Below are 57,671 nucleotides of genomic sequence, written 5' to 3'. Positions count from 1 at the left end.
TTCTTGGTTAAATCACCTTTCTGCCGGTTCATAAACGATGCCAGACCATGAGCGGCTTCCGTATAAACAGTATCGTTCAGCGTAATAAGTGCCTGCAAGGGGGTATTCGTCCGAACGCGCCTGGATACGCAAAGATTTCGTTGAGGTGTATCGAACGTAACCATCGACGGATACGGGTTGGTCCGTTGCCAGAAGGTGTACAAAGCCCGGCGATGGCGATTATCAGGTTGCTCGTCTTTCCAGGACCCATTCGTCGGGTTAAAGGGCCGAACACTGGGACCGTACAACTTATTATTGAGCAAACCACTGACGGCCAGCGCCTGATCACGGATTTGCTCGGCCGTCAGGCGGACTCTGGGGCCGCGAGCCAGTAAGAGGTTGCGGGGGTCTTTTTTCTGAAGTTCGGGCGAAACCACAGCCGATTGCCGATAAGTAGCTGAAAGAACCAGGTCGCGAAGGAGTTTTTTCACACTCCATTTGTACTCATCCTGAAACTGCACAGCCAGCCAGTCGAGCAATTCCGGGTGGGTCGGTTTAGCACCCATCGTACCAAAATCTTCCAGGGTTTCTACCAAGCCATACCCAAAAAGCTGCTCCCAAAACCGATTGACCATCACCCGCGCCGTAAGTGGGTTATTTCGGCTGACCAGCCAGCGGGCCATAGCCAACCGATTGTCAACCGATTGCCCGGCTTCCCGACGAATCGAGTGGGGAACATCGGGGTTGACCTGCTTCCCTTTGGTAAGCCAGTTCCCCCGGATGAAAACGTTCGTTTTCCGGCTCCGGCTGGTGGGCCGTTCGAGAATAACCGGTGTGGCCGTAGCTGGAATCGCAGCCAGCGAATCGACCAGCTTACGTAGCATCTGATTGTGATTGATAGGCGCGTTTTCGACCTCAAGCTGTAGCCAGTCCATATGGAGTAAGTCGCTCCGAAACTCTTTGTCCTTGTGAAACACAACAAAAAGTGCGTGCCGTCCCGTCGTTTTTTGGACTTGCGCCCGGAACGTGCTAAACGTTTTCCATTTATACCAGGCTCCCGGATCGCCTTCCTGCGTGGCTGGAACATGGGCGCGGCTGATGAGTGGACCATCAGGTCGGTCGAGGTGTAGTTCAACGAAGGACGGGAACGAAGTCGTATAGCGGTAAATTACGTTCGATACGTTTGTTAAATCCACATCATTATATAAGCAGAAAGCCCCTTCGGTGGTCTGCATAATGGTGGTCTGGTTGTCGTATAGCTCAATGTGTCGACTGGTGCTGTCGAAGTCCTCGGCCTCAATTTTTCGGTAACCGAGGTGGCTCAATACATCCTGTCGTTGAAGATTCAGGTTCAACGGACGGTTGGGGGAATTAGCAACCGGATTTCCGGACAGCGTTTTGATCCAGGTCATGAGCCCCTTTACTTTTTGTTCATTTTCGGGTGTAAAGGTGTACAGCTTCGGTTTTTCGTTGTACAGATCGGCATCCTGGCTATTGTTGAAATAGGCAAAAAACTTGTAGAACTCCTCATGGCGGATGGGGTCATAAGGGTGACTGTGACACTGTACACAGGCCATCGTTGTTCCCTGCCAAACCTCCCAGGTTGTGCTCACCCGGTCGATTAGCGCCATGTTTCGGAATTCCTCATCGTTGGTTCCGCCCTCGTCGTTCGACATCGTATTTCGGTGAAAGGCCGTCGCAATCAGGTGGTTATCGGCGGTTGAGGCATCCTTTGCGGGCAACAGATCGCCTGCCAGTTGCTCAACTGTAAATCGGTCGAACGGCATATCCTGATTAAACGCCCGAATGACCCAGTCGCGGTAGAGCCAGATGCTGCGTTCAAGGTCTTTTTCGTAGCCTTTCGAGTCGGCATACCGGGCCAGGTCGAGCCACATCGACGCCCAACGCTCGCCAAAATGGGGCGATTGAATGAGCTTATCGACCAGTTTATCGTAAGCATTCGGCGATTTATCCGCCATAAATTCAGCCGCTTGTTGTGCTGTGGGCGGTAGTCCCGTCAAATCCAGGCTAACTCGACGCAGCAACGTAGCTTTATCAGCTTCGGGCGAGGGGCTAAGTCCTTCCTGTTGTAATCGGTCGTAGACGAAGCGATCAATCCCGTTTTTGGCAAAGGCGTCGCCAACGTTGGGCGGAATAATGCTACGGTCAGGAGGTATATAGGCCCAGTGGTCCTCCCATTCGGCTCCCTGATCAATCCAGTTGCTAATCAGATCGATTTCCTGCTTCGTCAGGGGTTCATGCTCAAGCGGCATCCGTAGTTCAGGGTCATCGATCACCAACCGCTTTATCAGTTCCGATTCATCGGCATGTCCCGGTACTATAGCGTACTTACCTGATTTGGTCTTTCCCAACGCATCTTCCCGAAACAACAGACTAAAGCCACCGCTTTGTTTGATACCACCATGACAGGTTATGCACTTGGCGTTGAAAATCGGACGAATGTGCTGGTTATAGCTAATCTTCTCGGACGAGAAAAGCCCACTTAGGGTAAAGGCTGCTACTACAAGAGCCCCCAGAATACCGACCAGCCAATAGCGTCTCATGGCGTTTTACAATGCAGGCTTCGGGGTATATTCCGAAGCGATTAACCGTTAATGAGTTAACATCCGATGATTCAGATGCTTAGTATCTGTTCCTCTTAAACGAGTCAGAGTGACTTATCTACCTGTTAATAGATAAATTTTTGCCTCATAGATGGGCCAATTGCCCCCGAGCAACAAATGCTGTACCTTGCCTGTTAATTATTCGATGTATCATTTAGCCATTAATCGCTGCTCATGTTGTACCCGTTAACCTTCGAAACGATTTATAAAGACAAGATTTGGGGTGGTCAGAAAATCAAAACTATTCTTGACAAAGACTTTTCGCCACTGCCCAATTGTGGTGAAACCTGGGAAGTGTCGGATGTGGAGGGGAATGAATCGGTTGTGAAGGAAGGCAGCTTACAGGGAAAATCGCTGCACGAACTGGTCGAGCAATACAAGGAAAAACTGGTTGGCGAGCACGTCTACGCGCAATACGGAAATCGCTTTCCACTACTGATTAAATTCATCGATGCCAACGACGATCTGTCGATTCAGGTACACCCGAACGATGCCCTGGCGAAGGAGCGCGGAACGGGCTTCGGCAAAACCGAGATGTGGTACATCATGCAGGCCGATGAAGGGGCTAAACTGAACTCCGGTTTTAATCGGGAGGTAACGAAAGATGAATATGTGAAGGCCGTTGCCGATAACACCATTCAGGAGTTGCTCAATATCGAAACTGCTCAGCCCGGTGATGTATTTTTCCTGCCTGCGGGGCGGGTCCACTATATCGGTAAAGGGTTATTGCTGGCCGAAATTCAGCAGACGTCCGACACAACCTACCGGATTTACGACTTCGACCGAGTGGATGCGACAACGGGCAAAAAGCGTGAACTTCATACCGAACAGGCGGTCGATGCCATTGATTACCACTATTACGGGCAATACAAGACCCAGTACGACAAGAAACTGAACGAAAGCGTCAACGCCGTAAAAAGCGACTATTTTGTAACGAACGTACTGAATTTCAATCAGGAAGTAGCGCACGATTACACGCACATTGACTCGTTCGTTATCCTGATCTGCGTGGCGGGGGGCTTAACCATCGAAACAACCGGCGGCTACAGTGTATCGCTTAAAATGGGCCAGTGCGCCCTGATTCCAGCCTCCATCAACAATGTAACGCTCGTACCCGATGGCGACATGACCGTACTAGAAACGTATGTACCGTAAGTCGGAACCAGGAACCGGGATTTAGCCGATTGATGGATTAAACAGATTTTGTTCATTTCCTTTGTTGAAAACAAAATCGATTTAATCCATCAATCTGTTTAATCCCGGTTCGGATGCGTTACTGCTTTGCCCTTGATCTGAAAGAAGACCCGGCTCTAATTGCCGAATACGAACAATACCATGAGCGACTCCGGCCTGAGATTGAAGCCAGTATTCGCGAGTCGGGCATTACCGACATGGAGATTTACCGGATCGGTAATCGGTTGTTCATGATTATGGAGACTGACGAGACGTTCTCGTTTGAAGCCAAGGCGGCTGCCGATGCCGCCAATCCAAAAGTGCAAGAGTGGGAGGCACTTATGTGGACCTACCAGCAAGCCTTACCCATGGCCAAACCTGGTGAAAAATGGGTACTCATGAACCAACTGTTTAAGCTGTAATTCGTTCATGATCTTCAGGTAGTTCAGTTTGCCTAACTCGTTTGTCCTTCCGACCGTAGGGAGGAACCTTGAGATTCCTCCCTACGGTCGGAAGGACAAAATCCTTCATTTTCATCTTGATTTAGAAATTCTGCGTATTTCATAATTTTTCACTAATATGTAAAGTTTATTTTACAATATGGAAAATCTATTTTACGTTTGCTGTGTAAAACAAACTTTACATAACCATGAAAACAAAGTGGCTTTTTCCGCATTCGTACCGCCTGATTGGCTGGTTAATTTTTGTACCGTGTTTTGTGATTGGGATAGCGTTTTTTTATGCTGATGTCAAAATCCCGTTTCTAACTGTGCCCTTTGCTGGCTGGAAAATTCCTGGCGACGTAATACCACAGAATCTCACTGATGAAATGGCGTGTATAGGTGTAATTATAGGGCTAATGTTCATTGCTTTCTCGCGTGAGAAAACGGAAGATGAGATGATTAGTCAGCTTCGGCTCGAAGCGTTGCAGTGGAGCGTGTACGTGAACTACCTGATTCTGGCCATTGCTATTCTGACGGTTTATGACAACGCTTTCTTCAATGTCATGATTTACAACATGTTCACGGTGTTGCTGGTATTTATCATTCGCTTTCGCTGGCTCATGTCTGGCAGCACGATCTTACGTTATGAAAAACCGACTGAAAGTTGAACGAGCCGAACAAAGCCTGTCGCAGGCTGACCTAGCTGATCGGATTGGGGTGAGCCGTCAAACGATCAACTCCATTGAAGCCGGACGTTACGTACCGTCGACGATATTGGCCCTAAAACTGGCCCAGGTTTTCGGCAAACCGGTTGAGCATATCTTTACGCTCGAAGACACCGATTGATACGATGCCGAATTTGTATATTCTGGCCAGACCTAACGGAGCCGGAAAAACGACAACTGCTTATACGCTGTTACCAGAAATCCTAAATGTCTGGGAATTTGTCAATGCTGATGAAATAGCGAGAGGATTGTCGCCCTTTCGACCCGACTCAGAAGCGTTCGAAGCTGGACGAATTATGCTGTAACAAATCGATTCTCTGCTTGAAAAGGGAGTAGATTTCACCTTCGAAAACCTACTCCCAATACTTACAAAAGTCGCCTGCGGTAAAGTGGGCGTTTTTTGTGCCGTTTTCGAACGGATAGCCACTATCTTTACAACAGTCAACTCCTCTTAGCTTATCATTAACATGAAACAGTGGTTTTACGCTCTACTTCTCCTGCTCGGAACGGTTTCAGTACAGGCGCAATCGACAGCATCGGGCAATTTCGTTAAGGAGAACTACCAGAAATTTGAATACAAGATTCCGATGCGCGACGGGATAAAACTGCATACAGCTGTGTATGTCCCCAAAGATGCCTCGGCAACAACGAAATATCCGTTTCTGATGCAGCGGACCTGCTACAGCGTGGCGCCTTACGGTCCTGATGCCTACCCGGCACAGGTAGGGCCATCCAAAACGCTCATGCGCGAGAAGTATATTTTTGTGTATCAGGATGTTCGTGGGCGCTGGGAGTCGGAGGGAGTTTGGACGAACATGACCCCGACCGTTACAGACCAGCAGCCAACTCCTACTGCCAAAAGTAAGGGTAAAAAGAGCGCGACCAAACCCGTTAGCAGCACATTGGTCGATGAAAGCTCGGATACCTATGATACTATCGAGTGGTTGCTCAAAAATGTACCGAACAACAACGGTCGGGTAGGGCAGTGGGGGATTAGCTACCCCGGTTTCTATACCGTTGCGGGGGCTGTTGGTGCGCATCCGGCGCTAAAAGCTTCTTCGCCACAAGCACCCGTTTCGGACTTCTTTTTTGATGATTTTCACCATAATGGGGCTTTCATTCAGGCCTATATTTTCACCTACCCGGTGTTCGGTATCCAGCATCCTGCTCCTACAACGCAGCCCTGGTTTGCCAGCCAGATGATTAACACCGGAACGAAAGATGGCTTTCAGTGGCAGTATGATTTAGGCCCCCTGAAAAATGCCGACAAGTATTACAAGGACAATTTCTTCTGGCAGGAAACCGTCGACCACCCGAACTACGATGAGTTCTGGCAGAAGCGGAGCATTATTCCACACCTCAAAAATATCAACCATGCCGTAATGACCGTCGGCGGCTGGTTCGACGCTGAAGATTTGTACGGGCCACTGAACATCTACAAGACAATAGAAAAGAATAATGCGGGTACGTATAACACCCTGGTAATGGGACCGTTCGGGCATGGACGCTGGTCGGCCGAAACGGGGCATACCCTGCATAGTAATATCTATTTTGGCGATAGCATTGCCACGTTTTATCAGCGTAATATTGAAGCGAAATTCTTTACCCATTTCCTGAAAGGTGCGGGCGATGGAAAGACCGGATTGCCCGAAGCGTATCTGTTCGATACCGGAAAGAAGGAGTGGAAAACGTTCGATAAGTGGCCAGCTGCCAATGCGCAGCCAACGTCATTCTATTTGTCAAGCAATGGGCAGTTAGCCCAACAGGCCGGAAACGGCTACTCCGAATTTGTCAGTGATCCGATGAAGCCGGTTCCGTATACCGAAGATATTACCACCTTGCAGGGATTTACACCGTTCAATTATATGTCAGAAGATCAGCGGTTTGCCAGTCGTCGGCCTGATGTCTTGACATTCCAGACCGATGTACTGACAGAAGACCTGACACTGGGGGGCGAAATCACTGCGAAACTCAAGGTAAGTACGACAGGTACCGACGCCGACTGGGTCGTTAAGTTGATCGACGTATATCCGCCCAATGAACCGAATCATGCCTACATGCCGAATAAGAATATCACCCTGGGGAATTATCAGCAAATGGTCCGTTCGGAAGCCATCCGTGGACGTTTCCGTAATTCGTTTGAAAAGCCCGAACCGTTCAAACCGGGCGAAAAAACAGACGTTACGTTCCGGTTGCAGGACGTGATGCATACCTTTAAAAAAGGCCATCGGATCATGATCCAGGTGCAAAGTACGTGGTTCCCGCTCATCGACCGAAACCCGCAGAAATACGTGGATAATATCTATAAAGCTGATGCTACCGATTTTCAGAAAGCGACCCATCGAGTGTATGACGATTCCGTGATCGAAGTTCAGGTATTGAAGTAATCTTTGTATCTACGGTTGGCTTTGCAGAATGATTGAAATCCGGAACCTCACCAAACAGTTTGCTTCACATACGGCCGTTTTTGATCTCTCGCTCAACGTTGCAAAGGGTGAAACACTAGTGTTGTTAGGCACGAGCGGGTGCGGTAAAACGACAACCCTGAAAATGATTAATCGGCTGATTGAACCGACCAGTGGTTCAATCAGCTTGGATGGAGTTGATGTGAGGAAACAAGCTACTTTCGAGCTTCGGCGACGGATTGGGTATGTCATTCAGGATGGAGGATTGTTTCCCCATTATACAGTTGCCGAGGCTATTGCAACCGTTCCTAAATTACTTGGCTGGGAGTCAGAGACTATTCAGGAACGTATCAGCGAACTGATTGATAAACTGCGGCTGCCTCAAACGCTGTTGTCTCGGTATCCGGCCGAATTGAGTGGGGGCCAGCGCCAGCGGGTGGGGTTGGCGAGGGCATTGGCGGTCCGGCCACCCGTTGTGCTGATGGATGAGCCGTTTGGTGCCCTTGACCCATTTACACGTCGGCAGGTTCGTCGGGAATTATTCGGTCTGAATGAGTTACGCGAAACAACAGTGGTGCTGGTGACCCATGATGTGAACGAAGCGCTGGAACTGGCCGACCGTATCGCCCTGATGGATGCTGGACAGATTGTGCAGATGGGCACGCCCGATGCATTACTGAAATCACCTGTTTCTGATTTCGTTCGGGATTTTATGGACGATAAACCCCACCGTCTGCATGACTGATTTCGTGACGTTTGTTCGGGAGCATGCCGATAAATTGCTGGAGCAAACGCTGACGCATATCGGCCTAACGGCTGTGTCTTTATTCCTGGCTCTGTTGTTGGGTGTGCCGTTGGGCATTCTGATTTCGCGTCGTTCTCGATTAGCGGGTAGCGTATTAGGTATAGCCGGTGTGTTACAAACAGTTCCTAGCGTGGCCTTACTTGGTTTCCTGATTCCAGTTTTAGGTATCGGGGTTGGCCCGGCGCTGATGGCACTTTTTCTATATGCGCTCCTGCCCATAATCCGAAATACGTATGTAGGCATTAAGGAAGTGGATGCGTCGGTGAAAGAGGCCGCTCGTGGTATTGGCATGACCGATGGGCAGGTGTTAACAAAAGTGGAGTTGCCTCTGGCACTTCCTGTGATTTTCGCAGGAGTTCGTACCGCAACGGTTATTAATGTAGGGGTAGCTACGCTGGCGGCTTATGTGGCTGCCGGTGGACTGGGTGAATTTATTTTTAGTGGTATTGCCCTTAGCAATGTAAATATGATGCTGGCGGGTGCTATTCCAGCAGCCTTATTAGCGGTTGGTTTCGATGCGGCTCTCGCCCGATTGCAACGATTGTCGGTACGCAAGCTTCGCGTTGGCGCATTGGTTTTTGTGCTCCTTATGCCGTTTTTATCCGCTTTTTACTGGCTACCGGGTCAGCAGGACAGGTTGGTGGCCGGGTTTGCGCATGAATTTTACGGCCGGGCTGATGGCTACCCCGGTTTACAGAAAACGTACGGTCTGACCCTTCGCCCGCGCCTGATCGATCAGAACCTGATGTATGAAGCCATTCACCGGGGGCAAGTCGATATCATTAGTGGTTACTCGACCGATGGACGAATTAAAGCATATGATCTGCTGGTACTAACCGATAATCGGCATGCCTTTCCACCCTACGATGCGGCCCCGGTTATTCGGCAGGCAGTATTGAATCGTTTCCCAGCGTTGGGGCAAACCTTGAATCGGCTGGCTGGTCAGTTGACTGATTCGGTTATGACAGCACTGAATTATCAGGTCGATTATCAAAAGCAGTCGCCGGAGGCTGTGGCGCGTAATTTTTTAAACCAGCTTGACTTATACAAACAGCCACAACCGGGCGAACGCGCTGAAACCGTTGTGATGGGTTCGAAAGTATTTACGGAGCAATATATTCTGGCCGAAATTTATCGTCAATTGATCGAAGGACATACACAACTACGGGTCGCTACTAAAACGGGGTTAGGGGGAACCCAAATCTGTTTCGATGCCTTGCGAACTGGAGCGATTGATTTTTATCCAGAATACACAGGTACGGGATTGCTGGTGGTTTTACAGCCTTCAGCGAGCGTGTTGGCGCATCTGCCGATGCAATCGGATACAATTTATCAGTATGTCCGGCAGCAATTTCAGCAGCAGTATCAATTGGATTGGCTGAGGCCGCTAGGCTTTAACAATAGCTATTGCCTGATGATGCGACGCGAGCAAGCTAATCAATTAGGCATTAAGACTATTGAGGATTTGGTTAAGTATCTAACAAATAAATAGAACACGGATTTTTATGATGATTATGATTGACACAGATCTTAATCATCATAAAAATCCGTGTTCTATTTATTTAAGCCCGTTGTAGCAATGTCAGCCAGGCGTCTTTCACATTGTTATCGGCCAGTAGTTGTTTCGCCCGAAGATGTAGCAAGTCGGGTAAGTACTGGCAACCGTACCTGGCTTCTTCGAATAACTCATGTAGAATTCCCGATTCCCGATAGGTACTGATTTCCTCTGGCGTAGGCAGAGCCGCAAAACTTCCCAATTTTCCCAGATCATTCCCGGATAAAATGGCGCTGTTCCGAATTGAAGCCGGAATCTGATCGACGCCAAGCCCTACTTTCGGGCGAGCCACTTCAAATAGTGCATCGCCCTGCGCCCGTGCGTACCAGTCTCCGCCCATACGACCGATCAGATCAATCCGGTGAGGATCAATCAAACCGGCTTCATCGAAAATAGTGTCCTGAAAATGAGCCATGATAATTTCGCAAACGACCAAATGCCCCGCTCCGGGTAAGTCGGCCTGTTGGTTCATTGGAATGATCTGTCGGACCAGGCATTCGTAGGACGCAGGTGATTCAGCCACACGGGGTGGACGGACCCGATCCGAGGGGATGGCTGTGAACCCGCCTTTTTCGAATTCATTGATGCCCCGTTCAAATTCGGCACTCGTCAGCGACATCTGTTCAACCATCGCGTAGTTGACGATATTGATCACCACTTCGCCCACTTCTCCCAGATTGAGTAACGTGTGCTTTTTGTGGCCATGTCGGTTAATGGTTGGTATGAAAATCAACGTCGGAGGGTTGTATCCGGCGATGTTGAAAAAACTGAACGGACTCAGGTTCACATTGCCTTGCGAATCAACGGTACTGGCAAACGCAATGGGCCGGGGCCCTACAGTACCGATCATGTACCGATAAAATTCGTTTGGGGCTAAGTCGGCGGGGTTGACGGTTTTCATGAATAGATTTTGCCTGCTACTTCACCAAGTTCAATGGCCTTATGTTTGTTTCGAGCCGTAGCGCGAAGCGTTACCTGGTCACCATCGACCAGGAAGGTTCGGGTTACAGATTCGGAGATATGCAGCGGATGTTCACCGTTCCAGCTTAGTTCAAGTAGTGAACCGTAGCTACCTGGCAAATGGTCCGACGCTTCGGGCCCCGAAATTGTACCCGTAGCCAGTATATCCCCAACGTTCAGGTTGCAGCCATTAACGGTATGGTGTGTAATCATTTGTGCAAAACTCCAGTAAAGATACCGGGTATTGGTTCGGCTAATACAGATTTCGTCATGATCGGCGGGTTGTAGCCAGACTTCCAGGTCCAGGTCGAAATGAGCTGGATGGTTGCTTTGTAGATAGGGTAGGGGCGTTGGTTGTTGCGTTGGGCCTACTACACGAAACGGTTCCAGATCTGCAAGAGGAACGACCCAGGCTGAGATACTGGAGGCAAAATTTTTACCCAGAAATGGGCCCAGCGGTTGGTACTCCCACCGCTGTATGTCGCGGGCCGACCAGTCGTTAAAGAGCGTAACACCAAAAATGTAATCTTCGGCCTCGGCTATCGAAACAGGTTCGCCCAATGGATTTGATTTTCCAATAACCAATCCCAGTTCCAGCTCAAAATCCAGCTTCTGCGACGGTCCGAAAACGGGTTGTTTATCACCATCCAGGAATTGCCCATTCGGTCGGCGAATGGGCGTGCCGGACACCACAATGGAAGAGGCTCGCCCATGATAGGCTACCGGCATATGTCTGTAGTTGGGTAGTAGTGGGTCCGCATTGGGCCGGAACATACGCCCTACATTCTCGGCATGATGGATACCCGCATAAAAATCAGTATAGTCGCCAATGCGAACTGGCAAGTGCATCTGTACGCGCGATTGGTGAATAAAAACCTGATCATGCACATCGTCAAAGGCGTGGGCTTCATCGGCTAAAAGCTCTTTCAGTCGTTGCCGAACAGCAAGGTGCGTAGGCTTACCCAGGGCGATGAACCCATTCAGTACAGGTTGAGCAAAAACGGCCGGGTCAATGGCCAGATCGTTGAAATAACCTAGCAACCCAACCACTTCCAGATCAAGCGCATAATCGCCGTGTTTGAACCCGACGCGGGGCGAAGCAATGCCGTAACTGAAAATGCCGTACATAGGTAATGTGTAATGCGGGGGAAATCCGCAACTATAGTTGTCAGGCGAGGGTTTCCACCCGCCTTACGTCAATCACTGATATTGCTATAAATCGAATCCATGATTCGGACGAAGTGTTGATAATCTTCGTCGCTCAGATCGCCCCATCCTTTGCGTCGCATGGCGGATACGACAGGTAAAACTTCATGGTATTTGGCCTCACCTCCTTCGGTCAGGTACACCAGAAATTTTCGGCGATCCGTGTCGGTCATGCGTCGTTCGGTCAGCCCTTTCTGCGAAAGCAGGTCGATAATTCGGGTAACGGTTGGCGCATCTTTAGTGGTCATTTCCGAAATTGTATTCTGACTGATGCCAGGGTTTCGATAGAGATGGTCAATCACAACCCACTGATCGACAGTTAGATCGAAGCCTGCATCGTTGAATTGCTTTTGCAGGGCGTTCCGAATCTTCTTGATTGTGGTGTCAATCTTAAAAAAATAAGCACGCGTATCAGATGGATGCGTCACGATTAATGATTAATGAATAATGTACGATGTACAATGGCCTGGTTGTGAGTCTCTATTTAAGTAATAGCTGAATCGGCAGTCCAAAATTATACATTATCCATTACACATTCGGGGTCGCCTGTGCGATTCATGTGCAGGAGTTCTTCCAGGGCCGATTCAATTTGCGGCACAGAATGATAAAGCTGTTCGTAGCTGTTGATCACAAAATACTGCTCCTGGAAATGGTCGATGATATAGGGCGTTTTGAGCAGGACTTCGACATTATAGGGTACTCGTTTAGGTACGGGACTGTACAAACTGTACGTTGTTTCGCCTAACGACGACAGGATTCCTCCGCCATAAATCCGCAGTTCGCTGCCTTCCTGAATTAGCCCAAATTCGACCGTATACCAGTATAGTCGGGAGATCATGGCAATCGCTTCTTCGCTCTCGATGTGATGTAGGGCAATTCGGCTAAGAGCGGCAAGAAAATCACAGAATGCCTGATTCGACAGCATAGGTACATGCCCGAAGGTATCATGAAACATATCGGGTTCGGGGAGGTACTCCAGTTGGTCATGCCGCCGAAGCCAGGTCGTAGCTGGAAAATTCCGGTTGGCCATCAGTTCAAAAAACGTCCGGTTGGGAATCAACCCTTCCACAGCACAAACCCGCCAGCCTGTCAGCAGTTTCAATCGTGGGTTCAAATCCCGTTCAAAATCCGGGATACGGTCGGCCCGAAAGCCCGTTGCAGCAATTCCGTCCAGATACGCCTGACTTGCCTTATCGGGCAACTGGGCCATCTGCCGTTCGAACAATAGCCGCCAAACGGCCTGATCGTCGGGAGTATAGTAAGAATAGGTCTGGTTCATTTTAAAGAGCGAAAGAATGAAAGAGCGAAGGGGCAAAAGAAGGGTATAGAATGGAATCACTCATTCACTCTTTCGCTCTTTCACTTCATTGTTAAAGTGTTCCCCGTAAGGCTTGTTCGCGTTCAATGGCTTCGAAGAGGGCTTTGAAGTTGCCTTTACCGAAAGAACGGGCTCCTTTTCGCTGGATGATTTCGAAGAAAAGCGTAGGACGTGGGCAAATGGGTTTGGTGAAAATCTGAAGCAGGTAGCCTTCGTCGTCGCGGTCGGCCAGGATGCCTAACGGGCGTAGGGTATCAATTTCTTCGTCGATTTTACCAACGCGCTGGGCCAGTTCGTCGTAATACGAACCCGGTACGCTTAGGAACTCAACTCCCCGCTCGCGCAAGGCCAGTACCGTTTCCACTATGTTGTCAGTCGCTACCGCAATGTGTTGCACACCTGGTCCACCGTAAAAATCCAGATACTCTTCAATCTGCGATTTCTTTTTACCTTCGGCGGGCTCGTTGATCGGGAATTTGACGCGACCGTTGCCGTTGCTCATCACCTTGCTCATCAGGGCTGTGTACTCTGTCGAAATATCTTTGTCATCGAACGAAACGAGTTGCTGAAAACCCATCACATCGTGGTAAAAATTCATCCACAGATTCATCTCGTGCCAGCCCACATTCCCAACCATATGGTCTACGTATTTTAAGCCCACATCGCTGGGATGGTAGTTGGGTTGCCAGGGTTCATAGCCTGGTAGAAATACGCCTTTGTAGTCGTTGCGCTCCACAAAAATATGCACCGTATCGCCATAAGTATGAATCCCCGAACGGACAACGTACCCTGTATCATCCTGTTCACGAGTAGGTTGCATAAACGGACGGGCTCCCCGGTTAACCGTTTCGGTAAATGCCTGAGTTGCGTCATCGACCCACAAAGCAACCACCCGGACACCATCGCCATGCTGGTCGATATGGCGGCCTATGTCGCTATTGCCGTGTAGAGGTGAAGTCAGTACGAGTCGGATTTTACCTTGCTGGACCACATACGATTCCCGGTCGCGCAATCCTGTTGACAAGCCTGCATGGGCAACAGGCTGAAAACCAAAAGCGGTCTGGAAATAATGAGCCGACTGCCGGGCGTTGCCTACGTACAGTTCAAGATAATCCGTGCCATTGAGGGGTAAAAAATCCGCCTGATTAGCTGGGGAAGTCGTTTGGGGTTCTACGAGTTCGAGGGTTTCCATAATTGTTTGTTGATGTTTGTAACGCGGGTGGAAACCCGCTACCTTATATCTAAATCGTGGGTTTCCACCCGTGTTACGCCAGCCATGATTTATAGTATTTACCGTCGTCAATACGGAGCGCTTGTTCGGTTACCATAAGGGGCCGGAACGTATCGACCATGACGGCATACTCCTGCGTTTCTGTTTTGCCGATGCTGCGTTCCATAGCACCCGGCGCTGGGCCATGTGGAATACCGCCGGGATGCAGGGTGATGTGTCCCTGAGCAATGTCGTTCCGACTCATGAAATCACCATCGACATAATAAATAACCTCATCAGAGTCGATGTTGGAATGATTGTAAGGAGCCGGAATTGCTAGTGGGTGATAATCGAACAGCCGGGGAACAAACGAGCAGACAACAAACGAATCCGTCTGGAAGGTCTGATGCACTGGCGGGGGTTGGTGAACGCGTCCTGTAATGGGTTCGAAGTTGAAAATGGAGAAGGCATACGGATAATTGTACCCATCCCAACCAACCACATCAAACGGGTGCGAAGCATATACCAGCGAATGAAGCGCGCCCTGCTTTTTGATTTTGATCAGAAAGTCGCCCGTTTCATCATGCGTTTCAAGATCGTGTGGACGTACAATATCTCGTTCGCAGAAGGGCGCATGTTCGAGCAATTGACCAAAATGATTTCGATACCGTTTGGGGGTATAAATTGGTGAATGCGATTCAACATACAACAATCGGTTGTTGTCGCTATCAAACTCGATCTGGTAAATCATCCCCCGTGGAATAATCAGATAGTCGCCATACTGAAACGGGATTGTTCCCAGCAACGTCCGCAATCGGCCAGTACCTTTATGCACAAACAACAACTCATCTGAATCGGCATTTTTGTAGAAATAACTGGTAAGCGATTGACGCGGGGCTGCCAGACCAAAAATCAGATCGTTGTTAACCAGCAGTGGAATCCGGCTTTCCAGGAAATCGTCGGCTGGTTCGATATCGAAGCCAATCAACTTCCGCGACAGCATATTTTTTGCGACGGCCAGTTTTGGCGTTGTATCAACACTATCAAGCACTTCGCGTACCATGGTTGGTCGGTGAACGTGGTACAGCAGCGACGACATACCCTCAAAGCCAATGGTTCCGAACAGTTGCTCATAGTATAAGCCCTGCCCGTCGGGCTTAGCGAACTGCGTATGCCGCTTGGAAGGAATCTGGCCGAGGGTATGGTAAAAAGGCATATTCTTGGTGAAGTGTATTTAATTGTTATGGCAACTATTGTTTAGCATACAATTATAGCGACAACTAAATTAAATAGTATATTGTTTAGAAAAATTTCTATTAAATGGTGTTGTTCGGGATAAAATGCGCTGGAATTCAGTTTAGATAGTGGTACATAGCCCTTTTTTCTAATTTTGGGCTGAACTCAATTCGTGATAAGGTTATACATGTAGATGCACGGAGGAAAAGAAGATGCGCAGCGTTCTTCTTTGAATCGTTTAGGTAAGCATCTTTATGGACTATCCTTCTCTAAAAAGATAACTAACGACTAGAAATGCAACCTACCCTTTTGATTCTGGCGGCTGGTATGGGTAGCCGCTATGGAGGTATTAAACAGCTTGATCAGTTTGGTCCAAACGGCGAAACCATCATAGATTATTCACTTTTCGATGCCATCCGAGCTGGTTTCGGCAAGGTTGTGTTTATCATTCGGGAAGAACTTCGGCAAGATTTTGAAGAGGTTTTTGGCGCGAAGCTGGCCGGTAAAATCGAAATAGATTATGCCATTCAGGCACTTGACTCCTATGTGCCTGCTGAAGTTGGACCTGTTAAACGGACGAAGCCCTGGGGGACTGGGCACGCCATGCTCTGTGCTAAAAATCATACACAAACACCCTTTGCGGTAATTAATGCCGATGATTTTTATGGCCTCGAAGCGTTTCAGCTTATCAGCGACTTCCTGACAACCGATACGGATGACGAGCTTCATGCCATGGTCGGCTATGAAGTCAAGAATACGCTTTCCGAAAATGGGTCAGTATCGCGCGGTGTTTGCGAAGTGGCCGAAAATGGTAACCTGATTTCGGTAATCGAGCGGACGAAAATTTACGAAACCGAGAATGGCGAGAAGAAAATTGTGTTTGAAGAAGCAGATGGGCTAACTCCATTGTCGCCCGAAACCCCGGTTTCAATGAATTTCTGGGGCTTTAAGCCGAGTGTGTTCCCACTTGTGCAACACCAGTTTGAAAGCTACGCCATTGCCAACATCAACTCGCCAAAGGCTGAATTTTACATACCTACGGTGATGACTAATCTGATCGAAACCAATACGGGGCATTGTAAAGTATTTCGCAGTCGGTCGGCCTGGTTTGGGGTAACCTATCCTGACGATAAGCCAACAGTGCAGGCTGCCCTGAAAAAACTGCATGACGAAGGCGCTTATCCGGCCAAACTTTGGTAAGTTGGTTTACAGTTTACGGTGGCTGACCCAAGATTAAGTGATGCGTCAGCCACCGTAAACCGAATTAATTATACGCCCGGAGGATAATTGATAGGGAAATACCTCCCAGGGCTACCAGAAGCCACAGCAGCCAGCGAGCCATACCGGGAGAAGAATCTTCTTCGGTATAAATTGATTCAGACGGCATTGGGCTGGGTAGGGCATCGGCTAACTTATTCAACTTGTTCAGTTCTGGATCACTGACCAGTAGTGAACCAAGGCCAGAGGGAAAGGCCGAAGCCACATACTCTGTTTGATTATTGAGCAAATCCGTTAATCCAGACAGGCCATGATATTCATTGCTCATCTGCTCACTCAACAGGCTGAGCAAAACAGAACCTGCAAGGTTTGTTACCGTGGCAGACGAGAATTGCCTAACACCACTATAAGCAGCTAGTCTGTTGGTCAGCGTCCTGGTTTTTTCTTCGAAAATGCCTTGAAGAAGCCCGGCTCCCATCTGTATAACACGACTGGATTCCTGCTGATCTGCAAGCCAGTTAACCAATTGGCCCATCAAGTTATCAGTCGGTGCAAGCTCTTCCTCTTCCTCCAGCGTTGGCGGCATTAGTTCACCCAGTAAATCCATAATCAGAATAGCCCCACTGGGTTCGGATGATTTCTGAATCAAACCACTCAGGATAGCGGATAACGCTCCCTCAAATGTCTTTTGTGTGTTCTGCCAGCTTTCATCCAATCGGTTACTAACCTGACTAACGATGCGGCTGTCAAGATACCTGTTGGCTGCTTCTAACAGATTTATGGACGACATGTGAACTACAAGTTAAGAGCAATAGCTAGTCATGAATGGGCATCGTATAAAGCGATTATAGGCGACCTAAGGCATTGGAGAGCTAGGTACGCAATTAGACGCTCTGCCTATTTTTAGTCACATGGCAGGCGTTGAATTTATAAGTAAAGGCGCTTATCGATACTTTAACTGATCAGAAACGTGTATAAAAAAACTGCTGTTGACCGGGTGATCCAGCCAACAGCAGTTTATAAAGTAAGTAGATAAGTGGTTAACTAGTCCGTTCTGGGAACTTCTCGACAATACGCTCGGCTTCTTTGGTAAGCTGAGCGGTAATACGCGAGGGGTCAGCTACCGCATTTTGAACCGATCCACGCCAAACTAATTTATGTGTGCGGGCATCAACCATGTCGACAACCAACGTGCCTGCCTTGTATTGCTCCTGCGTATATTGCGTACCTCCCCAGCCCCACCAGCCGGGCCCCCAACCGCGATAGCCCCATCGGCCCCAGCCCAGGTAAGGGCCATAAAAAGGTGAAGTTGGATTCGCTACGGTACGTGTTTTGTCTTCTACGAAGAAATGGTAGCCAATTATCAAATCGGGCTGCGAGTTATTCTCGGTCAGGCCTTTCTGCCGGAGTACATCACTCATCGTATTTTCTACACTTTCAGTAGCCAACTGATTATAGTAGAGCGGATTTTGCCCTGCTTTAACGTCTGAGTCCATCCAGGCAAACGTTTTGTATTTACTAAAATCGACTCGACTACTGCTATCGACCGCAACGCGGGGAGAGCAGCCAAAAGACGCAGCTAATAAGCTTATAATAATCAATAACCGTTTCATAACGCTGTTCATTTAGTATGTCTTCTAAACGAACTGTTTTAGGAAAGGTTTGCTTTTCAGAGGGCTCCCTGTTAGAGGATGGGGTGCTTTTTATGCCACTGGGTAGCGTCCTGATAGGCTTTGGCAACAGCCAGTACTTTACCCTCTTCAAAAAGCTGGCCCATAAAGGTGATGCTGGTCGGCAGGTTCTGTTTGGTAAATCCGTTGGGAAGTACCAGACAGGGGTGACCCGTTAGATTGGTCAGGGTCAGGTTTCCACCAGCGTAGGCTGGCGACACATACACATCCAGCTTGGCCGCTTTTAACTGGGCTGCCATGTCATTGATGAGTTTGGTACGGGCCCGGTTGGCCTGAACATATTCAACGGCAGGAACAAAACGTGACGAACGAAACGAGTTGGGCCAGGCATTTTTGGTCTGTCGGGTCAGTAAATCATCCCGACCTGATCGGGTAAGCTCATCGAAAGCTGCGGCCGCTTCAACGCCCAGCAAAAATGAAATCCGGTTGGCTGGTACGCTCGTTGGCAGGTCGAAGGGGACCAGTTCGGCTCCCAGATCACGCAGGGTTTGCAGCGTAAGTGAATCATTGGTGCGATTGGGATAATTGCTTTCAAATGCTTTCTTGACATAGCCAATCCGCATACCTTTCAGCGTGGCTAGGGGAGCATACCGGAAAGGTGCTGCCATGACCGTTGGGTCGGCTCCATCGGGGCCATAAATCGCGTTGAAAACCAGTGCACAATCCTCGACCGACCGGGTAATTGGTCCGATTTTATCCATGCTCCAGCTTAACGCCATAGCGCCATGACGACTGACTCGCCCGAACGTCGGGCGAAGGCCTGTAGTGCCACAAATGGTTGAAGGCGAGACTATTGACCCTAACGTTTCGGTGCCAATGGCGAACGGTAACAAACCGGCCGAAACACTCGAAGCCGAACCCGCCGATGAACCGCTGGAGCCGGTAGCTGGATTCCAGGGATTTCGCGTCATGCCACCATACCAAACGTCGCCCATAGCTAAAGCGCCCAGCGTCATTTTAGCGCACAGTATGGCACCCGCTTCTTCAAGTTTTTTGATAACGGTAGCGTCCATATCAATTGTCTGGTCCTTATATGGATTCGCTCCCCAGGTTGTTTTGTAGCCTTTTGTAGCTAGCAAATCTTTGGCTCCGTAGGGAATACCGTGTAATGGCCCCCGGTATTTTCCTGCTTTCAATTCCGCATCCGCACGTTTAGCCTGAGCCATGGCCAGATCGTCGGTAGTGGTAATCACACAGTGCAGTTTTGGATCGTAGGTCTTGAGCCGATTCAGAAAAAACTGCGTCAACTCAACCGAGGTGATTTGTTTGGTACGAATCAACTGACCCAACTGCCCCACAGTATAATACGCTAATTCATCGCGATTTTTGGGAAGAGTGACGTTGGCTTGTGTAGATGCCTTAAACGACGAAGGGCCAGTTGGCATCGTAAAACCGGCTGGTAAGGGGTTGAAATAAAGCGCCGGAGCTATATTGTTCGGTAAATCGATCTTGCGAAGGGCTTCGTAATTGAGTCGGGCATTGTTCAGATTATCGAGCATGGAATCACGTTCGGCAGACGTAAATTCCAGATCGAAAATGCGGGAAGCTACTTCGACAACATCGGAGGTAATTGGTTTTTTGGGGTCGTTGCTGGCCACAAAAGCACCCAGCAGAAAACCACTGGCACAGCCAGCGAAGAAGAGGAAACGTTGTTTCATTCGATTGGACTATTGATGAGTGATAGCCCACAAATTACAGCCGAAAGGGTATTAGTTGGCAGCAAGACGCAGAAATTCCTCGTGAAGTCGGATAATCTGTGGAAGCAGCAACTGGCTTTCGTCGTTTTCGAGAATGTAGTCAGCAATTTTCATCCGGTCTTCATCGCTAATCTGCCGGGCAATAATGTTCTGAATTTCGCTTTCAGACCGATGCGGATCACGTTTCCGAATCCGTTCGATGCGTAGCGAAACCGGAGCCTGAACCACCACCACTTTGTCGAGCGAATTATTATCGCCAGCCCCTTTCATCAAAGCCGCTTCTTTAATGACATACGGTTTACCAGTCTGCTGGGTTATCCAGGAAGCTGTATCGGCAAAAACACGGGGGTGAATCACAGCGTTGAGGGCCGTTAATTGTTCGGGGTTTCCAAACACCTGGGAGGCTACCCAGGCCCGATTATAATGCCCCGACACATCATAGGCTTGCGGACCAAGCACGCGCTTAATATCCGCTTTCAGGATTGGGTCATGTTCGGTTAGCCATTTGGCGCGCTCATCGGCTTCATATACGGGAATACCTAATGCCCGAAATACCTGGCAAACAATGGTTTTGCCAGAGCCTATTCCACCTGTGACACCGATCTGAAGAGGAGATTTCATAAAGCGTGAATCGGAATGCCGAATCGGAGTGAAAGAGTAGAAAAACGAAGCTGAGTAAATTACCTATTCGCTCTATCGCTCTTTCACTTTTTCTCCATTGAGTTTAAGTTGTGGAGAGAGCAGTTCGCCAACTTCGAAACTAACCGCCACGCGGTCGGCACTCGTGTGAAGAAGCGGATGGCGAAGTTGATTCAGCGAAATCTCATCGTCGTAATTATCGGAAATGCGTTTCCGGGGAATCTTTACCCACAATGTATCGGGCAAACCACGTACCAGCCTGGCAGGTCCATCGACCTCAATACTTCGGGGAGTTAAGTTGATCACACTGGTCACCACAAAAGGGGGAAGCATATTGATGTGCAAACTATCGGCTTTTAACGGAATGGTTTTCCGCATTCGCCGATCAAAATGAACATCGAGCTTATCCGATACAACGTAATTGATATGAAGCTTTTTAATGTGTTCGGCCAATGCGGCTGTTAGCAAAGACGTATTGATAGCCGTTGCCTGAAGTGGTGCCTTTATTGTGTAGGTTACAGGTTCAACCCGGAATGGTAACCACGTATGCCGCAATAAGCCCCAGCCATCGCTCGACACATTGACTCGTACCGTTTTAGGCAAAGGGGTTGTTGGGATATAGAGCGAATCATTATAGATAAACCGTATCGGATAGTCAACATTGAGCGTGTAGCCCGGTTTATTAAGCGCACTCAAAAACCAGAACAACGTTGCGGCTAACAGGCAGAGTAGCAACTTCGTTGGCTGAAACGATTTGGTATCGGGTGCGTGTGTGTTCACGGGGTCAGTGCAGTAACTATAATAAGGGCAGTACGCTCATTCATTAGACTCGTCTACGTACTGCCCCTCAATATACTGTATTCGGAATTACTTCTTCTCGTCATCTGGCTTAACACTGGCTTCCCGCGAGATGGAGGTGCGTTCGAAAGTCAGTTTGGTACCTTTATCGACTTCGAGTGTAACGGTGGCGGCTTCTACCGAAACAACTTTGCCGTGTAGACCTCCGATGGTGACCACATTATCGCCTTTTTTAAGGTTGTCGATAAATGACTTCTGGTCTTTCTGCTTCTTTTGTTGCGGACGAATCATAAAGAAGTAGAAAATACCAATAATACCCACCCAGAGCAACACATTATAAATCATGGATGTGTTGGAGCCGGCCGGAGCCTCTAATAAAATTGAAAGCATAGTTTTGTTAGGTTAGTTACGATTTTTTAGCGGAGTCAGGTTTTGGATTGACCATTGCTTTAAATTGAAGATCGGTCATTGCAGGCTCCGTGTTGGCAAAGATGGTAATGGTTTTGTTTTGCTGCCCCATTTTCCCCCGACTATTGAATCGAACGCGTACCGATGACTTTTCGCCTGGTGCCACAGGTTGGCGGGGCCATTCGGGCGTAGTACAGCCACAGGACGCCGTGATGTTGTTGATAATCAGCGGGAATTCGCCGGTATTAGTGAATGTAAATACGTGATCGACGGTGTCGCCTTCGATAAGCGTACCGAAGTCATAAATACCTTTCTCGGCAAATGTAATTTTCGGCATTTTTTCGGAAGCCACTTCTTTTGATGCTTCCCCTTGTTTTCGATTGTCGCAGCTAATCTGCCCAAACCCGACGCCAACCGTAATGGCTACCAATAGCCAACTTCTAAGGTGCATTTTTGTATAGTTTACGATGTAGAGCTTTAAGCTCTACATCGATTTCACGCGTTCTGTTGCTTAATTTGAGCCATTAGCCGGTCTACATCTTCGAGTAGCCGTTCCGCTTTTTCGCGGGCATCGTTTACGACGCGCTGGCCCTCATTCTTCGATGAGTTTTCGGGCTGATCGGTTGAGCCACCTAAGTCCTGGAGTAATGCATTGATCTGCTCTCTGTATTTCGATAAGCGGAACGAGAGCCGATCACGGGTGATTTTGCCCTTGTCAGGCGCATACAATAAGCCAAATAGTGAACCAACAGCTATGCCTGTCACTAAAAACGTTAAGTCACGACCAAGTCTATTCATTTCTGTGGAGTTTTCGGGTTTCGATTTCGGTTTTCGGCTCTCAATGGGTTAGTGTATTACTATAGCTCGTCATTGAAACAGAAAATCGTAAACCATAAACGCATAACCATAAACTATTTATTGTCCAATAAGCCTCGTCCACTTTTGCGCAAATGACCGGATGCCTGCAATTTTTCGGATAAATTGTCTAAAATCCCATTGACAAACTTACCGCTTTTAGGCGTACTATAGGCCTTTGCCAGCTCAATATATTCATTAATCGTTACTTTGACTGGAATGTTTGGAAAACTCAGTAATTCACAAACCGCCAGTTTTAGAATGATTTTATCGATCATCGCTACCCGTTCCATATCCCAGTTCTGAAGCTGTTCGGCCAGCAGTTGCTCATACTCAGCGTCGTTTTCCAGCGATTTCTGAAACAGCGTATTCAGGAAAAATTCGTCCTCTTCCCAATCGTCGGTCAGTGGTTCGAGCTGTAAACCTGTTGCACTCTGCACCGATTTTAAGGTACGGATGGCTAATCCCCGGACTACTTCACTATTTTCGGTCCAGCTTAGGTCGATTTCGGCCAGGTGGTCCCGGATTGTATCGTGCTTGAATATCAGCGTCCGCAACACGTATTGTGCCAAAGCCTGATCTTCGTCGGCTGTGTGCGTTTGCTGGCTACAATAGGCTCGGTAGGTTTCATCGGTTTTCAGCGCTTCACGCAGGGCTTTCCGAACAAACGGCTGATCATCGGCCCAGGAAATGTTGTGTCGAAGAACTTCATTTTTCAGAGGCTGATGGTTCGCCAACGCCTGTATAACCGTGTTGTCGGCCAGATCCGACTCGAACGGGAATGGGGTCTCGTCGGGGTCACGGTAGGGGCGTTCGCGGTCAATACGGGCAGCACGGGCCAGTTCGGGCAATAGCAGCATGACGCGCAGGTAATCGTCATAAATACCATTGACCTGTGTGATCATCAGTTGAGCCATATGCTGACGATCTTTCTTGGTCCGACTTTGGTAAAAGACAAAACCGTCGTTAGCGGCTTTCAAAACTTGTCGGGGAGCATCATCGTCCTGGGCAGGTTGACTGGTTTTAATGGCTTCTTCAAAGAGCGCACAGGCCAGTTTTCGGTAGCCTTCGAGTTGCCGCTTGTTTTGCGGCTGCATCGAGTTTAGGTCGGGTTGGAAGAGTTCGTTGATGCCGTCGAGGGCTAGTTGTTGATTGGAAAATTCGGCCTGCCGAAGTGCGTATAACGCCTGCATGACCTTTATTCGGAGTAGTCGCCTGTTGAGCATCCGCCTAAATCTTAAATTCTACCGATATTTTAAAGAACTGAATATGGGTACAAAAGTACGACTTTTTTAGGCAAGGTGCAAGGTGTATGGTGCATGGAGCGTGGTGCAAGGGGCAGGGAGTAGGGACTATTCCTGGGATACCTCTCCCTGCTCCCCGCCCCACGCACCCTACTCTTTGCAACTTTTCCGCAGGCTGAGCCGTTACGAAAAAAATGCTGTTTGGTCTCTGTGAAAGCTCTTTCCTATCTTAATAAATACCTCCTTAAATACAAGTGGTACCTGATTCTGGGGACGGTTTTTACGGCTGTCTCCAATCTGTTTGGCATTTTTCCGGCGCAGCTGGTTCGGTATGCCCTTGATCTAGTCCGCGAAACGCTGGATGTCTACTATCTCTATGATGGTTCCCCATTGCAGTCGGGACTATACCAGATTTTTGGAACGAGTATTTTGCTGTTTGGCGTGCTGACGTTGGTGATGGCCCTCATGAAAGGATTCTTCCTGTTTCTGGTTCGGCAAACGCTTATTGTGATGTCGCGGCACGTGGAGTATGATCTGAAAAATGAGATTTACGACCACTACCAGACCTTGCCGCTTAGTTTTTATCGCCAGCATAACACGGGCGATTTGATGGCTCGTATTTCAGAAGATGTGAGTAAAGTGCGGATGTACATTGGGCCAAGTATCATGTACGGGTTGAACCTGATCGTACTGTTTATACTCGTGATCAGCTACATGGTGAGTATTAACGCCCGGTTGTCGCTCTATGTGCTGCTGCCTCTGCCGGTTTTGTCGGTGGCGATCTACCTGGTCAATAACATAATTATTCAACGGTCCGAGGAAATCCAGAAGAGTCTTTCGCGGTTGTCTACCTATGTACAGGAAGCGTTTTCGGGTATTCGGGTGTTGAAATCGTTTGTGCAGGAAGCCAATTCGGCCGCCAAATTTGAAATTGAAAGCGATGAGTACCGGGCAAAATCGCTGGGACTGACGCGCGTCGATTCGTTGTTTTTTCCGATGGTTGCCATCCTCGTCGGGTTGAGCAACGTGCTAGTCATTTATGTGGGTGGCCAGGAAATTATTGCCGGGCAACTGACACCGGGAAACATCACCGAGTTTATCCTCTACGTAAATATGCTGACCTGGCCGGTAATGGCGTTGGGCTGGACAACCAGCCAGACCCAACGGGCAGCAGCTTCCCAACAGCGCATTAACGAATTCCTGACGATCAAAACCGACATCGTATCGCAGAAGGATATTCAGCACACAATACAGGGTGAAATAGAATTCAAAAATGTCCGGTTCGTTTATCCTGATTCGGGGATAACGGCCATTAAAGATTTCTCCATGCACGTTCGGGCGGGCGAAACGGTGGCTATTCTGGGCACAACCGGATCGGGTAAGAGTACGTTGGCTAACCTGCTGACCCGCATGTACGATGTGACGTTCGGCGAGATCAGGATTGATGGTATTCCAGTCAAAGATTATAACCTGACGTCGTTACGCGGACAGATGGGCTATGTGCCGCAGGACGTGTTCCTGTTTTCCGAAACCATCAGCAACAACGTACGCTTCGGTAAGCCCGATTTGCCACAGGAGCGGGTTGAACAGGCCCTGCGCGACGCCGATCTCTACCAGAATGTAATCGATTTTCCTGAACAGTTCGATACGCGCGTGGGCGAACGGGGCGTTACGCTTTCGGGTGGACAAAAGCAGCGGCTGAGTATTGCTCGTGCTATTGCCCGCGACCCCAAAATTCTGATTCTGGACGATTGCCTGTCGGCCGTAGATACGAACACTGAAAACATCATCCTGAATAATCTCCAGCGCATCATGGCCGACCGTACATCGGTTGTGATTTCGCACCGGGTTTCATCGGCCAAACTAGCCGACCACATCATTATGCTCGACGATGGCGAAATCATTGAACAAGGCACGCATGAGGAGTTGCTGGCAATGAATGGGGCTTATCGTGAACTCTACGAAAAACAGTTACAGACAGAAGAGGTTTAATAAGACAGTTTTTGGTTTCCAGTTGACGGTCGGGCGGAGATAGTTTGGTATCTTCGCCTGATTCGTTTTTAGAGTAGCCCCAGTGCCATAACCTGATTTCGGTGGCGGTCGATGTGGAAGCGCAGGAACTGGAACCGCTGCCGAATGTCTAATGGGCCAGACAGCACATGCGGATGAATAATAGTTTCCAGATCTTCATCAGCCAGTGCGGTTGCCAGATCGGCAAGTGGTTGTTGTAGACTGGCCAGCGCCGATAGCCAGAAGGCTAACGAACCACCCATACGAGGAGCCGCAATGGCTGGCACCTGCTCTTTTTCGCGCCAGGTTCGGGCGACAATTTCGTCGGCTGTTAGGCCCTTGTTGGTCAATTCACCTTCCCAGATGGGTTTTCCCGCTTTTTGGGCGTGATAGGCTCGCCACATGCCCCAGATACCCCCATGTTCGGCCCAGTACAAATGTTCAGTGTTTTCCACGGCATTCCATACATCGGGTGAGGGCTTCCATTGGGCCTGTTCTTCGGTTAGTTTACCGACATCGGTTATGTATTGGGTGCGGGCTGCGGCTACTTCGGCTAAAAGCTGGTCAAGTTGAGGCATACGTACGTGCGTTCGGTTTTGGGCACAATGTACTCATTATCACCTAGGCGGCCCAAGTGGATGAGTACCAATTGAGCAAAAGGTCATGTTGGGTCAGTCGGCCGTTATGCACAACACTTCGACCAGTAGCTTACCGGGCGCTTCGACATAAAAAGACATCGTACCACGGCCACCGTAGTTGCGAGGTTCTTTTCCTACCGTAATACCGTCTGCTTTCATGGCTTGATAAATTGCCATAACCTGTTCGGGTGTCTCCTGTACAAAGCCTACGTGAAAATCAGTAGGGTACTGCGGAATTTCGTTTTTTGAGAAGTTACTAATTGACAGAATAAACCCGTCCTGATCTTCCAGAATAGCGATGATATTATCGCCTTTTAGTTCCTGGCATTGAAAGCCAAAATAGGTTTCAAAAAAGATTTTGGTTTGTACCACATCGGGCACAGCCAGATTCAGATGTTTAAACGACATTGTGTTGGTTGATCGATTTGAGATAATGATGGAACACAGACTTTTATGATCGATATGATTTATTATGATATAAAACAGGTGTCTTGATAATCAGCTTGTTTTGAGGAGGAGATCATAGTTAATCATAGTAATCATAAAAATCTGTGCTCTAGTAGTTAAAACAAAATTAGTCATAATTGTTGACTATTTAGTAATCATTGTTGACTATTTAAATTGAGCCTATATTTGTTCCAGGGATACATACCGAATAGGATGAAGAAAAAGAAACTAGAGAAGGAATTGGTCGATTATATGCAACATAACGATCGCAACTGGGGGCGGCTGATTGCAGTAACCAAGCGTCTGTCGGATTTATGGATGCAACGGACGATGAATGAAAAAGCCGATGCTCCCTTCAAAGCCTCCTTTATGCGGTTTTTGACCAATATTAGCCTGGAGGGCGTTACAAATCAGGAACTGGCAAGACGCGCTATGCAGCCTAAACAGGCGATGAGCCGAACGGTAAAAGAGATGGAAGCGCTGGGGCTAATTACCACCGAGCGCAGTAAACGCGATGGTCGTAGCTCCAAAATTACACTAACCAAAGAAGGCCAGAAGCTATTGCTAACGGCTAAAAAAGAACAGAAGAAATTGACGGATACCTACAAAGCGCTGGTTGGGGAAAACAACTTCGCTATAGCCGTAGACGTACTCTATCAAATCACGGCTTATCACGAATCACTAAACGAATCTGACGAGGATAGCGAGCGGTTTTCCATTATTCAATGACCCACCAACCATAGCTTTCAGGTTCAATCGTAACGGGCAGTTCGACTTCATACTGTCGATTTAAGGTGTAAGGTTGCGCCTTTCCCTCACCTTGTCTAATCTGGGCCGTCTGACGAAGACCCGTATAATACAAGGGTAGTTTTATGGTTCGCGTCATTCTGGTTTTTAGCGGGTTGTATAACATGACCAGCCCTTTCTCTTTACCCGTTGGATTCACATGCAGGATGCCGTCCCAGTCTCGACCGTCGGGTCGGCGCAGGTGAATCAGATCGGCGTTCAGAATCAGGCGGTACTTTTTATACCAGTCGATTACACGTTTGACGGTTTGTTGGGTTGTTTCAGTATCGTACAGCCGAGGTCCCCGGTAGCAAGCCTGAACTCCCGCGCCATAATACTGCATCATCAGTTGTTCGTAGTCGGTCAGATGTTCGCTAAGGGGTTCCAGAACGGCTTCAGGTCCGCCACCCTGGTATTTGGTAAGGGGCACGAATCCCCAGCTCATGGTGGCTGTTTTTTCCCAGGTTCCGTCGAAAATATTCTGTCGGTTTAGGAGTTTTTGCTGTTCACGCGAGAGAGAAAAATTGACTTCCCGATAGCCCAGGGCTATTTTGTTGGTACCATCCATAAAATACCAGTCGGGTGCGTTGATGTAAACACCTCGCTCGTTCAGAAATCGGTAAAAGCCCTTTTGCATCTCCATCTGTACCCATTGCGAATCGTCCAGACCTTTGTGGCCGGGATGTTTAGTCGATGCACAAACATCGCCCGGATAGGGGCCATCGTGTTCGAGCAGATCGAATCCGGTTTCGGTAATGAATTTTTTCAGGCTGTTCAGGTAACGAATGCCCCATTGACTGGCCAGACAGGGTGCATGACCGAAAAATGCCCCTTTATCGGGTAGTCCGGTTTTAGGGTCAATCACGTCGTTTTCATCGTCGATTCGGCGGCTGCTGAAGAGCGAATAGCCGCCTAGTAAAATGCCTTTGCTATGTGCATAATCGGCCAGGGCTTTAAATTTCTGAATGTTGGTCTGGCTCGTATCTTCCATATTGAGGCCACTGCCAAAACTCAGGATGACCAGTTCATATCCCGTTTGCGTACATTGATCGATTGCGTTTTTGACCACGGCCGGTTCGGTATTGACCAGGTGCATGAATATTGGATTCTGGGTTGTCCAGGGCGCAACAGCCTGATAAAACCGCCGACGAGCCAGCCCGTTACGTTCGCGGTCGTAGGAGTCGAGCAGTAATTCGTAGGTACGGATGGATGTATAGGTTTGCGCAGGCGCCAGATCAATACCCACCCCGACAGTTGGGTATACTTCCAGCAGACAGGGGGTTTCGTAGTTGTAATTGACCTGCGATGTATAGAGCGAATCGGTATGCCAATGCGTGGCCTGATCGGATAGATCGTATCGCATGGCGTTGTTGAACGCAAAGTTGTTTTCTATGTAAATCCGCTGCGGTTTTTTCATCTGCTCCGGCTTTCCCACCACAGCCGACTCTTCCTCGGGAGTTGCCAGTACTTCGCTGATGATCTGATTAATGTGGATGGGAGTCCCTGATTTATTATTGAGCGTTACCCATTTGCAGAGACTGGGAATGCCGTCGTAGAGTGCATAATGGACTGTTACGTCAAGACCGTTCAACTCAGGCGAATTAGCGGTAAAAACCAGTTGCAATTCCTGACCAGTTGGCTGCTGTCGATTCATTGTCCAGGTACGTGGCTGCCAGTTTAGGTAGGCCTTTATGGGGGCTACACTAAAGGATTTGAACTGGAAATCAGTTGGATTGGCCGTAAATTGATCGACCCATTCTTCGAGAAGGTACGCATGTTCTTTCTGGCCGTAAAGCCCGCCAACCCGGTGCGTTTTGCCGTTCAGAACTAATATGGCTTCGGGCCGGACTGAGCGGACAAACTGCTCACCTGTCGTCAGGTTTTTGTAATCGACCGTAGCCAGATTAGGGGTGATTCGGAATCGACGTGTAAGTAAGCCGTTCGATAGAACCAGATCTTTTCCATTATTGGCCTGATAGACGCCTGCTTTCTGCGTAACGGGCGAGATAAGCCAGTCGGCTGTAAAGGCTTTGGCTTGATAGACAGGTAGTTTCTGGACCTGGGAGAATCCAGCCGTGACTAGTAGACAGCAATAGAATGTGCAGAAAAGAAATCTCATCCAATGGAAACGTTTGACAGATGCGCACCAACAGGTAAGATAAAGCAGAAGGTGTATGTTTTTCTAATCGCTCAGTATGCAGGATTGGCACGCTCGTCCGTGATTGCAGGGCGGACGAGCCGAGGGGCAAGAAAATTAACCCGCAATGGATTGGTAAACGGACAGGTATTGCTGAGCAGTTTTCTCCCAGTCGAAACGGGCGGCATTTTTTAAGATGGCTTCCTGGTGTTTGGGGCAGGTGGCCGCTTTTAGTCCTTGCAGAAAGGTTTCCTGCATGGCCTCGGCATCAAAGCTGGGAAAGTAAAACGCTGCATCGCCACCTACTTCGGGTAAGGATGTAAGGGGCGATAGAAAAACAGGCTTACCGAATTGCATGGCTTCGATTACGGTGAGACCAAAGCCTTCGGCCAGTGAGGGGTGGACCAGAGCTTTGCAGTGTTGCAGATACCAGATTTTAGCCGCTTCCGACACCATACCCGGCAAACGCAGCCGATCCGCAACGCCTAACTGCTGCGCCTGTTGCCACATGGTAGCTACATAATCAGGGTCGTCGTGACAGCCGATGACGATCAACTCCAGCTCTGGATTGAGCTGTAACAAAGGCAGCAGCACATGGAAGTTCTTCTTTTTATTCAGATAGCCTATTCCCAGCATAAACTCCCGGTTGGGCTTGTACAGACTCTCTTCTGCTTCTATCGAACCCGGTAGTTTATTGACCCCGTTATGAATTACATAAATAGGTTTATCGCCAACGGTGCAATGCGTCAGCACGTCGTTTTTGGTAAATTCCGATATACAAATAATTACATCGCTCTGATCGATCAACGATTGAGTATGAGCCAGACTTTTTTGCTGAACATCGTCCGGTTTTCCTTCGTGGAGTACATTCAGATCGTGGATGGTCAGCACAACCTTCAGGTGTGGAAATCGATTTTTGTCGGGCAAAATTCGTCCAGACTGAAACGGTGCATGCCACACCCGGCACTTGAGTAGAAACGGCTGAATCAGTTTATGCCATTTCTGCTCAATCAGGTGGTATGGTTTCGGATGCAGCGACAGCTTTTTACGAGGAGGTAAATACATCCTCATGAGTGGCTGATCGGTTTCCACCAGCAGTTTATTGATATGATCACTCAAATTCTGGCAGTAATAATACAGGCCAGAATGGGGGAATTTCATCAGGTTGCAGTCAAAAATAATTCGGGACATAAGCCTAAAAAGAGGATTGAAATAGGGCCGCACAATCGCTTTTTTGCGCTTTATGCAACATTTACCCCGCTCAACCCGTACCGTTAATACTAAACCCTTCGTTGCACCACCTACACCTTTTCTCGCAGTTTCTTACTGAATGGCCTCAATAGAAGGCCAGGGTTTGTTCGAACAGGTTGTAAAACCTGCATATTGTTTGTATAACGGTTAGAGTGGGTGGTCAGTTATAAAATGTTTCAATCAGTTTCTCAACGTTAGGAGGGTTTATCGTATGATGCGTGTCGTTTTTGATTGCGAGCGGATGAAATATGTCAACACGGGGCTTTACTATTATTGTCTGAATTTGGGTAAGGCTTTGCGGGATACAATGAGCCGGGAGGAACTGGCCGTTTTTATTCCAGACCACGTTCGGGCCACATTTGAGCCAACAACAGCCTGCATTGCCCAACACTCATTGCAAAAGTTCCTGATGCCATCGGTGAGTCAGTATAACATTTGGCATAGTACCTATCAAAGCTCGCAGTATCTGCCCCAGCGCAACAGAAAAATTAAGGTATTACTGACGATTCATGACCTTAATTTTCTGCATGAAGACAAGCCAACGCATAAAAAAGCGCGTTGCCTGGCTCAGTTACAGCAGAACATTGACCGGAGCGATGCCATCGTTTGCATTTCTGAATTTACCAGAAAGGACGTACTAGCCCATTGCGATACAGGAAATAAGCCGGTTTATGTGATTTATAACGGTACAAACCGCCTGCATCAGCCTATATTGATGCCTCGTTCGTATCGGCCCAGAATCCCGTTTTTATTCAACGTCGGGGTAATTACCCGCAAGAAAAATCAGCACCAGATTCTACCATTGCTGCAAAAAAATCCTTCCCTTGAGTTGATTCTGGCTGGTCGTCATGAGGATAAGGATTATGCGCATTTCCTGCGGCAACATGCCTCGGAGCTACGGGTGGACGATCGGATGCACCTGGTCAATGAAATTACGGAAGAAGAGAAATCGTGGTATTATCACAATTGTCAGGCTGTGGTGATGCCTTCCCTGGCCGAAGGTTTTGGCTTGCCTGTAACAGAAGCTATGTCGGTAGGGAAACCCGTATTTTTATCGAGACACACAGCCCTACCTGAAATTGGGAAAGATCTGGCGTTTTACTTCCAGGACTTCGACAATATGCATCATGATTTTATGATGGGTATGCAGCAGTACAAACGGGCAGGTAACGAGATGAAGGAAGCCCTGAAGGCATACAGTGCCCAGTTTAACTGGGAGGATTCGGCCCGAAAATATATGAATGTGTACCGATCACTGGTATAATCAAAAAGTAAGTAAAACCGCAAAAACGCGAGGACACAATTTTAAATCAAGTTTGTTCAAACGAATGGTTTTTGTCATGCTGAGGAACGAAGCATCTTTAAGCTTGCCTGTGAACTGAAGACCTCAAGATGCTTCGTTCCTCAGCATGACAAAAACGCACCTATTGGGGCTCAATTTGTAAAAGTTTAAACAGCCTCAATATTAAACAGGGTCATCTTGCGCCTTCGCGCTCTTGCGGTTCATGAAGAAAAGAATTAAGCGCACCGAATGAAGATTTATAGGCGGCTGATGGCATACGCCCGGCCTTATGGAAAATTTGTTATCCCTTTTTTTGTATTTACCCTCATCGGGGTGTTTTTCAACGTATTTCAGTTTGCGCTGATCATTCCGTTGCTCAATTTTCTGTTCGATCCGATCAACACGGCCGAGGCCGCCCGGTTTGCTTCAGCTCCTGAGTTTCAACTGTCGCCAGCGTATTTTAAAGATACGTTTTACCATTTCATTTATCAGTTCAAAACGACCAATCCTATACACGCGCTTTATTTTCTGGCGGGAATGATTGTGGTGTCGGTTGTGCTGACCAATCTGTTTCGGTTTCTGGCCCAGCGTTGTTTGCTAAACGCCCGAACGCTGCTTGTCAAGCGGTTGCGGGAGGCTTTGTTCGAAAAGATCAATTCGCTACACCTGGGCTATTTTACCAAAGAGCACAAAGGCGATCTGCTTTCCCGGCTGAACGGCGACGTTTACGCCATCGAAAGTGTAGCTGGTAGTTCTATCGAAGTGGTATTTAAGGAACCATACCTGCTGATTGGCTATTTCGTGGCGTTGTTTGCGATTTCAGTAAAACTCACTCTGTTTACGCTGGTCATTATTCCGATTTCGGCGGTTGGTATCGCGGCTGTGACCAAGAAGCTCAAAAAAGAAGCGCAGGATGTACAGTCATCGATGGGGCGGATGCTGACCCTGATGGATGAGACCCTACTCGGTATGCGGATTATCCGGTCGTTCAACGCAACGGGTTTCGTACTCAAACGCTTTAGTCAGGAGAATGACTTTTATCGGCAGGCAAGTCTGGAGGGGTTTAAACGTCGCGAGCTGGCTCCGGCGTTTTCTGAGGCATCGGGGGTATTTGTCGTCGCCTGTATTCTGGTGTATGGCGGTAGTCTGGTGTTGAGTAGCCAGAGCAATTTACAGGCCAGTTCGTTCATTGCGTTCATCGCTATTTTCTCGCAGGTAATTCGTCCCGCTAAGGCGATTGTGGTGGCTCTGACGAACATTCAACAGGGGCAGGCTGCGGGCGAACGCATCATTGAGCTGCTAGATAAGCCCATAGAAATACAGGATAAACCAACGGCGCAGGAACTGAAAAGCTTCCGGCGAGACATTGTTTTTGACGATGTAAGTTTTCAATACGGCGACAAACCCGTGTTGAAAAACATCAATTTCCGAATTGCCAAGGGGCAGAAAATAGCGCTGGTCGGGCCTTCGGGGGTTGGGAAATCGACCATTGCCGACCTGCTTCCCCGGTTTTATGAAGTAACGCGGGGGAGTGTAAAAATTGATGGCGTTGATGTTCGGGATTATACCATGGAGTCGCTTCGGCAACAGATGAGCTTTGTCACGCAGGAGATCATCCTGTTTCACGACACGATTTTCAACAACATTGCCCTCGGGCGACCGGATGCCAGTCTGGATGAGGTGATCGAAGCGGCCAAAATTGCCAATGCCCATACGTTTATCATGGACACGGAAGATGGCTACAACACCGTCATTGGCGACAGAGGCCTTCGGCTAAGTGGTGGCCAGCGGCAACGGTTAAGTATTGCCCGCGCCGTATTCAAAAAACCTTTGATTCTGATTCTGGACGAAGCTACATCGGCATTGGATATTGAATCCGAGAAATCGGTGCAGGAGGCATTGAACAACCTGATGGAAGGTCGCACAACGCTGGTGATTGCCCACCGGCTCAGTACCATTAAAGAAGCCGACGAAATCCTGATTATGGAAGGGGGGAAAATCATCGAGCGGGGCAATCATTACGAACTCATCAGTAGCCAGGACAGCGTGTATAAACGACTGAATATGATGCAGGAGCTGGTTCAGTAACTATTTTTCTGTCATTCCGACGAAGGAGGAATCTCAAGCTTGACTAATAAGCAACTTTGAGATTCCTCCTTCGTCGGAATGACAGAAAATAGCGTTTATCATTTCCAATCAGTTACATAATTCACCGCTTTATCGAAACGGCTCAGTACCTTGTCCCAGGTGTAATTTTGCTCGATGTATGCCTGCGCTTTTTCACCCATTTCGCCTGAGTCGCTGGTAGAAAGCTGTTGAACGGCTTGTTCAAAACGGTCGTATTCGGCGTATAAAAGACCTCCCTGGCTGAGTTCGATATGATCTTTCAGAATCTCACATTTTTCATTGGCGATTACGGGTATGCCATACGCAAAGCTTTCCAGCGTTACCATGGAGAGGCTTTCATATTGCGAGGGAATCACTAGGGCTTTGGCTCCTTTCAGCAAGGCAACTTTCACCTCTTCGTCCACAAAACCGGCCGTAATAATGTCTGGATGCTCAGGAATGGTCATGAACGCCTGACCGACCAGCACGAGTTTTAAAGACGATGGGTGAGCCTGTTTGTACTGAATAAAATACGCGAACAGCATATCGCACCCCTTGGCTTCGGCAATCCGCCCAATATAAATCAGGTATGGCGCATCGGTTTTTAGGATCGTAGCAGCTGTTTCGGCTGGCGGTATTTTTAAGGTTTCGATACCGACGCCGATCACATCATTGTAAATGGCTTCGTTTTTAAAGAACTGATGAACAAAGCGTTTTTCGCCTTCCGTGAGGAATAAAATGGCCCGGGGTTTATGGAATACTGGCCGGAAAATAGGTAGGTAAATGGGCGTTTCGTCGTGGGCAGTCGGAATGAAAATCGACTTGTGCGGGGCAACATTCAAACCGACAATGGTTGGATAATACAGGTACGTAATGAAGATCAGCGCGTCGTATTGGTGGTGGTTGCGTTGTAGATAAGTGATCAAATCGGGTGCGTAAGGTCCCTGCGCTTTGGCCCATAACCAGCTATACCGCCGAACGGTTTTACCAACAAGCGCCCGGCCCCACATCCGAATCCAGCCGAATCCCTGCCATTCTTCGGGCCGTGACCATTTCTTGATTTTATGCTCAGCTCGGCCACAAGCCTTTTCCTGTCGTTCGTATTCGGTGGCAAATCGATGGACTTTAACCCCATTAATTGGGGTCATTTCGGGCGGATACCAGTTAGCCCAGGTAATGTAGTCCAGTGCGCAACTGGTTAGTACATCCACTTCATAAGTGCCAGCTAACCGTTCGGCCAATATCCGGCAATAATATTCGGCTCCCCCATTCACTTCCAATCCATACCGTTGAACAATAAAGGCTATTTTTTTCATGTATTGAATGCTTTCGAACTCAACCAGGCTGAATTAGTAACGTATACGATTCTGTCTGATTGTAGAAAGCGATTCTTGCCAGAAAGTGTTTTCAGGACTTTGTGGAAGTGGTGCAAAAAGTACATGCCTTGCAATAGCCGTCTTTGTGTAGGAGGGTGCTCAAACCTTCCCTGGACGGTTTCTCAAAACCGAACCCTGTACTCATTCGGTTTTGAGAAACCGCACGAAGTCAGATTCTTAAATCTGACTTCACGGAAACGTGTGACTCCATCGGGGCCATACTCATACGTATTAGTTAGTATTTCCAGAAATGCATTGGCAAAGACTAATCATCCAGCGCCTGATACACCAGCACATCAAACTTTCTGTCGAGTTCACCGCCGTAAGTAGTGCCCCACATCTGTTTCATCAGGACGATGGCAATTTTCTCTTTCGGATCAGCAATGTAGTGTGTGCTGAACGCACCGCCCCAGGCGTAGGTACCAATGCTGTTCAGGTCGTTGTTATGACCTTTTTCGCCGACGACCCGGAAGCCCAGACTGAAATAGTTGCCGGGTTCTGGAAACAGCGTGCCGGTCTGGTCGCTCTGCGTAAACAGGTCGATGCTTTTGCGACTGAGGAATCGCTTCCCGTTGTAAACGCCATTGTTCAGCAGCATTTGCAGAAAAATGGCATAATCATAGGCCGTACTAGATAAGCCGCCACCACCCGAATAGTAGGTTTTGGCACCCATAATTGGGTAATCGGGATCAACGGGGAGGGTTTTTATACTGGAGGTTTTGACCAGCTTTTTGTCTTTGTCTTCCGAATACAGTTTCACCAGTCGGTCTTTCTTGGCATCGGGTAGGTAGAAGAAAGTGTCTTTCATGCCCAGTGGCTCGAAGATACGCTTTTCAAAAAACTGCGCCAGACTTTGCCCCGACACGACTTCGACCAGATAACCAAGCACATCAATACTCAGGCCGTAGGTCCATTTTTCACCGGGCTGGTGATTGAGGGGTTGTTTAGCCAGTTGCTTCACCATTTGTCCGAGGGTGTAATTCTGGGTCACAAACGCATCGGGAATACCGCCCGCTTTGGTATAAATAGCCCGCATGCGGGGATCGCTGGCAATGACGTTGTAGTTGATTCCCGACATATGCGACAGTAAATGCCGGACAGTAATTTCCCGCTTGGCTGGTACGGTAGTGTAGGTACTATCTTTCTCGTTGAATTTGTCGAGCACAACGGGTTTGGCAAATTCAGGGATATATTTGCTGATGGGGTCGTCGAGCATGATTTTTCCCTCTTCGTGCAGCATCATAACAGCCAGCGACGTGATGGCTTTGGTCATCGACGCAATTCGGTAAATGGCGTCTTTGGCTAACGGCTTATTGTCGTCGAGGTCCGATTTGCCGAAGGCTTTGTAATACACAATTTTGCCATCCCGAACCACAATGGCCGATGCGCCCGGAAAAGCTCCTTTGTCGATGTACGACTGAAGGAGCCCGTCGAGCCGGTTGAGCCGTTCTGATGAGAAACCAGCCGATTCGGGAGTCGATGTCGTTAATTGCGGAGAATTTTGCCTGGTGGCAGTTTGGGCCTGCACAGACAGCGCTGTCAGGACGATCAGCGCTAGTGTGCGAAAAGTAGATTGAAGATGCATAAGGTTAAAGGTTAAGTGTAAACGGGCTTGGTCGGTAACGATTTAATTGTCAACGTTTTTTATGGTTGGGCGGTTGTCGTTGATTCGTTTTTCGTAAGTGATTTGAAATTTGCTCAGATCAGGTTTATAAAGTCGTTTTCGGCTTCGTTCATACTGATAGATCGTTTGGCCCAACTGATACAGAAACGGATTGCCAACAGTGTCGTACTCGTACTTGTCGTCGTTCAGAATGCCATCGCTGTTAACATAGATTGTGGCTGTCAGCATGTACTCGACCTTGTTTTTGAAATCTACCACGTAGGATGCATCGGTTAGGAAGCCATAGGCCCAACCCACCTTGTTGAATACCCGGACATCGGTTGGCATCTGATGATGGAGACTGTCCATGAAGAAGAATTTTACGTAGCTGTCGTAATATTGTTTGGCGTCGTATTTCGGATAATTTGTCTCGCCCGGATACTGCGACAGGTACTGATAAACGAGTCGATAGTCGTCATTAGTCAGGTTAAATCGTTGGTTGGGAGTAACCGATTCGGGAAACAGTACCGACTGCAAAATTTGTTGAAAAGCTTCCAGCGGGAATTTATTACGCTCAGTAAAGTTGAACGGCTCATGCACCAGACTATCGCGCACATAATAGCCTTTGCCAAGCCGGGCTTCCCGTCGAAAATCGAATGGGTCGGTATTAAACGCTGCTGGTTGGGTATAGATTAAACGGCCATCTGACCGAATAAACCGGATGGGGTTGGTGTGGCGGTTTTCGTCGGCGGTCATGCGGACAAATCGGTGGGTAATGCGCGTGTCCAGATACCCTTTGGCGTGCAGTGATCGGTTGATTTCGCTTTGCCCGACAAACTCATACATACGGCTGTAGGGATCGTTTTCACTGACCAGAAATGCCTTTTTAATGCAATGGGCAATGGATGGATAGCCGCTCTCCGAAGTCGTATCGATCCACTCTTTCGTTTGTTTGCTATAGGCGCTGTCGAACTGCATGGCGGTGTATTTAGTGACACCGGGTATGCTGAGTCGGTTCAGTTTTTCGAGCGAGAGGAGGGCTAGCGGCAGTTTTACGGTCGAAGCGGGGTTGAAGTATTCGGTGCTGTCGACGCGGAAGTAGTAGTGTTTAAACGACGGCTTATTGGCTTTGTCGCGATCAATCTGGGTGTAGATAATTTGCAGTCGATACGTTTCGGGATGCCGCATCACTTCCTTAAAAACAGCACTTGGGTTCGTTGCCAGTAGCTTCGTCAGAAAAGCATCTGTTCGGGGCTGTGCTAACGTCGTGAGGAGTGGGCAGAGGAAAAGGATCAGGGTAAAGTGCTTCATAGGGATTACACCAATTCGTTTTTTCGACAGGATTGACAAGATTTACAGGATGAATAGGGATCGACTATGTGAATATGTCGGCAAAACCCTGTAAATCTTGTCGAAAAGAAATCATAGCACCAGTTGCTCGAACAGGTTGTCCAGCGTTTCGGCTGCGTTGGTACAAAGGCCCGGATGTACGGGCGAAGTTTGCACAACCGTACTGCGGGTAGCCGTCAGCCAGCGAAACCGTTCGGCAATGGCTAGTTTTCCTATTGGCCCCCCGTCCGCTTTTCCTGCGCAGATTCGTTCAAAAGCCCCAAGTCGTCCGATTAGTTCGTCCAGGTCCAGTTTAGCAGAAAATGCTTTAAGACGGGCTTCGTTGAGCGCGAATCGCGTCTGTAAAAAGCCCTGAGCCCGGCAGTAGACAATAACACCGACATTCAGAAACTCTTGCCGCTCAACGCAGGGCACCACCCGGATAACGGCGTACTCAAACAAGTGTATTTCTGGCATTCTTCGCTTCGTTGACAAATAGTTCGGATGAGGCTAGTCGGTCCTCTAAAAAACGGGCATACACCTGCCGCTGGTCGGAGGGGAAGTCCGTTGAGCCATTGTTCATCAACCAGTCGTCGGGTATGAGCGATACAATGGCTTGGATATGGTCTGGGGTTAGTAACTGCCGGAATTCGGCATCTACGGCATCCAGTTCTGTTGCCTGGGGCAGCAATACGTGGTCTTTGATCTGGGTAAACGGTCGTCGGCTTTGCTCTGGCCAGGTAGGGCCGGTATGATGCACGTAGAGTGAAGCCCCATGATCGATCAGCCACAACTCCTTATGCCACATGAGCATGTTCGTATTACGGGCCGTCCGGTCCACATTCATCACGAATGCATCGAGCCAGACAATCTGCGAAGCCAGCCGGGGCGATAGGTCGTTCAGGATCGGGTCGAAGGTAATGGCGCCCGACAGATAATGAAGGCCCAGATTTAGCCCTTCACTGGCACGTAGCAAATCCTGAATTTCTTCGTCGGGTTCGCTGCGTCCAAAGGCCACATCCAGATTGATAAAGACGATTTCAGGCACACGAAAACCCAGTAATCGTGCGATCTCACCGGCCACTAATTCGGCAATCAATGCTTTGGTGCCCTGACCCGCTCCGCGAAACTTCAGCACATACAAAAAATTGTCATCGGCTTCGACAATGGCCGGTAGCGAACCGCCTTCACGCAGTGGCGTAACATAGCGTGTGACGTTGACCGTTCGGAGTTCAGGTTGAGTAGTGCGCACCATGAGTGTTTGGGCAAGTTGTAGACGTTCCAAAAGGATCACACTTTTTGGAAAGTCAGGCATCGTCTATTGTTCCGAAATTTAGAGCAAAAAACTGAAAAATCGGGATTGGGTAGGCTCGTTGGGATAGTCGCTTTACAGCTTTAACAGGTAGATAACATACGCATAGCATCAGGCAATCTGCTTGTAGCTACCTTTACCGCTGACATTTTCGAGTTGTCGATATGAACAAGAGCTTCTATTGGATTACCTTATGCGCTGTTCTGCTTTCATCACTTACCCAGGCTCAGCATTGGTACAAAGGCAATTTGCACACGCATTCGTTGTGGAGCGATGGCGATGATTATCCCGAGATGATTATGGACTGGTACAAAGCCAATGGGTATCAGTTCGTTGGTTTGTCTGACCATAACGTGATTCAGGACGTCGAGAAGTGGGTGAATGTGCCGCATCAGCAGGACCGACGTCGAACGTTCGACCGTTATCTGCGCCAGTTCGGGCCGGATTGGGTCGTGTATAAGAAAGGAGGAAACGACTCGCTCCGGGTGCGGCTGAAAAAGCTGGACGAATACCGAAATTACTTCGAGGAGCCGGGTAAGTTCATGATTATCAAAAGCGAAGAAGTATCGACGGGGTACCAGGGTAAGCCTATTCACATGAATATTACCAACGTGAAAAACCTCGTTCGTCCGCTTCCCGGCAATAGTGTGGCCGAGGTGATGCAGAATAACATTGATATGGTGGTCGCCCAGCGTCGGCAAACGGGCCAGCCCATGTTTCCACACATCAACCATCCGAACTTTTACTACGCCATTAAGGCCGAAGATTTGATGCAGCTACGCTACGAGCGTTTTTTTGAGGTGTTCAATGGGCACCATCTGGTGAATAACTATGGCGATAGTACCCACGAAGGCACCGAATCGATGTGGGATAAAATCAACCTCCATTTTGTGCAGCAGGGCCGTCCGCTGATGTATGGGCTTGGTACCGACGATAGCCACAATTACTACTTTTTTGGGCCATCGTTCAGCAATTCAGGTCGGGGTTGGGTAATGGTCGATGCGCCAGAATTAACCCCCAAAGCGATTGTTGAAGCGATGGAAGCCGGACGGTTCTACGCCAGTTCGGGCGTTACGTTGAAGCAACTGCCTCAGGTGGGCAGTTCACTGGTTGTACGCGTCAGCCCGGAGAAAGACGTAACTTATCGTATTCAGTTTTTCGGCATCCGAAAAGGAAGCCAGCAAGCTGAACTGCTTAAGGAAGTGACCGATTCGGCGGCAGCATACGCGCTGACGGATGATCTTGTACTGCTCCGGGCCAAGGTCATTTCCAGCAAACCAAAGTATAATCCCTTTATGCCCGGTGATGTCGAAACGGCCTGGACGCAACCCATTGCGTCGAAACTGATTCCACAATCAACGGCGGGTGTTACGCCGTTGCTCAACGCTCACGCACACAACGATTATGAACAATCGCGGCCATTGTGGGATGCGCTCGAAAATGGGTTTACCAGCGTCGAAGCCGATGTTCATTTGATCGATGATACTTTGTATGTAACGCATGATCGGCCATCGTTTAAAAACGCTGCGACAACCCTCGAAAATCTGTATCTGAAACCATTAGCAGAACGAATCCGTCAGCATAACGGGCGGGTGTTTCCAGGCTATAAGGGCCCATTTTACCTGATGATCGACGCGAAAACCGGAGCCGATAGTACGTATCAGGCACTCGCTAAACTCCTTCAACGCTATCGCTCATTAATCGCTTCAGGTGGTAAAAATCCGGCGGGGCCGGTTACCATCGTCTTGTCGGGAAATCGACCTATGTCGGCGGTGGCGAAGACAAAAGATCATCTGATAACGCTCGATGGTCGACCATCCGATTTGGGCAAAGGCTTTTCAAAAACGGTTATGCCGATCATTAGCGATTCGTATCCCAATCAGCTTGGCTGGCGCGGACAAGGCGACATGCCAGCGACTGAGTTTCAGAAACTTCGCCAATTGGTTGACCGAGTGCACCAGGAAGGAAAGAAACTCCGTCTTTGGGCCAGTCCCGAAGATCCGGCGGTCTGGGCTAGGCTGCGTGAAGCGGGAGTTGATTTCCTAAGCACCGATCAGCAGGAACTGGTGCGGGATTTTCTGAATAAAGGTAAGGCTAAATGAGTTTTTGGGATTTAAAAGACTTTCAAGTAAACCGCAAGGACGCGAAGACGCAAAGAATATGGTTAAAATTAGCTAAATGAAAGACATCAGATCATTTTTGTCATCCCGACGCAGGAGGGATCTCAAATATCTTTAACCTTGAAATCCCTCCTGCGTCGGGATGACAAAAAATGAATAACTAAACTAGTGAAGATTGAGTGCCATATTCTTTGCGCCCTCGCGTCCTTGCTGTTTATTTAAATATGCGACGAAGACATCTTGTACAATTGCGTATTTTGGCCCAACTCCGTAAATTGGAAGCAATAACCGAAACTGCTTAATCCTCTTGTTGATCCATCGGTTCCATTTCGTATCCTTCTTGCTGGCTAGCCTATTATCCAATTTCGCTGCCATCGCTCAAATGCGTTCGTCTGCCAAAATCAACGACGAATTAACCAACTTCTTCGCCCAAATCCCTGATTTTAGTGGCGTTGTGCTGGTTGCCGACAAAGGGAAACCCGTGTATGAAAAAGCCTTCGGCTATCGGGATTTTGAGACGAAGTCGCCCATGACGATGGGCGCGATTTTTGAACTGGCTTCCGTCTCAAAGCAGTTTACGGCCATGACGATCCTGATGCTGAAGCAGGAACGTAAACTAGATTATGATGACCTGATCGACAAATACATTCCGGGTTTGCCCTATCAAGGTATTACCATTCGGCATCTGCTCAATCACACATCGGGACTGCCCGATTATCAGGATGTGATGGATAAGCATTGGGATAAGCGTAAAGTGGCCGGTAATGCTGATAACATAGCCTATCTGATCAAATACCACCCAGCTAAGTCGTTTGAGCCGGGAGCGAAATACGAATACAGCAATACGGGCTACATGCTCCTGGCGAGTATTGCCGAGAAAGTATCGGGGCAGGATTTTATTCAGTTTTGTCGGACGCGCATCTTCAAGGCCGTAGGCATGACGCATACGGCTATTCGCACGCGTGACGAGAAACTTAAACTGCCTGAAATGGCCTGGGGACACATGTATGTGCCCGAAAAGAAACGGTATGTTCGGGCCGATTCGTTTCCTGAATTTAATTATGCCATCTGGCTCGGCAATCGCAAAGGGCCGGGTCGTATCAGTTCAACGGCCGAGGATTTACTCAAATGGGATCGGACGTTGTATACCAACAAACTGGTGAGTCAGCAAACGCTTGCTGAGGCTTTTAAACCCGCAAAACTCACTAACGGCACATTATCACAGTATGGATTTGGCTGGGAACTGACGCAGAATGATAAACTGGGAAAGGTAGTACAGCATAGTGGCGATAACCCTGGCTACAAAACGGAAATCATCCGTTTTACCGACGCCGACAAAACCATCATTGTCCTCTGCAACAATGCTCATGAGAAAATGCCGGAGGTGCTCAAAACTCTTGAACAAGTAGTTGCCGGCCAGGCAAAGTGAGCCTTTTTGACGTAGTCAGGATTAAAACAGATAAATAACCTTGATCTGGTTACTCAATCAAATCAGTCAGTTTGCTCCTATTAGTTTAGAGGGGCAGATGGCCCTGGCAAGTGTGTTGGTCAGAAAAGAAGTGCCTAAAGGGTATGTGCTTCTGGAGCATGGACAACTATGCAGGCATCTGTATATTCTGGAGAAAGGGTTTGCCCGAGGCTACTACAGGCAGGAGGGTCGGGATATAAGCCTCTGGTTCGCTTTCGAAGGAGATATGTTGGCCTCACTTTACTCGTTTGTGTCGCACAAGCCCAGCTATACGACAATTGAAATGCTGGAAGACAGTATCATTACCGGCATCAGTTACGATCAGTTAAACGAACTCTACCGAAACTATCCAGAGTTTAATCTGATTGGGCGCCTGATGACCGAAAAGTACTTCATTGAACTGGAAGAACGTACCCTGTCGTTTCAGTTTCAATCCGCTGCGGAACGGTACCATCAATTAATCGAAAAGCATCCCCAACTCCTCCAAAAAGCTTCGCTGGGGCACATTGCTTCTTTTCTGGGTATTTCGCAGGAGACCCTAAGCCGAATTCGGGCAAAAAAATGACGATCACGTTCCGATTTTGACTTTTGTCAAAAAAACTCTGAAGGCCGATGCTGAACTTTGCCTTGTTATCAGCTTCTGTTGAGGCCGAACCAATGTGACGTATACATCCCCTGGTTATCTTGTTTTTAAGGGCGTCGATGAGCTGATCGCCAACTAAGCTGTATCTATTTCGAAACCATGCTTGATTGTTTGACCCTGATTACAGGGCCAAACCATACCTCTTATTATCCAAATGAAACCAGTCAACAACTTCATCTTAACCGGATCAACGGGTGTTTTAGGATCGCACATTGTTTACGAACTGATGGTACGCATCCACCAAAGTGGCTATGTCGGTAAACTAATCCTGCTGATACGCAGTAAACGTACTAAGTCGGTGCAGGAACGGTTTGACGAGTTACTTAACCCCGATCTGATGCCCGAGTATATGAACCAACTGGATATTGATCGGCTAAAAACAGACCATATTGATCTGATCAGCTACGACATCAGTAACGCTACCGATTTAACGCAATACCTGACTACCAAAACGGAAAAATATCACCTGATTCATTGTGCCGCTTCGGTTAATCTGGGCACTACACCCAGTGCGTGTGAAGAGATCAAAAGGACAAATTATTACGGAACCATCCAGCTAATTAATCAGCTACAGCCCTATATTATCAAAGTTAGCTACGTCAGCACCGCTTTTGCGTTCAGACCACAGTTTCTGAAAGAGCAGAACCTGGCCAGCTACCGGAATCACTACGAATCGTTTAAGGCTAAAATCGAGGAGGATATCCCTAACTTATGTGAACAGTATGGGCTGGACTGGCAGATACTTCGGCCGAGTATTATTGCTGGTCGATTGATGGATGCGCCGTACCACGTCATCTATCGGTTTTTGGTCTTCTATCTGTTTGGTGCCTTTTTTTACCGCGCCAAGGAGATGTATGGCCACATGAATATTCGGATTGCGTTGAATCCTAAGGCCGGATTGAATATGGTGCCTGTCGATTATGCGGCCAAGGTAATTGTACGGGCTTTGTCTACAGAAATTAACGATTTGAACATCGTTCACAGTCGGTATGTCCCCAATACCTTTGCCGTGCCGACAATGCTGGAAGCGGCTGGGTGGACCAATTATGCGTTCGTTACCGAAATTCCGACCGATCAGAACGAAATTGAAAAGCTGTATTATCGTACTGCCGGTGCGCAACTCAGCCAGTACCTCCTGGCCGATGATTACACGTTCGATATGCAGATTCTTCGGGAACTGATGCACGATGTGGAAGAACCGAATCTGGAGGAAAATTTCACCGCCCTTTGCCGCTATGCTGCCGACCAAAAGTTTAAGCACATGATGGCCTATTGACCAACTGATTTCAGCCTGAGATACTGGCAGAGACCTTTCTCGCTTTACGTTTGAGTAATGATCAATTATGGCTTGGGGATCGTGATGTTGGGTTGCCAGTTCCATTCGGGCGGCTCTACGCCCAGCAGGTGTTTTACGAAGAAATCACGTCGTTTGTGTTCACCATAGTCACCACCCAGTGAATGGCCCATACCCGGAACCATCAGGAAATCGAAATTTTTGTTGGCTTTGATTAGCGCATTGATGAACTGATAGGTCGAAGAGGGATCGACGTTGTCGTCCAGCTCGCCCAGAATCAATAAAAGCTTACCCTTCAGGTTTTTAGCGTGGGTTGTGTTGGAGGATTCGGTATACTGTTCGCCTATCGGATAGCCCATCCATTGCTCATTCCACCATAGTTTATCCATCCGGTTATCGTGACAGCCCGACGACGAAACGGCCACTTTATAAAAGTCTGGATAGTGGAGCAATGCCGCTGCCGAGCTTTGGCCTCCTGCCGAATTGCCCCAGATACCCACCCGGCTCAGATCCATATACGGGTATTTCTGGGTAGCTGCTTTCATCCAGGCGATCCGGTCAGGGAAGCCGCTGTCTTTCAGGTTTTTCCAGCATACGTCGTGGAAGGCTTTCGAGCGGTTGGCAGTACCCATACCATCACATTGCACCACGATAAAGCCCAGCTCAGCCATTTCGTGCAGGGAGCCCCGCGAATCGGTCACGAAACTTTTGGGTACAAATGAGTCGTGTGGTCCAGCATAAATGTACTCGATAACGGGATAGGTTTTCTTCGGGTCGAAATTGGACGGACGCACAATAATACCCCAAATATCCGTTTTCCCATCCCGACCTTTGGCCGTGAACACTTCCGGGAGTTTCCAACCCGTAGCCAGGAGTGGCTGAATATCGCCCTTTTCCAATTCCATCGCCACTTTGCCCGTTGCCGTTTGTCTAAGGACGGTAGTGGGTGGTTCGTCGACGCGGGAATAGCTATCGACCATATACTGATAATCGTCGGAGAAGATCAGTCGATGATTCCCGTTTTCGTGCGTTAAGGCCGTCAGACCCGTTCCGTCGAAATTGACCCGGTAGAGTTGGATGAAATAAGGGTCCTGGCTGGCTTCCCGACCGCTCCCTTCGAATAAAATAGTTCGTTTGGCTTCGTCAACATGAACCACCCGACGCACGACCCATTCACCTTTGGTAATCTGGGCCTTTACTTTTCCATTACCATCGTACAGATAGAGGTGGTTCCAGCCGTCGCGTTCCGATGCCCAGATGATTTCCTTACCATCCGCCACATCGTAGCGGTAATTTTTTCCGCTGTAATGAATAAAGGTCTTACTCGTTTCGTCGATCAGAGGTCGCACATTACCCGCACTATTCATCTCGAAAACGGTATACCGCTGATGGCCCCGCTGGTTGTATTCGAACGTAAACGCCCGGCTGTCGTTCCGCCAGTGAGGCATCGTGATGGTATATTGGTCTGGAATGACCGAAGCGGGTATGGGTATCTGCCGTTTCGTGTCGATTAGAAACAGGGTAGGAAACCGCTGAGGAAGGGCATCACCCGGTTTCAGATACTGACGCGACTGAAGCTTGGGTTGTAGCTGGTCGGTTGGCGATGACTCGATCAGGTAAATCAGATGCGGAGTATTGGGACGAACCTTATTGACCACCAGCTTTTTAGAGTCGGGCGACCAGGCCATGTAGGTGGAATAAAACTCGCCTTCCGATCCATCATAACTTAACGCAACTTCTTCGGTAGGCCGACGGCTTGGACGAATGTACACATTGTAATTTTTAATAAATGCTTCATAGGTACCATCGGGCGACGGAACGGGTTTTCCTTCCCGTTCATTGACCTGATTACCCCAATACCCATTGGCTGGTGGACTAATCACCCCGTTTAGTCGACATTGGTAAGTATCGAACGGGCAGGTGAACAAGGAGTCTTTAATGCGAAACGAAACCTCAGTTGGTTGCAGCGTAATATCGGAGAAGGGCAATTGATAAGGTAGAACCGGACGCCCTGTCAATTGACTCAGCGACGTAGCCAGCCGTTGCTGGTCGAAAGCAGATTCTTTTGCCGCTCTGTCGGCATCGACCTTGATAAATTCCTTGCCATTGGCTGTCGTTTTGAGGTACCAGAACGAATGCGCTTTGGGCAACCACTGAATTTGGCCAGGGGCATCGTACACCTTGTTTTGAAACGTACCGTTCAGCATTTCGGCCCGTTGGTAGTCGGCTAATGTTCCCTGTGTTCGACCTGCAAAAGGCAGAAGTAAGGCAATTAAGCAAACAAATACGTGTCGATAGGACGAAGCAACCAGAGAAAGAGGCATAGCGTTTGGCAGAGAACGTTCGGTTCCTAAAGATAAGGCATGGGAGTGCAATAAACGAAGGTTGTTGAGCAAGCCTGACCAACGTCTATAGCCTATATCGAAGGCTTTGCCTTATAGCTGGCTTTCAGCCTCCATCGCCTTCAATCCCCAGTCCTGCATGACATAAATCACGGGCATCAGCGACTCGCCGTAGCCGGTCAGTTTGTACTCGACACGGGGTGGAATTTCCGGGTAAATCGTTCGTTCGATAATACCGTCATCTTCCAGTTCGCGCAATTGGTTGACCAGCATTTGTTTGCTGATGGTGGGAATGGCGCGTTGCAACTTACTGAACCGATTACAGTTTTTGCTGATGCCGTACAGAATCAGCACTTTCCACTGACCGCCAATTCGGTTCAGGCAGTGCGTAACCGGGCAGTTGTGCGGATTAAAATCCTTGTTTTTGCGCGAATTAGCCATTAGTCTAGAAAGATGTACTAGCGAGTGTAAAATAGACTACTTGTCTCTTTTACACTAAGATAACAGCTTTGTGGATTCAACTACAGAAACAATGACAATCGAGCAAATTAAAGAAGCGATAGCGAGCGGTGAATGGGTTAGTATTACGCCCGAAGTGCGCCCAAGTCTTTCGCGCAACGAAGATGGAAGTGCCAAACCATTTTACCTGTCCCGACGCTTTACGTACCAGACCGACGATACGTTTACCTTGGAGATCATCAATTTTGCCGATGCCTACGGGAAAGTGCCGTTAGCCAACCTCTTCCTCAAAGGGCATGTGCTTTGGCAGGGTGAACATCCGATAGTTGCCGGTGCCCAGAAAGTAGACTTTGTTGCCGATGAAGCGTATGACGTAACACCATTACATCCGGGTTTTGTGGGTATTCTGAATCAGTTTGCCAGCACAGGGTTCAAGGCATGGGAAGTCAACGGTACGCAAAGCATTTTAGGCAAAGCGTTTGCACCGTTTGGCCTGACTGGAGGACAAATCTTTAAGGAATACGATTTGATGTATGTCCTGAATAACATGCTGTTTTGGGGAGCGAGGCACGTTGATGGGCGCGGCTTCGACACCCAAGAAAACCGGCCCACTAATTTGCAGATTCCGATGGTACGGCCACAGTGATTGGTGGGGATGGTTTCGGGTAATAAGCTGGGTTTGCATATTGATAACCCGCGATTTTGGCGATGGGTAACGCTAAGAATTTAAGCGTCTTCACGACAATTGGTGGTGGCCCTTCTTTAAGATACGAATCGAAATCGTTGCCCCACACGGCTAGTTGTAGCAAAAAACGGAGTGAGGAAAAGATAGAAGGATCGGTGTTCATTAGGCCATATAGTTGCGTTAGTACAAATACAAACTCGGCTGGTGCATCGCCCGTGGCGGTTGCTATTGAATCGGTTTCATTGAAGAATTTATGATACGTCCCGTGTGGCACCGTAAACGACTCACCTGCCCGAAGTCGTTTGATTTTACCATCGACCAATAGGGATAATGTCCCGCTGGAAACGGAAAATGGCTCGTCGAAGCCTGTGTGTACGTGTTCAGCAGGGCCTGCTGCGTGAGGTTTCACGTTGCCCTGGATCTGAACCCGCCCATTTGCGTACCCCAAAATAATCTCCTCGTTGCCTTGTATGGCATTGCCAAATCGGCTGTTGGGTATAAATACCTGAGCAAAATCAGGCCGATTGGTTGGAAGAAACTGACAGATAATCGCCACAACCAGATAACCGACTAGTGTATAGCCTAAAAAATGTAGAGACGTTTTCATTCACTCAGCATGGTTGATTTCGGAGCGAACTAAACCAATATCCGTCGGGTGCTGGCTGTAAAAAAACGACATTCCTAAAAGCGGTTGCCCCAGTCGGGCGAAGCCATGTCCTGGGCCAGAAGCATTGAAGGAGGCACTTCGGCAAATTGCCGGAAATCGCGCATCAGGTGTGAGTAGTCGAAATAACCACAGGCATAAGCCACGTCGTGCCAGTCGAGTTGGGGTTGTTGTTGTTTCAACTTAAAGGTACGATCAAACCGGGCAATACGGGCGTAAAACTTCGGGCTCATGCCCATCCGTTCCTGGAATTTCCGTTCCAACTGCCTCGGACTCAAACAAGCCTGATCGGCCAACCAATCGAGCGAAAGCGGCAGATGCGTGTCTTTTAGTGCCAGAATAACCTTGTCGATGGGTAAAACTTCGGGGCGAAGTTGAGCCAGTTTCTTCAGCAGATACGCTTCGATGAGGCCGATCATTCGGCCATAATCCGTTTCTTCCCGCAATTGCTCGTTGAGGTCTTTCATACCTGCATCGGTCAGGTATTCGGCGTTCATTTCCTCATTTTGAAATGAACTGATGGGTATTTTACCTAACAACTGATACAGAAAACCGGGCTGAAAACAGACCTGAATAATCAGATGATCGTCGCCAAACTGGATATTGATGCGAGAGGTCTGCTGGCCTACAAAAATGCTGGCGGCTGATGTACGACTTTCGGCGGTGCTATTGGTGATTGCTTTGACCGAACTGCGCGGATAAAAAAAGAGTGACTGGTCGGCGTCGGGCGGAATGGGCTTGATGCGTTGGTGTACAGGAACCTCATGCATTTGTACATGAAGCAACAAATAATGCCGCACATACGGGCGCAAGGCAGGGTGAGGTGGTATGCGCGGCATGAAAACCATAACCAAATCAGCAAGTAGCTTTTGTAAAGGTAAGTAATCTATAGTGAGTTTGTTAAGAGGTATTAACGTGTGGTTTACAACTGAACTCCTTCCTGAAACTTATTCGACTTGCGCTCTGTAGGGTTATTTACCCAAAACAAACCTGCCACAATTGCTCAACGAGTGGCTGCCCAGCCAGAAACAGACCCATTAGCGGCAGAAACAGACCCAGAAAGACACCCAACGACATTAAATACGGCTTGTATACTTTCCGGTGAAAGCGTTCATACAGCAATAAGCCGCCAATTATGAGCAGGTGCGGTACTCCTGGCGGAAATGGGATTTGTGGGAGTCGACCCAATGCCGGACCAATAAACGGCAGAATGGTCATGACCATAAATCGGGCATGGTAGGCTGGATTGTGTCGGTACGCAATAGCCAGCGCGTAAAACGCAATAAACTGGCTCACATCGAGAATATTGACCAGAAAAATGCCCAGGTGTTTCTGGTGTAACTGCCCCGACCGGGCTACCATTATCAGTAGAATAACCATCACGGGCACAAAACCATAGGTAGCCTTCCCCAATAAACGGTGCAGAGCTACCTGCTTCCGAACAATTAAAATCGGCTGGATAATCAATAATGAAAGCCAGATGAGTACCGTGACGGCATGAATATGAATAAGACCATGAATGCCCACAAACTGCGGAAACAACCCGAAATAGGTTTTGTAAAAAGCAATAAACACAAGGAGCAAAACGGCCCCAAACAGGTAACTGACGTTTCGGTAGGCTTTTTCCATGATGATCGAAAAAATTAGGTTCGACCGAAACTACAGACACGCCCTACTCCATTTCCACCTTTTCAATGCCAGCAGCCGAAACCAGCCTGCCAATGGCGGTTCTTTTTAGCGTAATGCTTCCCTCAAAAATCCGGTCGTTCAGCCGCTTCTGTCTACCATTCGCAAAGAAGCTCAAGGATTTACGTCGCTTTCTGTGGATATTCGAACAAGAATAATCAAACACGATGCGGTGGATTCTCTGCCTTTTTCTGGCCTTGGCTCGCCTGGCTCTATTGGCCCAAACGGTGCCGCCGGTTGAGGTAGGTAAGTTACCACCACCCCGAAACATTGGGCCGTTTACGGAATTTTTTGAAGATACTTCTGGCGATACGTTACCCCTTTCGGTTATTCAGCAGCAACGGTTTCGGCCCTTTGCCCAAAAACGCAACGAACGCACTACCAACGCCGAACAACCTTTGCTGGTAACCTGGCTCCGCTTTCGGATTCAGAACACCCACCCGACCGATACCGTCCGACTCTTTTACGACTGCTGGCAGGGACTTTACATCAATGCGTATGAAAACAACCGCCAACTGGCGCGTGTGGGCGTAGGTGTTGTTCGGCCTAAAGGCTCGCCCAATACGTCGGCAGTCCTGCTCCGAATTCCGCCGGGGCAGACCTATACCTATTACGTGCAATCCATTAGCCGGGTAATGAGTGTGCTCCCCATTGTATCGCTGCTGTATACACCCGAAGCTATTTACAGGACGACCCTCGAAAACGCCTATCTCGAATCGCCTTTGCTGGTTTATCTGTCGTTGTTAGCGGGTAGTTTGCTGTTTATGAGCCTGTTTGCGTTTTATTCGTACTGGCTAAACCGCGATAGGGCGTTTCTGTACTATGGTCTTTATACGTTAATGGGGTTCTATCTGACGGTTCAGCATGTCGATGACCGATTTGGGCTGGATATGCTCCAGTTACCCCGCTTTTCACTGGCATTACTCTTTGTCTTCTACGCCTTTTTTATGAATCAATTGTTGGCCATCCGGTCGCAGCAGCCGCGTATTTGGCCGTGGGTGAAAGCGTTTTGGGGACTGGTTATTGTTGAGATTGTCTGGACAGGGCTTGAAGAATTTACGGGAAGCTTATTTCTTAGCAACAACTTCTTATACCGATTTAAACTGCTGCCAGCATGGTTGCTGCTACTGGTACTTACCCTGGCCTTAGTTCGCAGTCAGGTTCCGATAAAAAAGTATTTGTTGGTTGGTGTAGCTACGTTGGCTGTATTGGCTTTCTTACCGCAGTTTCTGAACCCGTTTGTGCCGAACCTACCCCCACGAATCGAAATTTTTGTGAACAACCCCGGCTTTTGGAGCCTGACCGGGCTGGCTATCGAATCGCTCTGTTTTGCAATGGCGCTGGCTTATCGGAGTCGATTGGTCGAGCTGGAAAACACCTCGCTACACACGCATTATACGCAGGAACTTGAAAAACAACTGACTGAACGAACGTCCGAAATGCAGATGCAGAGTCAACGGCTGGAAGAGCAGCGCATCCGGCAACTCGAACTGAGTTTTGAACAGAAACTGGGCGAAACTGAAATGACGGCACTTCGGGCGCAGATGAACCCGCATTTTATATTCAACTGCCTGAATTCGATCAAGCTCTACGCCACCGAAAACAATGCCGCCAAAGCTTCCGACTACCTGACTAAATTCAGTCGGTTGATTCGGCTTGTACTCGAAAACTCCCGCTCCGAACGGGTAACGCTCCGCAACGAACTCGATGCGTTACAGCTTTATCTGGAGATGGAAGCCATGCGGTTTAAAACCAAACTTCGCTTCGCGATTGAAGTAGCCGAATCGATTGATACCGAGTTTGTCGACATACCGCCCCTACTACTTCAGCCGTTTGTCGAAAACGCCATCTGGCATGGATTGATGCACAAACTGGAAGGCGGCAGTGTACAGGTTCGGGTAGAACAACCGACCGACAATCGGTTGCGGGTAACAATCACGGACGATGGCATTGGCCGGGCAAAGGCCGCCGAGCTAAAAAGTAAATCGGCCATGCCCCAAAAGTCGTTTGGTATGAACGTAACCAGCGAGCGAATTGCCCTGATCAACCAGCTTTATAAAACCCAAACTCATATTCAGCTCACCGACCTTGTCGACTCCGAAGGCCACCCTGCCGGAACCGAAGTGGTCGTGGAGATCCCTATTTAATTTTGAATGATTGAATAGCTGATTTAGACCTTATTCAATCATTCTACCAGTCAATCATTGATTATGTTGAAAGCGATTCTTATTGACGATGAACCTGATTGTGTGCGGCTGCTGGCGCACGAACTGGGAGCGTATTGTCCACATATTCAAGTGATTGGTCAAACGACGAGCAGCGAAGATGGTCTACGGTTGATTCAGATTCTACAACCCGACGTGGTATTCCTGGATATTGAAATGCCCCGAATGAATGGGTTTCAGTTGCTGGAGAAGCTTGGCTCCATTTCGTTCAGCCTGATTTTTGTAACAGCTTATAACGAGTTTGCGGTCAAAGCGTTCCGGTTTTCGGCGCTCGACTATTTATTGAAACCCATCGATTCGCAGGATTTGCAGGAGGCTGTTCGGAAAGCCGAACGCCAGCAACGGGTTGATGTTCGCCAAATCGACCAGCTTCGACACCAGTTACAGTCGCACCGGGTCAGCGATAAAATTGCCGTTCCTTACCAACAGGGCGTTATTTTTTTGCCTGTTGGTGAGGTTCTCTACTGCGAGTCTGATAGTAATTACACCAAAGTTATTGCTACCCAGAACCGATCTTATCTGCTTACACGAACGCTTCGTGAGGTACAGGAGGTGCTGGAAGAACGCAACTTTTTGCGTGTACATCGGCAATACGTCGTCAACCTCGATCACATTAAACTATTTATGAAGGGCGAAGGCGCCTATCTGGTTATGACCAACGATGTAAGTATCCCCGTCGCCCGTAACCAGAAAGACAAATTGATACAGCGGTTTGGCTGGTTGTAGCACTAGTTAACGGTCAGTAAGCCTGCATCGTATACAACAACGCCATTCACCAGTGTCAGTATACTCTCCGTCTGAAATAGCTTAGGAACGGGGACTTTGAAAATATTCTGGGATAGTACCGCCAAATCAGCCACTTTACCAACGGTCAACGGCTCTTTTTGCGGCTCGGCAAACTCGGCATAGGCGGCTGTGCGCGTATAGGCGATAACGGCCTGCGTCATGCCTTTAAATTCAGCGACCATAATGTTCTCGTCGCGCAATGGGGCCATTTTTGCATAACTGGTGTGAGGCCAAGTAGGCGTTCTTTTCGCAGCCTTTGCCCGTTAGCGTTTTACCATTAGTCACTCGTTCGTAAAAACCACCTTTGGGATCAGGCTGGTCTTCGGCAATACCCATTTCGCGGAGCCCTAACGAATTATACAGCCCGACATGCCCCCACCACGAAAGCAGCCGAACCGGATGGTTGGGCGCAATTTTATCCAGCACAAATCGGGTGGCCTCCGGCGAATTGGCGATGGAGGGGCCAATAGTAGCCTCAATCCATTGGCTTTCGGGAGTGCGCCCTTCGACTTTTCTTAGTGAATCCTGCACGGTCTCCCACGAGGGGTCCATACCTGCCAACGAGATTCTTACCGACTTTAGTCCGCTGGGTAAATGATTGTGGGCTTTGTTGAATCCCGGTACGACGAGCATTCCGCCTAAATTGAGTCGTTTGGTTTGTCGGTTCGCCAGTTTCTCAATATCGACGGTACCCCCAGGCCAAGATACCTGAATACCTCATTTACGAAATCATGGACGGTAAGCCTATTCACTATAAGGGCTACCGGGATGTATTGGCAGGTACAAAAAAGGTCTCAGAACTTATGGGGTCGAGTACATTACAGGCGTTGGTGAGGAGCGTATTCTTTAAAGAAAAACATAGCAGCCGCTATCTTTTCTTTAAAGAACTAACTTGCAGGTTGGTAAATAGAATATTTCGCTCTGATTATGTATCTGATAATCATTTTTTTATTTATCGGTTTGTTAGATTGTTACTATGGATCATACCTGCCACCGGTTCTGCGTATAAGCATCGTTCCAGAAGTACCATTCCAGTTGGCTCGACATTCGGAAAGCGTCGCGCATTCGCATTTGTTCGGTCTCTCCAGCCTGTTCAGCTAAACGATCAGTTACCGCCAGCATTTGGTTGACGGATTCATCAAACGCTTCTCCAGCATAGGTATTGATCCAGGCTCGGTACGGATTTTCCTGAATGGCTTGTTGATAAATATGCGTTCCGACCTGCCGGTAAATCCAGAAACAGGGCAAAACAGCCGCTGCTCCGACGGCAACCGATTGAAGTGACGTAGTGGCTAGCACGTAATTCGTATAGGCAAAACAGGCTGGCATTTTTGACGAAGTCGGCTCGATACCATAGAGCGAAAAATAGGTTTCGTGCAACGCTCGCTCGACCAGGATGGCATTTTGTGCAAACTGAGTAAACTGCAATCCATCGTCCGTACTGACCGACCGAGCAGCCAGCAGATTGAGCGCACGGCTGAAATCGGCCAGATACAGGGCATCCTGCTGAATGTAGTACTGAAATAGAGCCGTGGGCAGACTGCCCGTCATCAGTTCATCCACAAAACCGTGTTTCAGAATCGATTCGTAAATAGGAGCAATGTCCTGCCAGAGTTGTTCGGTGAATTTCATGCTGAATGGAACGCGGATTCGTATGATCGGTTATGATTTACACAGATCTTAAAGATCATAAGAATCATAAAGATCTGTGTTCTATACCTTATTGCCAGAGGTTATAAAAATGATGAACAGGCCCATGTCCATGCCCTAACCGATAATCGGCCCCGGCTTGTAATGCTCCTGTCAGGTAGGCTTTAGCCATTGCAACGGCATCGGCAACCGATAGCCCTTTAGCCAAACCAGCCGCAATAGCCGACGAAAGCGTACAGCCCGTTCCGTGCGAGTTATTCGTTTGGATACGTGCTGTTGGAAACCAATGCTGTTCACTGGCCGAAACATAGAGTAAATCGGTGCTTTCGGCATCAACTAAATGACCACCTTTCACCAGAATAGCACCCGGGCAGAGCGTTGCCAGATCGACAGCCGCAGGCAACATGTCGGCTTTCGTCTCTACAGATCGGCCCAGTAATACGCTGGCTTCGGGTAGGTTTGGCGTAATGACCGATGCCATCGGTAACAGATACGTTCTTAATGCATCGACGGCTTCGTCCTGCAAGAGCTTATCGCCACTCTTGGCGACCATAACCGGGTCGAGCACAATGGTCGATACCCCAAACTCTCGAAGAGTAGTTGCCACCTGTTCGATAACATCGGGCGAATGCAACATTCCGATCTTTACCGCATCGGCGCCAATGTCGCTCAGTACAGCTTTCAACTGCTCAACAATAAAAGAAGGCTCTACCGGAAAAATGCCCGTAACGGCTTTGGTATTCTGAGCCGTCAGAGCGGTCAGGACCGACATGCCATAGCAGCCCAGCGCCGAAAACGTTTTCAGATCGGCCTGAATACCAGCCCCGCCACCACTATCGGAGCCTGCAATGGTCAATGTTCGAGTGTATGTGTTCATAAGTATAAAGAGTGAATGAGTGAAAGAGCGAAGTGGTTTGCGTCAGCATTACACTCTTTCACTCATTCACTCTTTCGCTCTTTACTAGTAATTCTCTGCTAGCTTCATACGGTGACGGCTGACCGCAAATGGCTGAAACGACGGCGGCACCCGTTACACCGGTTTGCATTATCTGCTGAATGTTTTGGGCGTTAATACCGCCAATTGCAACCGTTGGAATGCTCGTTTGACTGCATATGTTCTGAAGGCCCTCCAACCCTAATAAACTCGACGTATCCTGTTTGGTGCCCGTTGGAAAAACGGTAG

55 protein-coding genes (2 of these 55 cut by a window edge) are annotated in these 57,671 nt (G+C 48.5%); 20 read left to right on the top strand and 35 right to left on the bottom strand.

Annotated features, from left to right (window positions below):
• Window positions 1-2,543: the 5' portion of a DUF1553 domain-containing protein gene (locus tag B5M13_RS26680; RefSeq protein WP_080058573.1), read on the bottom strand. 208 nt of this gene lie to the left of the window's left edge; the window shows 2,543 of its 2,751 coding nt (coding positions 1-2,543); it begins with the start codon at window positions 2,541-2,543; its stop codon lies beyond the left edge, outside the window.
• A 234-nt stretch (window positions 2,544-2,777) separates the two neighbouring features.
• On the opposite strand from B5M13_RS26680, the gene B5M13_RS26675 reads away from it, so the two are divergent.
• From B5M13_RS26675 to B5M13_RS26640, 8 genes are all read left to right on the top strand, one after another.
• Complete coding sequence (locus tag B5M13_RS26675) at window positions 2,778-3,758, top strand: type I phosphomannose isomerase catalytic subunit (RefSeq protein ID WP_080058572.1); 981 nt, start codon at window positions 2,778-2,780, stop codon at window positions 3,756-3,758.
• A 113-nt stretch (window positions 3,759-3,871) separates the two neighbouring features.
• Complete coding sequence (locus B5M13_RS26670; protein WP_080058571.1) at window positions 3,872-4,198, top strand: L-rhamnose mutarotase; 327 nt, start codon at window positions 3,872-3,874, stop codon at window positions 4,196-4,198.
• Between the two features lie 227 nt (window positions 4,199-4,425).
• Window positions 4,426-4,887, top strand: coding sequence for a hypothetical protein (locus B5M13_RS26665; RefSeq protein WP_080058570.1), 462 nt, complete (start codon window positions 4,426-4,428; stop codon window positions 4,885-4,887).
• Window positions 4,865-5,065, top strand: a complete 201-nt coding sequence (locus B5M13_RS26660) for a helix-turn-helix transcriptional regulator (RefSeq protein WP_080058569.1) — start codon at window positions 4,865-4,867, stop codon at window positions 5,063-5,065. The genes B5M13_RS26665 and B5M13_RS26660 overlap by 23 nt, the downstream gene beginning before the upstream one ends.
• 4 nt (window positions 5,066-5,069) lie before the next feature.
• On the top strand, window positions 5,070-5,249 hold the full coding sequence (locus B5M13_RS26655; protein WP_245859508.1) for a hypothetical protein: 180 nt from the start codon (window positions 5,070-5,072) through the stop codon (window positions 5,247-5,249).
• 162 nt (window positions 5,250-5,411) lie between these two features.
• Window positions 5,412-7,331 (top strand): CocE/NonD family hydrolase, encoded by a 1,920-nt coding sequence (locus B5M13_RS26650; protein WP_080058568.1) that lies wholly within the window; start codon window positions 5,412-5,414, stop codon window positions 7,329-7,331.
• Between the two features lie 28 nt (window positions 7,332-7,359).
• A complete protein-coding gene (locus B5M13_RS26645; RefSeq protein WP_080058567.1) occupies window positions 7,360-8,094 on the top strand; it encodes an ABC transporter ATP-binding protein in 735 nt (244 codons plus the stop codon).
• Window positions 8,087-9,646 (top strand): ABC transporter permease/substrate-binding protein, encoded by a 1,560-nt coding sequence (locus B5M13_RS26640; protein WP_080058566.1) that lies wholly within the window; start codon window positions 8,087-8,089, stop codon window positions 9,644-9,646. Before B5M13_RS26645 ends, B5M13_RS26640 begins: the two co-directional genes overlap by 8 nt.
• 70 nt (window positions 9,647-9,716) lie before the next feature.
• Here B5M13_RS26640 and B5M13_RS26635 read toward each other — a convergent pair whose 3' ends face one another.
• From B5M13_RS26635 to B5M13_RS26610, 6 genes are all read right to left on the bottom strand, one after another.
• Window positions 9,717-10,610, bottom strand: coding sequence for a flavin reductase family protein (locus B5M13_RS26635; RefSeq protein WP_080058565.1), 894 nt, complete (start codon window positions 10,608-10,610; stop codon window positions 9,717-9,719).
• Window positions 10,607-11,797: a fumarylacetoacetase gene (fahA, locus tag B5M13_RS26630; protein WP_080058564.1), complete on the bottom strand. Its 1,191-nt coding sequence runs from the start codon at window positions 11,795-11,797 to the stop codon at window positions 10,607-10,609. The genes B5M13_RS26635 and fahA overlap by 4 nt, the downstream gene beginning before the upstream one ends.
• Before the next feature lie 68 nt (window positions 11,798-11,865).
• Complete coding sequence (locus tag B5M13_RS26625) at window positions 11,866-12,303, bottom strand: MarR family winged helix-turn-helix transcriptional regulator (protein WP_080058563.1); 438 nt, start codon at window positions 12,301-12,303, stop codon at window positions 11,866-11,868.
• Window positions 12,304-12,389: 86 nt separating this feature from the next.
• Entirely contained in the window at window positions 12,390-13,154 is a 765-nt protein-coding gene (phhA, locus tag B5M13_RS26620) for a phenylalanine 4-monooxygenase (protein ID WP_080058562.1), read from the bottom strand.
• A gap of 91 nt (window positions 13,155-13,245) precedes the next feature.
• Complete coding sequence (gene hppD, locus B5M13_RS26615; RefSeq protein ID WP_080058561.1) at window positions 13,246-14,385, bottom strand: 4-hydroxyphenylpyruvate dioxygenase; 1,140 nt, start codon at window positions 14,383-14,385, stop codon at window positions 13,246-13,248.
• A 73-nt stretch (window positions 14,386-14,458) separates the two neighbouring features.
• Complete coding sequence (locus B5M13_RS26610; protein WP_080058560.1) at window positions 14,459-15,619, bottom strand: homogentisate 1,2-dioxygenase; 1,161 nt, start codon at window positions 15,617-15,619, stop codon at window positions 14,459-14,461.
• Window positions 15,620-15,933: 314 nt separating this feature from the next.
• Between B5M13_RS26610 and B5M13_RS26605 the strand changes: the two genes are divergently transcribed.
• Entirely contained in the window at window positions 15,934-16,839 is a 906-nt protein-coding gene (locus B5M13_RS26605) for a nucleotidyltransferase family protein (RefSeq protein ID WP_080058559.1), read from the top strand.
• A 64-nt stretch (window positions 16,840-16,903) separates the two neighbouring features.
• Here the strand turns inward: B5M13_RS26605 and B5M13_RS26600 are convergent, their stop codons facing one another.
• From B5M13_RS26600 to nusB, 9 genes are all read right to left on the bottom strand, one after another.
• Window positions 16,904-17,647: a DUF937 domain-containing protein gene (locus tag B5M13_RS26600; protein ID WP_080058558.1), complete on the bottom strand. Its 744-nt coding sequence runs from the start codon at window positions 17,645-17,647 to the stop codon at window positions 16,904-16,906.
• A gap of 250 nt (window positions 17,648-17,897) precedes the next feature.
• Window positions 17,898-18,470, bottom strand: a complete 573-nt coding sequence (locus B5M13_RS26595) for a DUF4136 domain-containing protein (RefSeq protein ID WP_170061199.1) — start codon at window positions 18,468-18,470, stop codon at window positions 17,898-17,900.
• A 71-nt stretch (window positions 18,471-18,541) separates the two neighbouring features.
• Window positions 18,542-20,206 (bottom strand): amidase, encoded by a 1,665-nt coding sequence (locus B5M13_RS26590; protein ID WP_080058556.1) that lies wholly within the window; start codon window positions 20,204-20,206, stop codon window positions 18,542-18,544.
• Window positions 20,207-20,257: 51 nt separating this feature from the next.
• On the bottom strand, window positions 20,258-20,866 hold the full coding sequence (coaE, locus tag B5M13_RS26585) for a dephospho-CoA kinase (protein ID WP_080058555.1): 609 nt from the start codon (window positions 20,864-20,866) through the stop codon (window positions 20,258-20,260).
• A gap of 72 nt (window positions 20,867-20,938) precedes the next feature.
• On the bottom strand, window positions 20,939-21,664 hold the full coding sequence (locus B5M13_RS26580; protein WP_080058554.1) for a YbbR-like domain-containing protein: 726 nt from the start codon (window positions 21,662-21,664) through the stop codon (window positions 20,939-20,941).
• An 87-nt stretch (window positions 21,665-21,751) separates the two neighbouring features.
• Window positions 21,752-22,072: a preprotein translocase subunit YajC gene (gene yajC, locus B5M13_RS26575; RefSeq protein ID WP_080058553.1), complete on the bottom strand. Its 321-nt coding sequence runs from the start codon at window positions 22,070-22,072 to the stop codon at window positions 21,752-21,754.
• 16 nt (window positions 22,073-22,088) lie between these two features.
• Window positions 22,089-22,541 carry a DUF1573 domain-containing protein gene (locus B5M13_RS26570; protein WP_080058552.1) on the bottom strand — a complete coding sequence of 151 codons (453 nt, stop codon included), beginning with the start codon at window positions 22,539-22,541 and terminating at the stop codon, window positions 22,089-22,091.
• Window positions 22,542-22,585: 44 nt separating this feature from the next.
• Window positions 22,586-22,888, bottom strand: a complete 303-nt coding sequence (locus B5M13_RS26565) for a YtxH domain-containing protein (protein WP_080058551.1) — start codon at window positions 22,886-22,888, stop codon at window positions 22,586-22,588.
• 113 nt (window positions 22,889-23,001) lie between these two features.
• Entirely contained in the window at window positions 23,002-24,138 is a 1,137-nt protein-coding gene (gene nusB / locus B5M13_RS26560; RefSeq protein WP_080058550.1) for a transcription antitermination factor NusB, read from the bottom strand.
• A 261-nt stretch (window positions 24,139-24,399) separates the two neighbouring features.
• Here nusB and B5M13_RS26555 point away from each other — a divergent pair, with 261 nt between their 5' ends.
• Entirely contained in the window at window positions 24,400-26,181 is a 1,782-nt protein-coding gene (locus B5M13_RS26555) for an ABC transporter ATP-binding protein (RefSeq protein ID WP_080058549.1), read from the top strand.
• Window positions 26,182-26,249: 68 nt separating this feature from the next.
• Here the strand turns inward: B5M13_RS26555 and B5M13_RS26550 are convergent, their stop codons facing one another.
• Both B5M13_RS26550 and B5M13_RS26545 read right to left on the bottom strand, forming a co-directional pair.
• On the bottom strand, window positions 26,250-26,777 hold the full coding sequence (locus B5M13_RS26550) for a DinB family protein (protein ID WP_080058548.1): 528 nt from the start codon (window positions 26,775-26,777) through the stop codon (window positions 26,250-26,252).
• Window positions 26,778-26,870: 93 nt separating this feature from the next.
• Window positions 26,871-27,245, bottom strand: coding sequence for a VOC family protein (locus tag B5M13_RS26545; RefSeq protein ID WP_080058547.1), 375 nt, complete (start codon window positions 27,243-27,245; stop codon window positions 26,871-26,873).
• 252 nt (window positions 27,246-27,497) lie between these two features.
• On the opposite strand from B5M13_RS26545, the gene B5M13_RS26540 reads away from it, so the two are divergent.
• Window positions 27,498-28,013 carry a MarR family winged helix-turn-helix transcriptional regulator gene (locus B5M13_RS26540; RefSeq protein WP_080058546.1) on the top strand — a complete coding sequence of 172 codons (516 nt, stop codon included), beginning with the start codon at window positions 27,498-27,500 and terminating at the stop codon, window positions 28,011-28,013.
• On the opposite strand, the gene B5M13_RS26535 is transcribed toward B5M13_RS26540, so the two are convergent.
• Both B5M13_RS26535 and B5M13_RS26530 read right to left on the bottom strand, forming a co-directional pair.
• Window positions 28,003-30,189 (bottom strand): alpha-galactosidase, encoded by a 2,187-nt coding sequence (locus B5M13_RS26535; protein WP_080058545.1) that lies wholly within the window; start codon window positions 30,187-30,189, stop codon window positions 28,003-28,005. The two genes, B5M13_RS26540 and B5M13_RS26535, sit on opposite strands and share 11 nt — an antisense overlap.
• A 135-nt stretch (window positions 30,190-30,324) precedes the next feature.
• Window positions 30,325-31,368, bottom strand: coding sequence for a glycosyltransferase family 4 protein (locus B5M13_RS26530; RefSeq protein ID WP_170061198.1), 1,044 nt, complete (start codon window positions 31,366-31,368; stop codon window positions 30,325-30,327).
• A gap of 301 nt (window positions 31,369-31,669) precedes the next feature.
• Here B5M13_RS26530 and B5M13_RS26525 point away from each other — a divergent pair, with 301 nt between their 5' ends.
• Together B5M13_RS26525 and B5M13_RS26520 are read left to right on the top strand one after the other, a co-directional pair.
• Window positions 31,670-32,722 (top strand): glycosyltransferase family 4 protein, encoded by a 1,053-nt coding sequence (locus tag B5M13_RS26525; protein WP_080058543.1) that lies wholly within the window; start codon window positions 31,670-31,672, stop codon window positions 32,720-32,722.
• Between the two features lie 267 nt (window positions 32,723-32,989).
• On the top strand, window positions 32,990-34,828 hold the full coding sequence (locus B5M13_RS26520) for an ABC transporter ATP-binding protein (RefSeq protein WP_080058542.1): 1,839 nt from the start codon (window positions 32,990-32,992) through the stop codon (window positions 34,826-34,828).
• A gap of 98 nt (window positions 34,829-34,926) precedes the next feature.
• Here B5M13_RS26520 and B5M13_RS26515 read toward each other — a convergent pair whose 3' ends face one another.
• From B5M13_RS26515 to B5M13_RS26495, 5 genes are all read right to left on the bottom strand, one after another.
• Window positions 34,927-36,162 carry a glycosyltransferase family 4 protein gene (locus tag B5M13_RS26515; RefSeq protein WP_080058541.1) on the bottom strand — a complete coding sequence of 412 codons (1,236 nt, stop codon included), beginning with the start codon at window positions 36,160-36,162 and terminating at the stop codon, window positions 34,927-34,929.
• 325 nt (window positions 36,163-36,487) lie between these two features.
• A complete protein-coding gene (locus B5M13_RS26510; RefSeq protein WP_080058540.1) occupies window positions 36,488-37,807 on the bottom strand; it encodes a serine hydrolase domain-containing protein in 1,320 nt (439 codons plus the stop codon).
• Between the two features lie 42 nt (window positions 37,808-37,849).
• The gene (locus tag B5M13_RS26505; protein WP_080058539.1) at window positions 37,850-39,136 is read right to left on the bottom strand and encodes a serine hydrolase; all 1,287 of its coding nucleotides are present in this window, start codon (window positions 39,134-39,136) and stop codon (window positions 37,850-37,852) included.
• Window positions 39,137-39,247: 111 nt separating this feature from the next.
• Complete coding sequence (locus tag B5M13_RS26500; protein WP_080058538.1) at window positions 39,248-39,631, bottom strand: DUF3037 domain-containing protein; 384 nt, start codon at window positions 39,629-39,631, stop codon at window positions 39,248-39,250.
• Window positions 39,609-40,409 carry a HipA family kinase gene (locus tag B5M13_RS26495; RefSeq protein ID WP_080058537.1) on the bottom strand — a complete coding sequence of 267 codons (801 nt, stop codon included), beginning with the start codon at window positions 40,407-40,409 and terminating at the stop codon, window positions 39,609-39,611. Before B5M13_RS26495 ends, B5M13_RS26500 begins: the two co-directional genes overlap by 23 nt.
• Window positions 40,410-40,630: 221 nt before the next feature.
• Between B5M13_RS26495 and B5M13_RS26490 the strand changes: the two genes are divergently transcribed.
• From B5M13_RS26490 to B5M13_RS26470, 4 genes are all read left to right on the top strand, one after another.
• Window positions 40,631-42,568, top strand: a complete 1,938-nt coding sequence (locus tag B5M13_RS26490) for a histidinol-phosphatase (protein WP_080058536.1) — start codon at window positions 40,631-40,633, stop codon at window positions 42,566-42,568.
• A gap of 400 nt (window positions 42,569-42,968) precedes the next feature.
• The gene (locus B5M13_RS26480) at window positions 42,969-44,015 is read left to right on the top strand and encodes a serine hydrolase domain-containing protein (RefSeq protein WP_245859507.1); all 1,047 of its coding nucleotides are present in this window, start codon (window positions 42,969-42,971) and stop codon (window positions 44,013-44,015) included.
• A 40-nt stretch (window positions 44,016-44,055) separates the two neighbouring features.
• Window positions 44,056-44,619 carry a Crp/Fnr family transcriptional regulator gene (locus B5M13_RS26475; RefSeq protein WP_080058534.1) on the top strand — a complete coding sequence of 188 codons (564 nt, stop codon included), beginning with the start codon at window positions 44,056-44,058 and terminating at the stop codon, window positions 44,617-44,619.
• Window positions 44,620-44,851: 232 nt separating this feature from the next.
• Window positions 44,852-45,973 carry an SDR family oxidoreductase gene (locus tag B5M13_RS26470; RefSeq protein WP_080058533.1) on the top strand — a complete coding sequence of 374 codons (1,122 nt, stop codon included), beginning with the start codon at window positions 44,852-44,854 and terminating at the stop codon, window positions 45,971-45,973.
• Window positions 45,974-46,038: 65 nt separating this feature from the next.
• On the opposite strand, the gene B5M13_RS26465 is transcribed toward B5M13_RS26470, so the two are convergent.
• Window positions 46,039-48,315, bottom strand: coding sequence for a S9 family peptidase (locus B5M13_RS26465; RefSeq protein ID WP_080058532.1), 2,277 nt, complete (start codon window positions 48,313-48,315; stop codon window positions 46,039-46,041).
• Between the two features lie 111 nt (window positions 48,316-48,426).
• Window positions 48,427-48,774: a winged helix-turn-helix transcriptional regulator gene (locus B5M13_RS26460; RefSeq protein ID WP_080058531.1), complete on the bottom strand. Its 348-nt coding sequence runs from the start codon at window positions 48,772-48,774 to the stop codon at window positions 48,427-48,429.
• A gap of 91 nt (window positions 48,775-48,865) precedes the next feature.
• Here B5M13_RS26460 and B5M13_RS26455 point away from each other — a divergent pair, with 91 nt between their 5' ends.
• A complete protein-coding gene (locus B5M13_RS26455; RefSeq protein WP_080058530.1) occupies window positions 48,866-49,438 on the top strand; it encodes a hypothetical protein in 573 nt (190 codons plus the stop codon).
• Here the strand turns inward: B5M13_RS26455 and B5M13_RS26450 are convergent.
• The 3 genes from B5M13_RS26450 to B5M13_RS26440 form a co-directional block, all read right to left on the bottom strand.
• Entirely contained in the window at window positions 49,404-50,084 is a 681-nt protein-coding gene (locus B5M13_RS26450) for a cupin domain-containing protein (RefSeq protein WP_080058529.1), read from the bottom strand. The genes B5M13_RS26455 and B5M13_RS26450 overlap by 35 nt on opposite strands.
• 74 nt (window positions 50,085-50,158) lie before the next feature.
• Entirely contained in the window at window positions 50,159-50,980 is an 822-nt protein-coding gene (locus B5M13_RS26445) for a helix-turn-helix domain-containing protein (RefSeq protein WP_245859506.1), read from the bottom strand.
• A 136-nt stretch (window positions 50,981-51,116) separates the two neighbouring features.
• Window positions 51,117-51,770, bottom strand: a complete 654-nt coding sequence (locus tag B5M13_RS26440) for a hypothetical protein (RefSeq protein WP_080058528.1) — start codon at window positions 51,768-51,770, stop codon at window positions 51,117-51,119.
• A 224-nt stretch (window positions 51,771-51,994) separates the two neighbouring features.
• On the opposite strand from B5M13_RS26440, the gene B5M13_RS26435 reads away from it, so the two are divergent.
• Together B5M13_RS26435 and B5M13_RS26430 are read left to right on the top strand one after the other, a co-directional pair.
• Entirely contained in the window at window positions 51,995-53,974 is a 1,980-nt protein-coding gene (locus B5M13_RS26435; RefSeq protein WP_080058527.1) for a histidine kinase, read from the top strand.
• Between the two features lie 63 nt (window positions 53,975-54,037).
• Window positions 54,038-54,778: a LytR/AlgR family response regulator transcription factor gene (locus B5M13_RS26430; RefSeq protein WP_245859505.1), complete on the top strand. Its 741-nt coding sequence runs from the start codon at window positions 54,038-54,040 to the stop codon at window positions 54,776-54,778.
• A 2-nt stretch (window positions 54,779-54,780) separates the two neighbouring features.
• Here B5M13_RS26430 and B5M13_RS26425 read toward each other — a convergent pair whose 3' ends face one another.
• From B5M13_RS26425 to thiE, 5 genes are all read right to left on the bottom strand, one after another.
• On the bottom strand, window positions 54,781-55,020 hold the full coding sequence (locus tag B5M13_RS26425; protein WP_170061197.1) for an amidohydrolase family protein: 240 nt from the start codon (window positions 55,018-55,020) through the stop codon (window positions 54,781-54,783).
• On the bottom strand, window positions 55,010-55,471 hold the full coding sequence (locus tag B5M13_RS26420) for an amidohydrolase family protein (RefSeq protein ID WP_080058524.1): 462 nt from the start codon (window positions 55,469-55,471) through the stop codon (window positions 55,010-55,012). Before B5M13_RS26420 ends, B5M13_RS26425 begins: the two co-directional genes overlap by 11 nt.
• Before the next feature lie 348 nt (window positions 55,472-55,819).
• Entirely contained in the window at window positions 55,820-56,470 is a 651-nt protein-coding gene (tenA, locus tag B5M13_RS26415; protein ID WP_080058523.1) for a thiaminase II, read from the bottom strand.
• Between the two features lie 88 nt (window positions 56,471-56,558).
• Window positions 56,559-57,365: a bifunctional hydroxymethylpyrimidine kinase/phosphomethylpyrimidine kinase gene (thiD, locus tag B5M13_RS26410; RefSeq protein ID WP_080058522.1), complete on the bottom strand. Its 807-nt coding sequence runs from the start codon at window positions 57,363-57,365 to the stop codon at window positions 56,559-56,561.
• A gap of 58 nt (window positions 57,366-57,423) precedes the next feature.
• A protein-coding gene (gene thiE / locus B5M13_RS26405) for a thiamine phosphate synthase (RefSeq protein WP_080058521.1) crosses the window boundary here: on the bottom strand, window positions 57,424-57,671 show its end. It continues 382 nt past the right edge of the window; 248 of the gene's 630 nt are visible here — the last part of the coding sequence; its start codon lies off the right edge, out of view; its stop codon occupies window positions 57,424-57,426.

It is taken from the genome of Spirosoma aerolatum (genome assembly GCF_002056795.1).
Lineage (GTDB): Bacteria > Bacteroidota > Bacteroidia > Cytophagales > Spirosomataceae > Spirosoma > Spirosoma aerolatum.
This window is presented reverse-complemented; position numbering and strand designations above follow the sequence as displayed.

Coding starts and splice junctions, on each gene's coding strand:
- B5M13_RS26675 (WP_080058572.1), top strand. CDS start 2,778: ATGTTGTACCCGTTAACCTTCGAAACGATTTATAAAGACAAGATTTGG.
- B5M13_RS26670 (WP_080058571.1), top strand. CDS start 3,872: ATGCGTTACTGCTTTGCCCTTGATCTGAAAGAAGACCCGGCTCTAATT.
- B5M13_RS26665 (WP_080058570.1), top strand. CDS start 4,426: ATGAAAACAAAGTGGCTTTTTCCGCATTCGTACCGCCTGATTGGCTGG.
- B5M13_RS26660 (WP_080058569.1), top strand. CDS start 4,865: ATGAAAAACCGACTGAAAGTTGAACGAGCCGAACAAAGCCTGTCGCAG.
- B5M13_RS26655 (WP_245859508.1), top strand. CDS start 5,070: ATGCCGAATTTGTATATTCTGGCCAGACCTAACGGAGCCGGAAAAACG.
- B5M13_RS26650 (WP_080058568.1), top strand. CDS start 5,412: ATGAAACAGTGGTTTTACGCTCTACTTCTCCTGCTCGGAACGGTTTCA.
- B5M13_RS26645 (WP_080058567.1), top strand. CDS start 7,360: ATGATTGAAATCCGGAACCTCACCAAACAGTTTGCTTCACATACGGCC.
- B5M13_RS26640 (WP_080058566.1), top strand. CDS start 8,087: ATGACTGATTTCGTGACGTTTGTTCGGGAGCATGCCGATAAATTGCTG.
- B5M13_RS26635 (WP_080058565.1), bottom strand. CDS start 10,610: ATGAAAACCGTCAACCCCGCCGACTTAGCCCCAAACGAATTTTATCGG.
- fahA (WP_080058564.1), bottom strand. CDS start 11,797: ATGTACGGCATTTTCAGTTACGGCATTGCTTCGCCCCGCGTCGGGTTC.
- phhA (WP_080058562.1), bottom strand. CDS start 13,154: ATGAACCAGACCTATTCTTACTATACTCCCGACGATCAGGCCGTTTGG.
- hppD (WP_080058561.1), bottom strand. CDS start 14,385: ATGGAAACCCTCGAACTCGTAGAACCCCAAACGACTTCCCCAGCTAAT.
- B5M13_RS26610 (WP_080058560.1), bottom strand. CDS start 15,619: ATGCCTTTTTACCATACCCTCGGCCAGATTCCTTCCAAGCGGCATACG.
- B5M13_RS26605 (WP_080058559.1), top strand. CDS start 15,934: ATGCAACCTACCCTTTTGATTCTGGCGGCTGGTATGGGTAGCCGCTAT.
- B5M13_RS26600 (WP_080058558.1), bottom strand. CDS start 17,647: ATGTCGTCCATAAATCTGTTAGAAGCAGCCAACAGGTATCTTGACAGC.
- B5M13_RS26595 (WP_170061199.1), bottom strand. CDS start 18,470: ATGAAACGGTTATTGATTATTATAAGCTTATTAGCTGCGTCTTTTGGC.
- B5M13_RS26590 (WP_080058556.1), bottom strand. CDS start 20,206: ATGAAACAACGTTTCCTCTTCTTCGCTGGCTGTGCCAGTGGTTTTCTG.
- coaE (WP_080058555.1), bottom strand. CDS start 20,866: ATGAAATCTCCTCTTCAGATCGGTGTCACAGGTGGAATAGGCTCTGGC.
- yajC (WP_080058553.1), bottom strand. CDS start 22,072: ATGCTTTCAATTTTATTAGAGGCTCCGGCCGGCTCCAACACATCCATG.
- B5M13_RS26570 (WP_080058552.1), bottom strand. CDS start 22,541: ATGCACCTTAGAAGTTGGCTATTGGTAGCCATTACGGTTGGCGTCGGG.
- B5M13_RS26565 (WP_080058551.1), bottom strand. CDS start 22,888: ATGAATAGACTTGGTCGTGACTTAACGTTTTTAGTGACAGGCATAGCT.
- nusB (WP_080058550.1), bottom strand. CDS start 24,138: ATGCAGGCGTTATACGCACTTCGGCAGGCCGAATTTTCCAATCAACAA.
- B5M13_RS26550 (WP_080058548.1), bottom strand. CDS start 26,777: ATGCCTCAACTTGACCAGCTTTTAGCCGAAGTAGCCGCAGCCCGCACC.
- B5M13_RS26545 (WP_080058547.1), bottom strand. CDS start 27,245: ATGTCGTTTAAACATCTGAATCTGGCTGTGCCCGATGTGGTACAAACC.
- B5M13_RS26540 (WP_080058546.1), top strand. CDS start 27,498: ATGAAGAAAAAGAAACTAGAGAAGGAATTGGTCGATTATATGCAACAT.
- B5M13_RS26535 (WP_080058545.1), bottom strand. CDS start 30,189: ATGAGATTTCTTTTCTGCACATTCTATTGCTGTCTACTAGTCACGGCT.
- B5M13_RS26530 (WP_170061198.1), bottom strand. CDS start 31,368: ATGAAATTCCCCCATTCTGGCCTGTATTATTACTGCCAGAATTTGAGT.
- B5M13_RS26525 (WP_080058543.1), top strand. CDS start 31,670: ATGATGCGTGTCGTTTTTGATTGCGAGCGGATGAAATATGTCAACACG.
- B5M13_RS26520 (WP_080058542.1), top strand. CDS start 32,990: ATGAAGATTTATAGGCGGCTGATGGCATACGCCCGGCCTTATGGAAAA.
- B5M13_RS26515 (WP_080058541.1), bottom strand. CDS start 36,162: ATGAAAAAAATAGCCTTTATTGTTCAACGGTATGGATTGGAAGTGAAT.
- B5M13_RS26510 (WP_080058540.1), bottom strand. CDS start 37,807: ATGCATCTTCAATCTACTTTTCGCACACTAGCGCTGATCGTCCTGACA.
- B5M13_RS26505 (WP_080058539.1), bottom strand. CDS start 39,136: ATGAAGCACTTTACCCTGATCCTTTTCCTCTGCCCACTCCTCACGACG.
- B5M13_RS26500 (WP_080058538.1), bottom strand. CDS start 39,631: ATGCCAGAAATACACTTGTTTGAGTACGCCGTTATCCGGGTGGTGCCC.
- B5M13_RS26495 (WP_080058537.1), bottom strand. CDS start 40,409: ATGGTGCGCACTACTCAACCTGAACTCCGAACGGTCAACGTCACACGC.
- B5M13_RS26490 (WP_080058536.1), top strand. CDS start 40,631: ATGAACAAGAGCTTCTATTGGATTACCTTATGCGCTGTTCTGCTTTCA.
- B5M13_RS26480 (WP_245859507.1), top strand. CDS start 42,969: ATGCGTTCGTCTGCCAAAATCAACGACGAATTAACCAACTTCTTCGCC.
- B5M13_RS26470 (WP_080058533.1), top strand. CDS start 44,852: ATGAAACCAGTCAACAACTTCATCTTAACCGGATCAACGGGTGTTTTA.
- B5M13_RS26465 (WP_080058532.1), bottom strand. CDS start 48,315: ATGCCTCTTTCTCTGGTTGCTTCGTCCTATCGACACGTATTTGTTTGC.
- B5M13_RS26460 (WP_080058531.1), bottom strand. CDS start 48,774: ATGGCTAATTCGCGCAAAAACAAGGATTTTAATCCGCACAACTGCCCG.
- B5M13_RS26455 (WP_080058530.1), top strand. CDS start 48,866: ATGACAATCGAGCAAATTAAAGAAGCGATAGCGAGCGGTGAATGGGTT.
- B5M13_RS26450 (WP_080058529.1), bottom strand. CDS start 50,084: ATGAAAACGTCTCTACATTTTTTAGGCTATACACTAGTCGGTTATCTG.
- B5M13_RS26445 (WP_245859506.1), bottom strand. CDS start 50,980: ATGCCGCGCATACCACCTCACCCTGCCTTGCGCCCGTATGTGCGGCAT.
- B5M13_RS26440 (WP_080058528.1), bottom strand. CDS start 51,770: ATGGAAAAAGCCTACCGAAACGTCAGTTACCTGTTTGGGGCCGTTTTG.
- B5M13_RS26435 (WP_080058527.1), top strand. CDS start 51,995: ATGCGGTGGATTCTCTGCCTTTTTCTGGCCTTGGCTCGCCTGGCTCTA.
- B5M13_RS26430 (WP_245859505.1), top strand. CDS start 54,038: ATGTTGAAAGCGATTCTTATTGACGATGAACCTGATTGTGTGCGGCTG.
- B5M13_RS26425 (WP_170061197.1), bottom strand. CDS start 55,020: ATGGTCGCTGAATTTAAAGGCATGACGCAGGCCGTTATCGCCTATACG.
- B5M13_RS26420 (WP_080058524.1), bottom strand. CDS start 55,471: ATGCTCGTCGTACCGGGATTCAACAAAGCCCACAATCATTTACCCAGC.
- tenA (WP_080058523.1), bottom strand. CDS start 56,470: ATGAAATTCACCGAACAACTCTGGCAGGACATTGCTCCTATTTACGAA.
- thiD (WP_080058522.1), bottom strand. CDS start 57,365: ATGAACACATACACTCGAACATTGACCATTGCAGGCTCCGATAGTGGT.